Consider the following 50,490-nt stretch of genomic DNA (forward strand, 5'->3'; position numbering starts at 1 on the left):
GGGCACGGCCACGCTTCAGCGACCCGCAGCACCCCTGAACGGCTTCGTAAATGTGGATCTTGACGGATGTCTAGAAAGCAACGTCAAACCGGCCAGAATGATGTTTCTTTCCCGACATCCGTCAAGATCCAGCCCACTGCGACCGCCCACAAGTCGGACAGTCGCGACAAAGTCCGGACGGGGGTTGGGGGTAAACAGTGACCGGACGACGGTGGACGATGCGTCGCCCCACCAACCTGGCAGTGGAGTCCCCGGAGCGCAGCGATAGGGGCGCAACGGTCTCCCGCGGGAGGAGCGGAAGCGAGATCGACGAACCCGGGACAAAGATCTTCAAAAGATCTTGATTCTTCAAAGAGATCCGGGAACCGCCCAGGCGCCGCCGCGCAGGCGCAGGAGGACGGCGACGAGGCGCAGGACGATGAAGAGGGTCAGGCCCGCCCACACCCCGTTCAGGCCCCAGTCGAAGATCAGCGCCGCCCAGATCGCCGGCAGGAAACCGCACAGGGCCGCGACGAACGTGAGATTCCGCAGGTAGCGTGCGTCGCCCGCGCCGACGAGCACGCCGTCGAGGGCGAAGACCACGCCGTTGAGCGGCAGCATGGCCACGAACCACGGCCAGACCACCGCGGCCTGCGCGAGCACCGCCTCGTCGTCGGTGAAGACATGCGGGAGTACGCCGGCCAGCGCGAGCACGATCAGCGCCAGGCCGCCGCCGCTGACGAGGCCGAGCCAGCCGATCCGCGCACCGGTACGCCGGGCGGCCATGACGTCGCCGGCGCCGAGCGCGGAGCCGACGAGGGACTGGGCTGCGATGGCGACCGCGTCGAGGGCGAACGCGCAGAACATCCAGAGTTGCAGGCCGATCTGGTGGGCGGCGACCGCGGCGGCGCCGAATCGGGCCGCGACGGCGGCGGCCGACAGGAAGCAGGCCTGGAAGGCGGCGCCGCGCAGCAGCAGGTCGCGGCCGAGGACGAGCTGGCGGCGCAGGACGGCGGGCTGCGGGGTCAGCGGTACGCGTTCGGCGATCAGCGCGCGCAGGAACAGGACGCCGGCGGTGATCTGGGCGGCCACGTTGGCGACGGCCGAGCCGGCGAGGCCGAGGCCGGCCGGGTAGACCAGCAGCGGGCACAGGACGGCGGACAGGACGTTCGCGCCGAGCACGTAGTACACGGGCCGGCGGGTGTCCTGGACGCCTCGCATCCACCCGTTGCCCGCGAAGATCAACAGGATGAACGGTACGCCGAGACTCGCGATGCGCAGCCACGTGTGCGCGGCCGCGGCCACTTCCGGATCGCCGCTCAGGGCGCTGGTCAGCGGGCCTGCCCCGAACTGGGCGAGGACCACGAAGACGAGTCCCACGCCGAGGGCGAGCCAGGTCGCCTGGACGCCTTCCGCCACCGCCGCCGGTCGCGAGCCCGCACCGAAACTACGGGCGGCCCGTCCGGTCGTCCCGTACGCCAGGACGTTGCCCAGCCAGGCGGTCACGGCCAGCACCGTGCCACCGATGGCGAGGCCGGCCAGGGGAACGCGCCCGAGGTGGCCCACGACGGCGGTGTCGACGAGGAGGTAGAGCGGTTCGGCGGCGAGGACTGCGAGCGCCGGTAGCGCGAGTCCTGCGATACGCCGGAAGCTGGCGGTCTGGCCGGAGTGGATCGTCACGGCGGTCACCCGCACATCGTGCCGTCTCCGTTGTAAGGAGTCAACACGGCCTTGCTTGTTACAGGTCGCGGAGCGGGTCGATTACTGGCGGGTATCCATGGACGTCTGCAGGGCGCGACGCAGCTGTTCGCGAGCCTCTTCGGTGGTCGGACGCGGCTTGGCCGGGGCTGACTTAACGTTAGTTTGCATAGTTTCCGAAACTATCGTTCAAGTCCACGAAGCGATACGACTTTCCCGCCCTGTGGAACACCGAATTTCGCCGGTGACGTTGTTCCGACACCTGCTCAGCGGGCCAGGAAGTGCCAGCCGACCCACCACCAGAAGCCGAAGACCGCGATCCGGCCGACCGGGATCCGGCCCGCCTCGTGGGTCATGATCACCGCGGCCATGTCCCCGAGGGTGGGGATGCGGTGCCAGCGGCGGGCCGCCCACTCGACCCCGACGACGAGCAGGGCCGCGAGCACGAAGCCCCCGATCGCGATCATGCGCGTGACACTCATCGGCGTACCAGCCCCCAGAAGCCGCTCAGCCACCCGAAGTAGACGAGGGCGCGCGGCACGTAGTGGTCGAGAACCGGGTCGGCGAGCAGGGAGAGGGTCGGGTACTCCTCGGTCGAGCCGAAGGCGAACGTGGACAGCTCGAAGAAGACGAACACGCCGACCGGCAGGAGCCACCAGACGAGCCCTCTGGGCAGCCGGCGGGGCGGTGGCCGCCGGGGTACCCGCTGCGACAGGCCCAACCACAGCATGACTGAGCCGAGGGCGAAGATGTAGAGATTGGCCTCGATGGAAAACGACGGGAGCAGGCCGCCGAGGAGCGACGCCACGGTGAAGATCGGCATCATCACGACCGGGCGCGACCAGGCGGGAGCGCTCGGAACGGCGAGTTCCGGTTGATCCATCCCTCGATTGTGGCTCGTCGGATTGCCCCCGTGGAGGGTTTTAGCGTCCCAACTCCGCCCGGATGCGACCTATGACCTCATCGGCCGCCCCGGTTCCGGTGAAGCCGGCCGCCAGCCGGTGGCCGCCGCCGCCCAGCGCGATCGCGACCCGGCTGACGTCGGTGCCGCCCCGGCTGCGCATCGACACCGACCAGCGCTCGTCGGCGATCTGCTTGAGCAGGCAGGCGACGTCCGCCTCGGCCGCGCACCGGATGCCGTCGATCAGGCCCTCCAGCACGTACGCCGGCTGCCCGTGCCGTTCCAGGTCGGCCAGGGTCGCCGTGGTCCACACGAGACGGTGCTCGGGTTCGAGCACCGCGCGGCTGAGGACGTCGCCGTAGAGGCGTACCGCCCCGAAGGGACGGGTGTCGAAGACGCGCCGCGAGATCTCCCCCGGCCGCAGCCCGGTCGCGAGCAGCTTGGCGGCCAGCGCGTGCACGGCCGGAGTGGTCAGGTCGTACCGGAACGAGCCCGTGTCGGTGATGATCCCGACATACAGGCAGTACGCGATGTCCCGGTCGAACGGCACGCCCAGCCGCTCGATCAGCTCGGCGGCGAGGACGGCGGTCGCGGCGGCGCCCGGGTCCACGATCGGGATCCCGCCGAACCCGGTGTAGCTGGCATGGTGATCGAGCACGACGCTCGGTACGCCGTCCAGCAGGGCGGCGAACCGGCCGACGCGCTCCTCGCTGGCGGCGTCCAGGGTGACGATCACGTCAGGTACGCCGACAGCTTCCTCCGCCACCAGCAGATGCTGGCCGGGCAGGCCGGCGAGGGGCTCGGGCAGCTCCAACGGACCCGGGAAGGTCGCCTGTACGCGACCGCCCAGCGCCGTCAGCGCCTGACCGACGGCGAGCAGGCTGCCCAACGCGTCCCCGTCCGGGTTCACGTGGCAGACCAGCAGGATCCGCCGGTCGTGCTCGACCGCCTCCCGAAGGAGACGGACGGCCGCCGCCCAGTGCTCCTCGCCGACCCCTCCCATCAGCGGCGCGCCGCGGCCGGCGAGTCGGACTCCTCGTCCTCGCTGTCCTCGTCGAACTCCTCGTCGTCGAGATCGTCGTCGACCTTGTAGGGCTGCGGCTCACCGGCGTACGCGGCGCCCTCGGCGAGCTTGTGCACCTGCTCGTCCTTGTGGCGCGCCTCGGCGATCAGGTCGTCGATGTGCTTCACGTGCTCCTGGACGTCATCGAGCACGAAGGCCAGCGAGGGCGAGTGGCGGATGCCCAGCGCCTTGCCGACGATGCTGCGCAGCAGGCCCTTGCCGCTCTCCAGGGCGGCGGCCGTGCCCGCCTTGTCCTCCGCGTCGCCGAGCACTGTGTAGAACACGGTCGCCTCGCGCAGATCGGCCGTGATCCGGGCGTCGGTGATAGTGATCATGCCGAGCCGGGGGTCCTTGATCTGCGTCCGCACCGCAGACGCCACCAGTTCCCGGACGCGCTCGGCGTGCCGGCGTACCTTGGCAGGATCAGACATCTCGCCACCTCCACACGTGATCGGACAGCGGAGACTCTCTCCGGGAGAGGATCTCCGGATTCTCAGCCTACCTGGCGGTCCTCGGCCCGGCCCGGCGCGGAAATCCGTCAATCCTCCGAGCTGAACAGCCGCCGCCGCACCGAGAGCAGCTCCATCTCCGGGCGCGCCGCGACCGCGCGCTCGCACTCGTCGAGCACCCGGTTCACGTGGCGGGCCTCATCGGCCACCGCCGCCACACCGATGCGCGCCCGGCCGTGCCGGTCCTGGTCGCCGACTTCGGCGGCGGCCACCTCGAACTTGTGCAGGGCGGCGATGACCGGGCGGACGTAGCCGCGCTTGTCCTTCAGCGACCGCGAGTCGCCAGGCAGGAGCAGGTCGAATTCCAGGGTTCCAGTGAACACGCGCCGATCCTAAAGCCTTCCAAGATCATATTCACCCCGATTCCGCTCACCCCCATGATCCCGTTTGGATCAGGGAAATCACCCGAATCTTGGGCCATGATTCGGGTGGCAACCGTGATCCAAACGGGATCATGGCGGCCAGGAGCGTCAGGCGGGCGGGAGTCAGCGGCGGGCCAGGACGATGTCCCGGTTGATCGCCTGGTCGACCCGGTGTTCGAAGCCGAGCGCCGGCTCGATCGGCGTCAGGCCCGCGTCCGCCAGCAGCTCCAGCGCATGCTCGCGCGGCGCGACGTGAGTGTTCCAGCTCAGGCCCAGCGCCCCGCCGGGCCGGATCAGCTCGACCCACCCGGGCAGCGCCGTCTCCAACAGGTCCAGCGGTCCCCGCTGCAACTTTCCGCCGGTACGCGAGCCGTGCACCACGCCGTACGGCAGGTCGGCGACGATGAGATCGGTGCTCTGCCGCTTCATCAGGAGCCGGGCGTTGACCGTGTCGGCCTCGAACAGCGTCAGGCGCTGGCTGGTCGTGGGCAACTGCACGTCGAACCGGCGGCCGAGCCGGCGGCCCTCCCGGCGCAGCGGGGTGACCTCGGCGGAGTGCTTGATCCGCTTGCGGCGCAGCCAGGTCTTCAGGAACGCCTCGTACGCCTCCAGGTCCTTGCCGTCGACTTCGATGCCGAGCGCGTCCCACCCGTACATGAGGGCCTGGTTCAGGGTGGTCCCCCGGCCGGCGACCGGGTCGAGCACGGTGAAGGTACGCGTACCGAAGTCGGCACCCCAGGCGCTGGCCAGCGCGGTGACGTTGAGCAGCAGCTGGGTGAAGTGCTCGTTGGTCTTGCCCGAGTACTTGGGGATGCTGATCAGGTCGTCGTCGAACGTGGCCATCGGCGGCGTCAGCACCGGCCGCAGGAGGCCCTCGCCGGCGAGTTCGAAGAGCGCGAAGCCGCTCGACAGATTCCCCAGTACGCCCAGTTCGGCCTCGGTCAGCGGATTCTCGGTCGCGAAGACGAGATAGGGCCGGCCGCCGAACTCCCGCCGTTCGACCGGGCCCAGGGCACCGCCGAGCGCCCCGGCGGAGAAGGCCGCCAGCTCCGCACGCGTGAGATCGGGGGCGGACTGGGCGTACACACGGTTGGCCGAGGGCGCTACGAGCAGGGCGTATTCCACCGGGCTGAGCTTAGCGGGCGGGTTCGTCCGGCTTCGCGCCAGCTCCTGTCCATCCGCTTCGCGTCAGCTCCTGGTGTGGGCGGTCCAGACGCGACCGTCCCACCAGCGCAGCCGGGCGTGCCGCCACGGATCGGCGTACCAGCCGGCGCGGGGCAGCGGAGCCGCCTGCACGGGCGGCGTGGGCGGTTCGGCGGGGGGCTGAACCGGTGGCTGCGGCGGCGCGGGCGCCTGCGTCGCCTGACCAGGCGGCTGCACGGGCGGCTGCACAGGCGCTTGCGTCACCTGGCCGGGCAGAGCGGGCGGCTGGACCGGCGGAGCCGGCGGCTGGACCGGCGGAGCGGGCGGGGCGGGCGGGGCGGGCGGGGCGGGCGGGGCCGGCGGCTGGACCGGCAGCGCCGGCGGGACGACCGGCGGCAGGCCCGCGATCGGTACCGCCGGCAGGACGATCGGCGGCTTCCCGCCCGGCTGGACCACGACCAGCGGAGCGGCCGGGAGCGGCGGGGCCGGCGAAAACGGCGGAGCCGGGGAGATGGGCGGCGGGGCCGGGGAGACGGGCGGCACCGAGACCGGCGGCCCCGAGATCGGTTGCGGCGGGACGACGACCGGCCGCAACAGCGCCGGATCCTCCCAGGCCACCCGGGGCAGCCCGGTCAGGTCGCAGATCATCGCCTGGATGCCGGCCGGCGTGTAGTCGGCCGGGCGGCCGTCGAAGACCTCCCCGCTGCCCTTGAACCGGTTGAAGATCAGGGTCGGCGTGTGCACCACCGCGAGTTCCAGCTGCTGCTGGCCGAGGGGGCCGGAGACGCGTACGGCGGCGAGGTCGGGCCAGTCGAGCGTGCCCGTGCTCAGCTTGGCGGCCATCAGCGACCAGGCCCAGATCAGCCGGCGGGAGGTCAGCAGCACGGCCACGCTGCCGAGGGCGTCCCCCGGCCGGCCGCAGCGGAACAGGCACACCAGATCCTCGTCCGGCTCGACCGCGTCGACGATGTGCTGCCGCTGTCCGGCGGGCAGCTCCTCGGTCGCGCGCCGCAGCCGGGCCGCCAGTTCCGCCACCCGGTACGCCGATTCCGCCGCCGCGGCCGTCATCCACAGTGGCGGCCGGTCCGGCGGCCCGAAGGCGTACCCGCAGTCGGGGCAGCTGATCAGCACGGACTCCTCGCGCATCGCCCGGCAGCCGGGGCAGAACGTGACCGCCGGCGAGTCGAACTCGACGCCGTCGCAGCGCGTACAGACCGGGATGTCGGCGATCACGCCGGCCCGGATCTTGCCCATGCCGCCCATGAGGCGTACGACCGCGAGGACCGGGTGCTCGACGGCCATGTCCACAGTGGAGATGATCGCGTCGGCGACCTCTCCGCTCTTGCCGGCCTTCGGCTTGGTCGGGTTCACCAGCTTCTCCGCCGCCAGCCCGCAGGCCGCGCAGGTGGGCCGGATCCGCAGGGGCAGAGTCGCCCGCAGCGCCATCTGCTCCTGCAGCAGTTCGAGATCGGCCGCCTCGCCGGGCTCCACCTCGGCGTCGTAGGGGCCGGCCAGTGCCTCACCGAGGCGGCGCAGCCGGGCCGGGTCGACGAGGCCGCCCGCCACAGTCGGCGTACGCGTGACGACGGCGATGAGTTCTCGCAGGGCGACCAGCACTTCCGCCGGCAGGTACGCGGACCGCGGCTCCGCACCGCGGACGGTGAGCACGATCCCGGGCCTGTCCACGGCGGAATGGTATCGACGGCGCCCGACCCGGGGGCATCGTCCGGCCAGCCGTGTCGGCAATGCGATAAGGGGCGCCCGGGAGAACCCGGACGCCCCTTGTCCACATCTCAGCTCAGACGCGCGGCTTCTCGCGCATCTCGTAGCTCTCGATGATGTCGCCGATCTGCGGCGAGCCGAAGCCGCCGATGGTCAGACCACACTCGAAGCCCTCGCGGACCTCGGTCGCGTCGTCCTTGAACCGCTTGAGCGACGTGATCGTGACGTTCTCGGCCACGACCGTGCCCTCCCGGATGATCCGGGCCTTGGCGTTGCGCCGCAGGATGCCGGAGCGGACGATACAACCCGCGATGAGACCGATCTTGGAAGACCGGAAGGTCTCCCGGATCTCCGCGGAGCCCAGCGGGGCCTCCTCGTAGACCGGCTTGAGCATGCCCTTGAGGGCCGCCTCGATCTCCTCGATGGCCTGGTAGATGACCGTGTAGTACCGGATCTCCACGCCACTGCGGTCGGCCAGCTCGCGCGCCTGCTGCATCGGGCGCACGTTGAAGCCGATGATGATCGCGGTCGAGTCCGCCGAGGCCGACGCCAGGTTGACGTCGTTCTCGGTGATCGCGCCGACGCCCCGGTGGATGATCCGCAGCTGGATCTCGTCCGGAATCGGCAGCTTGACCAGGGCATCCTCGAGGGCTTCCACCGAACCGGCGACGTCGCCCTTGATGATGAGGTCGAGCGAGGTGCGCTCGCCTTCCTTGATCTTCTCGAGCAGCGTCTCCAGCGTCGCCCGGCCGGCCAGCCGTGCCTGCTCGGCAGCGCGCTTGCGCGCCTGCCGCTGCTCGGCGATCTGGCGTACCGTCCGGTCGTCGTCGGCGGCGAGGAACGTGTCACCGGCGCCGGGAACCGCGGTCAGACCGAGGACGAGGACCGGACGCGCCGGACCCGCCTCGGGCAGAGGCTGCATGTTCTCGTCGAGCATCGCCCGGACGCGGCCGTACGCGTTGCCCGCCACGATCGAGTCGCCGACGTGCAGCGTGCCCTTGTTGACCAGGACGGTCGCCACCGGGCCGCGGCCCTTGTCGAGGTGCGCCTCGATCGCGATGCCCTGCGCGTTGCCGTCGATCGGCGCCCGCAGGTCGAGCGACGCGTCGGCGGTCAGCAGGACGGCCTCGAGCAGACCGTCGATGTTGATCCGGCTCTTGGCGGAGATGTCGACGAACATGGTGTCGCCGCCGTACTCCTCCGCCACGAGGCCGTACTCGGTCAGCTGCTGGCGCACCTTGGCCGGGTTCGCCTCGGGCTTGTCGACCTTGTTCACCGCCACCACGATCGGCACGTCGGCCGCCTTGGCGTGGTTGAGCGCCTCGATCGTCTGCGGCATGACGCCGTCGTCGGCCGCGACCACCAGGACCACGATGTCCGTGGCCTGCGCACCACGGGCACGCATGGCGGTGAACGCCTCGTGACCCGGGGTGTCGATGAAGGTGATCGCGCGGTCCTGACCGTCGTGCTCGACGTGCACCTGGTACGCGCCGATGTGCTGGGTGATGCCGCCGGCCTCGCCCTCGACGACGTTCGCCGAACGAATGGCGTCGAGCAGCTTGGTCTTACCGTGGTCGACGTGACCCATGACGGTCACGACCGGCGGGCGTACGACCAGGCGGTCGTCGTCCACCTCGGCGTCGAGGTCGATGTTGAACTGCGCGAGCAGCTCGCGGTCTTCCTCTTCCGGGCTGACGATCTGCACGTCGAAACCGAGGTGCTCGCCCAGGATCAGCAGCGTGTCGTCGCTGCACGACTGGGTGGCCGTGACCATCTCGCCCAGGTTGAACATCTCCTGGACGAGCGAGCCCGGGTTGGCGTTGATGCGGTCGGCGAAGTCCGACAGCGAAGCACCGCGCGGCAGGCGGACCACCTGGCCCTGACCCCGCGGCGCACCCGAGCTCATCGTCGGGGCGGACAGGTTGTCGAACTCCTGACGCCGCTGCTTCTTGCTCTTACGGCCACGCGAGGGCCGGCCGCCGGGACGCCCGAAGGCACCCGCCGCACCGCCACCGCGACCACGGCCGCCCGGGCCGGGACGACCCGCGCCACCGGCCGGACCGCCGGCACCCGCAGGGGCGCCGCCGCCGCCACCGGGACCACCGCGGTAGCCACCGCCACCGCCGGTGCCCCCACCGGGACCACCGCGGTAACCGCCGCCACCGCCGGTGCCCCCACCGGGACCGCCACGGAAGCCGCCGCCACCGCCGGTGCCCCCACCGGGACCACCGCGGAAGCCGCCGCCACCGGCGCCACCGGGACGACCGGCACCGCCGGGACCGCCCGGACGACCGGCGCCGCCGCCCTGACCCGGGCGGGTCGGACGCTGCGCCGGCATCTGGCCGGGGCTGGGCCGGGGCGGCATGGACGCCGGGCTCGGCCGAGGCGGCATGGAGGCCGGGTTGGGCCGGGGCATGGCGTTGCCCGGCGTGGGCCGGGCGCCTCCCGGCGTGATGCCGAACGGGTTGTTGCCGCCGCTGCGGGCCGGCGGACGCGGGGTCGCGCCCGGGCCGCGCTGGCCACGGTCACCACCACGGTCGCCGCGATCGCCCCGGTCACCGGCCGGCCGGTCGCCGCGGTGCTCGCCGGGACCCCGGTCGGGCCGCTGCCCCGCCGGAGCCGGCGGACGGGCTGCCGGCGAACCGGGCTTGGGCGGCATGAAAGTCGGCTTGGGACCGTCCTCACCGGACGGTCGGTCACGCCGCTGCTGGGCGGCCTGCTGGGCCGCCTTGACGGTGGCCTCCTGCTCCGCCTTCAGCGCCGAGGCGCGCGCCTCTGCGGCGGCCACCTCGATGTCGTGCGCGCTCTTCGCCATCGGCGCGGCTGCCGAAGAGGGCACCGGAGCCTTGGGCTTCGCGGGGACCATCTTCCTCGGCGGTGCCGGTTTCGCCGACACGCGCGAATCGCTCGCGGGCGTCGCCGCGGGGCCGGAAGGGGCCGGGGCCGCCGATGCACCGCCGTTGGACGACGTGCCGGGACCGAAGACCTCCTTCAGCCGACGGGCGACGGGAGCTTCCACTGTGCTCGACGCGGACTTCACGAACTCGCCCATCTCCTTCAATTTGGCGAGAACGATCTTGCTTTCGACGCCGAGCTCCTTGGCGAGCTCGTGTACGCGGGCCTTGCCTGCCACTGCACTCCTCACTCCGAGGTCGCGCGGGCGGCAGCCCACAGCGACCTCACTTGTGCACTTGAAGCCTGTTCATTTCAGGGACTTCATCGTGTGCTCATGTCGGTCGTCCTACCTTGCTCAACATCCATCCGGGGCGAGGTGCCCCGGAGGTCTGCCAGTCTGATCCACCTCAGCGGACGGTCCCGCCGTGGATCGCCTCGGTCAGCGGACCGGTGTCGCAGACACCCGCCACTCGCAGCGCGCGCCCGAAGGCGCGGCGCCGCTCCGCCAGCGCGAGACATGCCGGGGTGGGGTGCAGATGCGCGCCCCGGCCCGACGCCCTGCGGCGCGGATCCGCAACGATTCTGACCTGGCCGCTACCGGCCCCGTCAGCCTCGGCGACCGCGATGACCCGCAGCAACTCGGAGGCTGTCGCGCGTTGCCGACAGCCGACGCAGGTTCGCACAGGACGTGTTAAACCCGCGTCGCCCGGTTCCGCGCGACGTACCACCGGGAAAGTCTACTCCTACACCCGAGGCTTGCCTCAGGCCGGTTCGGCTTCGTGATCCAGACCTCGTGACGGGCGGCCCGGCGCCTCCGCCGGCCGACGCTCGCCGGTCTCCGGCTGATCGGAACGGATGTCGATCCGCCACCCCGTCAACCGCGCTGCCAGACGGGCATTCTGCCCCTCCCGGCCGATCGCCAACGACAGTACCTCACCCGGCACGGTGACCCGGGCCGCGCGGGACGCGAGATCGACGACCTCCACCTTGACGACCCGCGCCGGCGAGAGGGCGTTGCCCACGAACTCGGCCGGATCGTCGGACCAGTCGATGATGTCGATCTTCTCACCGTGCAGCTCGCTCATGACCGCGCGTACGCGCTGGCCCATCGGCCCGATGCAGGCCCCCTTGGCGTTGACGCCGGTGACCGTCGAGCGTACGGCGATCTTGGTGCGGTGGCCCGCCTCACGGGCGATGGCCGCGATCTCGACCGTGCCGTCGGCGATCTCCGGAACCTCGAGCGCGAACAGCTTCTTGACCAGCGCCGGGTGGGACCGCGACAGGGTCACCTGCGGGCCGCGCGGGCCCTTGACCACGTGCACGACCACGCAGCGGATCCGCTCGCCGTGCCGGTACGCCTCCCCCGGCACCTGCTCGGACTGGGGCAGGACGGCCTCCAGCTTGCCGAGGTCGACCGAGACGATGCCCTTCTCCGAGCGCGTCTCGTGGGCCTGGATCACGCCGGTGACCAGGTCGCCGTCGCGGTTGACGTACTCACCGAAGTGCACCTCGTCGGTGGCCTCCCGCAGCCGCTGGAGGATCACCTGCTTGGCCGTCATCGTCGCGATGCGGCCGAAGTCATGGGGAGTGTCGTCCCACTCCCGGACGATGCCGCCGTCCTCGTCGATCTCCTGGGCCAGCACGGTCGCGGCGCCGGTCTTGCGGTCGATCTCGACGCGCGCGTGCGACTCCGCCCCCTCGGTGTGCCGGTACGCCGTGAGCAGCGCCGACTCGATCGCAGCCAAGATCGTCTCGAACGGGATCTCGCGTTCCCTCTCCAGCGCGCGCAGCGCCGCCAGGTCGATGTTCACCGTTCCTCCACGTCTTCGTCCGCGTCTTCCTCGTCGTCCAACCCGTCGGCGTCTTCGTCGCCGGCGTCGTGCTCGTCGGCGCCGGTGTCGTCGCCGCCGATCTCTTCCAGGTCCTCGTCGGAGATCTCCTCCAGCCGGGAGAACTCGACCTGCACGTGCCCCGGGCCGAGCTCGGCCAGGTCCAATACGTGCCGCGTGGTCGACTTCTTCTCGGCGACCTCCAGGGTGACCGTCTTCTCGTCGGCCGCAATCACCCGGCCGGTCACGGTCGTGCCACCGCTCGCCTTGGCCGGCGTCACGGTAGCGGAATTCTTACCAGCTTTGCCGGGTTTGGCGACACTCGGCAGGATCTGGGTGGTTTTCACGGTCACCAGCCGGCCGACCGCCCGGCGCCAGTGGCGCGCCAGCGTCAACGGCCGGTCGACGCCGGGCGAGCTGACTTCCAACTGGTACTCGCCCGGCACCAGCTCCTTGCCGGTCGCCTCCGCGTCGTCGAGCGCGTCGGCGATCAGCCGGGACAGGTCGGCGATGGTGTCCAGGTTCACGCCGCCGTCGCCGTCGACCGTGACGCGCAACTGGTGGCGTCGGCCGATCTGGCGTACGGCAAGGTCTTCGAGGTCGTAGCCGGCCGCCTCGAGCAGCGGGGCCACCAGGTCGCCGACCCGCTCGCGGACCTCGGTCAGGCGGGCGGGGGACGTCCGTGCGATGACCGGGGCGGCAGTCGGGGCCGCGCTGCGACGGTTACGCTGAGCCATACGCAGACCCCTCTCGGTGATGATCGGATGTATACCGACTCTCCCCGCGGGTCGGACGACCCGCAGATAGGGCAGGCAACGGCTGGGCAGAGCCTAACGCGAGGTGACTACCGAGCGTGAATCGGCGCGCGGGCCATCCGCCGTACGCCTGCTCCGCGTACTGATCGCGGCATCTCCTCAGGATGATCATGGCATCCCGGGCATCGACGCGGACCCTAACTTCGTGATCGGCCGGTCCGTAGTGTTCACTGGTCAGGATGCAGACGCCGAATCATCGCGCCGGACGCCCGCGGCGCGACCTGTTGCGGGGGCTGGCGGCGATCGGGGCGGCGGGTGTCCTCGCGGGATGCGACCTGCTGGGCGATCCCGAGCCGCCGGCACCCGACCCCCTGCTGGGCTTCCTCGGCCAGACGCGGGCGCTGCTCGCGGCGTACGAGGCGACGATCGCGGCCGTTCCCGATCTCGCGGGCCGGCTGCAACCGATCCGCGAGACGCACGCCGCCCATGTGACCGCGCTCACGGAGATCATCAAGCCGCCCTCCGGTACGCCGGTGCCGTCCTCGTCCACGCCGGCGACGCTGGCCGGGCTGAAGACCGCGGAGGCGGCCGCCCAGAAGAGCGCGTACGCGACCGCGCTGAGCGTCCCGGCCGGCCGGGCCACCCTGCTCGGAGAGATCGCGGCCGCCCGGTCGACCCACCTGGCGGTGCTGTAGATGACCTCCCCGTCCGGTTCCGCCGCGCCGAGTCCGGCCGCCGAACTCACCGCCGCCGGCAAGGCCCGGCTGGCGACCGCGCTCACCTTGGAACACCAGGCGATCTACGGCTACGGGATCCTCGGGCCCTTCCTCAAGAGCGGCGAGACGACCACGGCCCGCACCGTCGAGGCCGTCCACCGGGCCCGGCGCGACCGCCTCGACGACCTGCTCGGCGCGGACGCACCCGGCAGCGAAGCCGCGTACGCGCTGCCGGAACCGGTCGCGGACCGGGCCGGCGCCCTGAAACTGGCCGCCCTGCTCGAGGACGGCGTGACGACGGCGTACCGGGCGGCGCTGGCCGACACCGAGGGCGCGTACCGGAAGCTGGCCCTGGACGCGATGGTGGACGCGGCGAACCGGGCGACCGCCTGGCGCAAGGTCGCGGGCCAGACCCCGCTGACCCTGCCCTTCCCCGGCCGCCCCGCCTGATCGAGCCCGCTCCACGACCCAAAACCCAAACCAAGATCCCGTTTGGATCAGGTTTTCGCCCCGAATCTTGGCCCAAGATTCGGGTGATTTCCCTGATCCAAACGGGATCTTGGCGTCGGAGCCGGGCTCCCGGTCGGGAGGGCTTCCGGTCAGGAGCTGGTCAGGAGCGGCGTTCGATGGGTAGGCGGGAGCGGGTCAGCATGCCCGCGCCGAGCATCGCCACCAGCGGCACGACCAGCACGATCAGCAGCTGGGACCACGGCACCGCCAGCCCGAGCGGTGGCAGTGGCGGCCAGGCGTCCGCCCCGCTCGCCCGGTTGATCGCGGCGATCAGCGCGAACGCCGCCCCCACGCCCGCCGCCACGCCGAGCACCGTGCCCAGTCCGGCGATCACCCCCGACTGGCTGAGCGCCATGAGCCGGCGTACGCGTGGCGCAGCCCCCACGGCACCGAGCGTGGACAGGTCGGCGCGGCCGTCGGCAGCGGCCAGACCTGTCACGACGGCGGTGGCGGCCAGCGTGACCAGGGCCGACGCGACGGCCAGGATGATCAGCGTGATGTCGACGCTGTTGTCCGGGCCACCCTCCACGTACGCCCAGATCCCGTTGCCGTAGCCGTCCAGCACGGCCTGGAAGGCGTCCTGTTCGGCGGTGGTCGGCGTGCGCCGGGTGGCGATGACGAGCACCGACGGCGTCGGCGTGAGGCCCAGGTCCGGCAGCAGCCGCGGCGAGATGATCGCCGGCATGCCGGTCGGCCCGCTGTGCAACGCGTACGCGGGGACCGTCTTGGTCTTCCCCTTGTCGCCGTTCGCGTTCTCCTGGGTCCCGTCGGCGTACTCGAGGATCGTGTGGCCGTTGCTGACGAACGCGGAGTCGCCGACGACCACGCCGCCGTCGCGCAGCATCGCCCGGGCGGCTTCGAGGTCGGTCGGGTCGGCGCCGGTCAGGTCGTTCAGGCCGGTTCCATCGTCTACGTAGTAGCCCATGAAGCCGCCGGCCGAGTGCGTACCCGTGCACCGCTTATCGGCACGGGCCCGGTCGAGGTCGGCGGCCGGGGGCTTGTCGCTCCACGGGCAGACGTTCTCGGGCGGCATCGTGAGGGTGATGTAGCAGGGGTTCTCGGGCTTGGCCTGGGGGCCGGCGCATTCGCCGAGGCTCGTGGTGATGAAGTGGTCGACCGGCATCGTCCCGGCGACCCGGCCCTTGAGGTCCGCGATCTCCGCGGCGCTCATCAGGTGCGGGTGCCCGACCCGGTCGTACTCGGTGAGCGTGACCGCGGCATAGCCCTCCGGCAGCGCCGCCCGGTAGTCGTCGACGTCGCGGGCGTGGCCGCTGGAGTAGTAGACGCCGATCATCACCGAACCCGCCACCACGGCCATCACCGCCGAGATGGCCGGCGCCGCCGAGGACCGGTTGCGCGCCGTGTCCCGCAACGCGATCCGCGGCGCGAGCGGTAGCACGCGCCCGGCGCGGCCGAGCAGACCGATGATCGACGGCGTCAGGACGACCAGCGCCAGCTGCCCGAGCACCAGCCCGACCAGGATCACCGTCGCGTCGCTGCGCGCGGCCCCCGCCACCGTGATCACCGCGGCTCCGCCCAGCATGAGTACGCCGGTCGCCACCCACCGCTTGCGCGACCGCACGATCCCCCGGCGGCCGGCCAGCGCGGCGACGACGTTCTGCCGGGCGGCGTTGATCGCGGGGAAGAGCGCGGCCAGTACGCCGGTCACGGCGGCCAGCACGATGCCGGCGGCCAGCACCTCGGGGAAGAAGCGCAGCGCCCCGGACCGGCGGTGGACCAGCAGCGTCTCCATGAACGGGCGGGCGATCACCGCGAGCGGCGTACCGAGGACGACGCCCACGACCGAGCCGGCCAGACCGAGCAGCAGCCCGTCGGCGAGCACGATCCGGCGCAGCTGCTTCGCGGTGCCGCCGTTGGCCGCGACGAGCGCGAGATCGCGCTGCCGCCGCCGGGCGCCGACGGCGAACGCCGGTCCGCACAGGAGGATCACCTCGAACGCGATCAGGCCGCAGACGATCACCGGCAGCTCGAAGTCGGATGCCGTCATCGACTCATCGGTGCTCTCGTCGTGCGACCACAGCAGGCCGTTGGCCTTGAGGTGATCGGCGACCTGCGGCGTGATGCCGCCCGGCACCTTGATCAGCCAGGAGCCGCCCGGTTCGGCCGGCAGCGCGCTCGGCGGGAACACGAGGGCCGCCGACAGGTCGTCCGGCAGCTCGACGACCTCGGTGACCTTGTAGGACTGGTCCGGGTCGACCAGGCGTACGCTGCCGCCGATGTCGACGCCCAGCCGGGAGACGGCGTCCTCGGTGATCGCCACCTCGTCGGCGGCCTTCGGCGCGGTCCCGCGCAGCCGCGTCACGATGCCCTGCGTGACCGGGTCGTCGATCGGCAGGTAGTACGACGGCAGCCCGCCGATCCCCGTCGCCGTGTGTACGCGTACCTGCCCGCCGCCGGTCTGGACGCGGGCCACGGAGCTGCCCGCGGGCAGCACCTTGAGCAGGTCGGCGTCGGTCGCCACCGGCGGGGCCGGGCTGTCGGTGCCGTCCTCGTGCAGCGGCCCGGTGCTCGCCCAGTAGACGAGTCCGTCGGCGGTGCCGAGGTTGCGCGCGTTCTTCTCCGCGGCGGTGAGGTTGAAGGTGTCGTACGAGACCGCGATGAACGCCAGCGCGAGCACCGGTGCGCCGATGAGGAGCATGACCAGCGCCGTACGGCCCTTGCTGCGGCGCATCTCGCGGAACGCCAGCTTGAGCGACACCGTCCAGCTGCGGAGCCACATCACGACGAGACCTCCAGCAGCTGCTCGGCCGAGCCGATGCCGGTGGAGGTGTCCACGATGACGCCGTCGCGCAGGAAGATCACGCGGTCGGCCCAGGCCGCGTGGCGGGCCTCGTGCGTCACCAGTACGCCGGCCGCCCCCGCGTCCACCTTGGCCCGCAGCAGCCGCAGGACCGCCTCGCCGGTCTGGGAGTCGAGGGCCCCCGTCGGCTCGTCGGCGAGCACCAGTCGCCGCTCGCCGACCAGGGCCCGGGCGATCGCCACCCGCTGCTGCTGACCGCCGGACATCTGGTCGGGGAAGCGCTCCGCGTACCCTTCGAGATCGACCTCGGCCAGCGCGGCCTCGGCCAGCGGGCGGGCCTTGCGGGGCGCCAGGCCGTCCAGTTCGAGGGGCAGCGCGATGTTCTCGGCGGCCGTGAGGCTCGCGAGCAGGTTCAGGTCCTGGAAGACGTAGCCGATCCGGCGGCGGCGCAGGCGGGCCAGGCCCGAGCGCGACAGCGAGCCGAGGACGGCGCCCTCGACGACGACCTCGCCGGTGCTCGGCGCGTCCAGGCCGCCGGCCAGGTTGAGCAGGGTGGACTTGCCCGATCCCGACGGTCCCATGACCGCGACGAACTCCCCTGGTTCGACGCTGACCGAGACGCCGCGCAGGGCGTGCACCTCGGTGGCGCCCTGGCCGTGCCTACGGTGGACGTCGCGCAGTTCCAGCACGCTCATCGCTTGCTCCCCGTGATCTCGTCGGCCGCCTGCGCCGCGGGCACGTCGCCCGCGGTCGCCGGCGGCACGTACCGCACCAGTGACGCCTCGCAGTGGTCGAGCCAGCGCAGCTCCGCCTCGGCCTGGAAGATGAGTGAATCGAGGACCAGCCGCCAGGGCAGTTCCGCGCCGTCCTTCTTCAGGCGCGTGTACTGCTGCAGGGTCCGCATCGTCGACGAGCGCTGCGTCTGCACGACCGACGCCACGTCCACGCCGGGCGTGGTGATCGCGAGCGCGAGTTTGATCGCCAGCTCGTCGCGCGGCCGGTCGGCGTGGGCGATGGGGGTGGCGAACCAGATCGCCAGCTCCGCCCGGCCGGCATCGGTGATCTCGTACGGGCGCTGCCCCCCGTCGTGTTCCGGCAGCGCGCGTACCAGGCCGTCGCGTTCGAGCCGGGTCAGCGTCGAGTAGACCTGGCCGATGTTGAGGGGCCAGGTGGCTCCGGTCTCCGTCTCGAAGGACGTCCGGAGTTGGTAGCCGTACATCTGCCCGCGCTCGAGAAGCGCCAGCAGACCGTGTCTGATGGACATGAGTACTGAGTATGCATACCGAGTATGCTCGCCGCAACCAGGGGATTCCCTTAGGGGCGTACGCAGCGCGGACGCCCCCGGGAAGGAGGAACTACATCTGGAGGCCCTCCTCGATCGTCTTCAGCCGGTGCCGGGCGAGCGCCAGGTTGGCCCGCGACTTGATCAGCACCAGGTAGAGGAAGAGGCCCTGGGTGTTCCGGCTCGTCAGCGGCCGGATGATGTGGTACTGGCCGCCCAGGGTGATGAGGATGTCCTCGATCTGGTCCTTGAGCTTCAGCATCTCGATCGTGCGCAGCTTGGCCCGCACCACGTCCGTGTTGCCGGCGGCCGCCACGGTGAGGTCGAAGTCCTTGGTGCTGCCGAGCGTGCCGAGCGCCATGCCCGAGGTGTAGTCCACGAGCGCGACGCCGATGGCGCCGTCGATCTCCATGGCCTCCTTGAGCGAGCCTTCCATGTCGGTCATGCGGGTTCCTCCCCTGAAAGATGTACGGACTTCACCCGAGGCCGGCGGACGCGAAGATCTCGCCCACCCGCTCGGCCACGGGACGTGCTTCGTGCTGGAGGCGCCCGACGTTCAGCTCGGGCCCTGCCAGGACGGTCATCAGCGCCGCGTCTCCGGCGGCGAACGAGGCCACGTAACCGGTCGCTGCGCGTACGACGGTCTCGCGGAAGGCACCCGAGCCGGCCGCCGCGGCGATCTGCTGGCTGAGCCCGAGGTGGGCGGCCGACATCGCGGCGAACGTCTCCGCCTGTACGCCGGGAGCGTCGTGGGTCACGAGCAGGCCGTCGACACTCGCGACGACGACGCCCGCGACGTGGGGCAGGTTCTCGCGCAGTTTGCGGATCTCGGCGTACACCGCGTCTTCGATGCCCACGTACCTGTTCCTCCCTTTCCACCCGAGCCGCTGCAGGACAGGCCTCACCGCAGGGCCTCCAGCCCGTCGAGCAGGCGCAACAGGATGTCCGAGTCGTCGTACGCCGACCCGCCGGCCGGGGCGGGCGGGTACTCCTGCGTACCGGGGGCACGGCGGGGCAACGGGATGCGCGGCCCGACCGGATCGGCGGCCGCCGCCTCCGCCACCGGCTCGGCGGGCTCCGGCGGCTCAGGTTCCGGTGGTTCGGGTACGCGCCGCAGCGGAAACCCCGACGGCGGCACGGCGGCCCGGGCCCGGACGGTCGCCACCGAACCGGCGGCCGCGGAGCCGCCCGGCCGGCCCGGTTCGACCAGGCCCGACCGGGTCATCCGGCGGACTTCCAGCATCACCGTGAAGGTGTCGCGGCCGAGCAGGCGGGCGAGGTCGATCGGGCTGCGCCGGCGGTCGGCGTTGGCCACGATCTCCCACTGCAACGCGGACAGCGCCACCGTGCCGCCCGGCAGCCGCCGCTGGGGCAGCACCGCGGCGGTGTCGATGGCGGCGTCGGGCCAGGCGTCGGCGAGCAGCCGGCGGCGCCGGTCGACCTCCTGGCAGACCGGGCGCAGGTCGAGCGGGCGACCGGCGCCCTGCTCCGGCCGCGCACCCGGTTCGAACCGCACCCCGGCGGCCAGGTCGAAGAGGAAGTGGGCGGCGTCGTAGAGCGACAGCAGGACGGTCGCCTCCCACTCCGCCCGGCTCAGCACGCCCGACGCGACCAGTTCGTCGCCGACCCGGCGCCCGGCGCGTACGGCGGCCCGCCAGGTGTCCGGCGCGATCCGGCCCGAGGCGGTCAGCAGCCGTTCCGGCGGCGAGGCGACCGGGCTCTCGGCGAACTCGACCCGTCCGTCCAAGATGTACACCGCGCCGCCCGGGGCGTCGAGTACGCGCAGCGCACCCGTCAGCCCCGCGGCGCACCACGGTTCGAGGGCATCGCGTACCAGGGGCGGTGTACGCGCTGAGGAAGACACGCGGATGTACCTCTCGGCGTTCTCGGTCGGTCCCGGGGACGGCGGCCGGTCTCCCGGCCGGGATCGGTCAGTTCGCGGAGATCGCGTCGGCCAGTGCGCCCATGTGGCGCTGGGTGACGGCGAGGTTGCCCAGCATCCGGTCGAGCCAGACGTAGAGCACCAGCCGGCCGGATCCGCCCTGATCGAGGGTCTGCAGCAGGTGGTAGCCGTTGCCGGCGGTGATCACGACACCCTCGACCCGCTCGGGCCGGCCGACCGTGGCGAACGCGGCCGTCTGCAGCGCGGCGTGCACCATCTGCGCGGCACCGCCGCCGTCGAGATCGGATCCGCCCGGACCACGGCCGGCGGCGCCGACGGTCGATCCACTCGGGAAGTCGATGAGTCCGGCGCCCAGGGCACCCTGGATGGACATCATCTGCCGGAGACATTCATCTATGTCGAGCACACAAGCTCCTTGTACCAGCGGTTCGCGTGACTGCGTCGAAGCCCACGCCCGATCGCTTCCGGCCAAGGAACGAACGACTACAGGACCGCATTGCGACACTACAACGGGTAGCGGAGTGGTTGTTGATCCACTTAGGAGCACATCGGGCCGAGTTTCCCGGCCGCTCTCCCTATTGCGCATCCATGTCGATCTCTGCGGCGATACGCCAAGATCTACGCGGGCCAGCCGCGATCACTGCCCCCAAGATCTGGTTTGGATCAGGGATCGCCACGTAATCATGGCCCAAGATTCGGGTGAAAACCCTGATCCAAACGGGATCAACGCTATGCGCGAACGGATCCGCGAATGAAGGTGCGGGCGGGGAACCGGTGCTCACCCGGTTCCCCGCCCGCGACCGGCGGCGCGTGCCTATGAAACGGGCGGATAGGCGGGCGCCGGCAGGGTACGCCGAACCGCGCCCGTTTGCCCCGACAGCAGGGCGGCGGGCGGCGTACCGAGGGGAGGGACGAAGCGGAGATCGTGGTTCCGGACGGCCGTGGAGTGGGACACCGGGACGGACGAGGCGTGACGGACGGGACGGACGGTGCGGGCCGGCGCCGTGGGCGCGGTGCCGGCCACGGAACCGCACGACCCGGGACTCGCCGCGCGGCGCGGCAGCCGGTTGTTCGTCATGCGATCTCCTTGCTAAGATGCTGGGAGCGCTCCCAACTGGATGTGAAGAAGCGTATTTCCGGCGGTCACCGGCCGGAAACAGTTCCGGCGGTTGTGGCACCTTTGTCCCGCGTACCCCGGGACACCGTCGGCGTACGGTCCTGCCGGAGCAGGACTTACGTTTCCACGGCCGGCCCGCTCGCCCCTCGCCGCCGTCAGGACTCGTTACAGCGGGATGTCCGCGCCGTATCCTTGCTGACCATGACGATCGATCGGCCCCATCCCGACGAGCACATCACCCTGCTCGTGGCCGACGACAACAGCGTCGTCCGCGCGGTCGTCCGCGAGATGATCCCGGCCGGCAGCGGGATCGAGGTCGTCGGCGAGGCGGCCAACGGCGTCGAGGCCCTGCGCCTGGCGGTCGCCCTGCGGCCCACCGTCACCCTGCTCGACCACCGGATGCCGTTGCGCGACGGGCTGTCCGTCGTGGCGTCCATCGGCGCGATCAGCCGGGTGCTCATGCTGACGCGTACCGCGGACGACGCCGTCGTGGTCGACGCCATTCGGGCCGGCGCGCTCGGCTACCTCATCCACGGCCAGTTCGTCCCCGCCGAGTTGCTGCTCGCCGTACGGTCGGTCGCCGCCGGCGAGGCGTACCTGTCGCCGACCGCGGCCCGCGCCCTGGTCACCAGCGTGCGCGCGGCCCCGCAGAGCCGCGCCGGGCTGTCGCGCCGCGAGACCGAGGTCATGAACCTCATCGCCGCCGGCCTCACCAACGCCGAGATCGCCGGGTCGCTCGTACTCTCGCTCAAGACCGTGGAAAACCATGTCAACCACATCTTCGGCAAGCTCGGCGCCGGTGGGCGTACCGAGGCGATCGCGCTCTGGCGCCGCCCCTGACTTGCCCGCCCCGGGCACCCAAGTTTCCTGGGTGCCGCCCGGCGTCGGGGGCCGGTGCGGCCTCGCGTACCCCTTTGTTCACACCCATTTCGCGTACGCGCAACGCGGCGGCCGGTCTTGGCAGCGGGTCGGCCAGGTGCTTCCCTGACGTCATGAACCCGCCCCGTGTCGTCCTCGTCGGAGCCGCCGACGGTGCCTTCGCCGCGATGCTGGGCGGCCACACCACCCTGCTCGGCTGCCTGCCCCTGGCGGCGGCCGTGATGCAGGGCCGGATGCCGGCCGACCTCATCCTGCTGCGCACCGACGAGGTACGCGACGTCTCCGCGCTCGCCCGCGCGATGCCCGAACCGGCCCCGCCGATCCTCGTCCTGACCCGGACGATGGAACCGGCCGACGTGGTGCCCGCGCTGCGCGCCGGCGCGACGAGCCTGCTCGTCGAGGGACAGTTCACCCGGGCCGACCTGCTCGACGCCGTGCACGGCACGATCCACGGCCAGAGCCGGCTGTCCCCCGCCTGCCTGACGGCCGTCGTCCGCCACCTGCGCCACCCGTCGGCCCCGTCCCACCGCCGGGCGCTGCACACGCTGACCCGGCGCGAACGCGAGATCATGGAACTCGTGGTCGCCGGCGAGAGCAACGGTTCCATCGCCGCCAAGCTGTGCGTCGCCGAGAAGACCGTCCGCAACGCGGTGAGCCGGATCTACAAGAAGCTGCGCGTACGCAACCGGGCCGAGGCGATCGTCGCCTGGCTCGCGGGCTGACTAACGGCAGACGGTTCCGTTGAGCGAGTAGCCCGACGGAACCGGGTTCGTCTTGGCGAAGGTCCCCTGGAACCCGATCAGGATCGAGTCACCGGGGCGCAGGGCCGGCGTACCGGTGTCCTCGGCGAGCACGTCCCGGCCGGTCTGCGTCCAGATGGCGGCCCAGCCGCTGGTCAGCTTCTGGTCGCCGAGCGGGAAGGCGAAGGTCAGCTGCCACCCGTCGATGATCGTGGTCCCCGTGTTGACGATCGTCACGTCGGCGACGAAGCCGCCCTCCCACTGATTGCGCTTGGTGTACTTCACGTGGCACGCCAGCGCCGCCGGATCGGCCGCCGCCGGGCTCGCGGTCTTCCCGTCGTGCCCGGACCCACTCGGTTTCGGCTGCGCGGACGCGTTCGGCCCGGTGGACGGCCCGGTGGACGGCCCGGCCGACGGCGACGAGGCGGCACCGGTCACCCCGGACCCGGCGCCCTCGACGAAGGGCGACGGCCGCAGAACGCTCACCCCGATGACGAGCGCTCCACACAGGACGGACGCACCCGTGATCGCCAGGAACCGCAGCCGCCGGGGAATCCCGGGCCGCCCGGCGGCCCCGTGACGGGGAACGAGCGCCACGATACGCGTATTATCAAGGGTAAATATCGAAAGAGATCCGCCGCAGAGGCGCGCGCGTTCCGTCATGCCCACGAGCCCGTGGCGGCCTGTTCGCGGCAGGGCCGCGAGGTCGGGTTCGGCGAAGCCGGTGCCGTCGTCGCGGACCTCGAGCCGCACGGCGTCGCCCTCGGCGGCGAGCCGGACCTCGGCGTGCGAGGCGCGGGAGTGCTCGGCGACGTTGCGGAGTGCCTCTCGCAGAATCCACGAAAGTTCCGCGGCGACCCGGCCCGACACCTCGACCGGCTCGGTACGCACGATCGCCGGCAGCCCGGTCACCGCCGACCAGTCGTCGCAGATGGCGCGGACGGTGTCGGCGAGCGGCGCGGACAGCGCCGGCGAGCGCAGGTCGTCGATGATCGCGCGGGCGTCCCGGGCGGCGTCGAGGGAGCCTTCCCGCAGCGAGGCGGCCAGCCGGACGGCCCGGTCGGGCTCGCCGAGCGAGGTCGGCAGCGCGGCCGCGCCCAGGGCCAGCGCGTCCAGGGTCTTCGACAGCGAGTCGTGCATCTCGCGGGCGAGCCGCGCCCGCTCGGCGGCGGCCGCGGCCCGGCGGGACTCGCGGATCCGCTCGGCGGCGGCCCGCACCCAGCCGGAGATGAGCGCGCCGGCGACCCCGCCCAGCGGCGCGAAGACGCCGCCCGCGACGGTGACCAGCCCGGCGATCACCCCCGGCCAGCCCAGCAGCGCCCCGGCGAGCCCGGCGGACCCGAAAGCAGTGATCATCACCGGCGTCCGGCCGACCACGAAGTACGCCATCAGCACGGCCAGCACCAGATCGCCGCCGGCCAGCACCCACCGCCGCGAGGTGGTCAGGGCGGAACTCAGCGAGAGCCCGGCGAACAGCGCCGGCACCGTCCACACCAGCACCGGCCAGCGGTGCCCGGCGTCCAGCAGCACCCACGCCAGTACGGCCGCCGACCGGCCGGCCAGCGCGACCCCGGCCAGCAGCGCGCGGACCTGATGGTCCGCGCCGCCCCGCCCTGTCGGATTCACGATCGTTTCCCTCGCTGCCACGCCTGCGCATCGCAGTATGGCCGCGCTCCCACTCCATCCGCTAGTGGGCGGTCGCGTCAGCGAGCGCGGGGCTCGGCCGGAAAGTCGTAGATCGGATCCAGGTAGAGCGCGTCTACGTAGATCCGATCTACCTACAGCACCGGTTCTTCGATCATGAAGCCGGTCAGCGGGACGGGACGACCTCGGGATTCTCCTCGCGCAGCGCGTTGATCGCGTGCTCGACCGACTTGATCAGCACCTGCTTGGTCGACTCCCGGTGCCGGGCGTCGCACTCCAGGATCGGTACGCGGGCCGGGATCGCCAGCGCCTCGGCGACCTCCTCCAGGGCGTACCGCTGGGTGCCGTCGAAGATGTTCAGCGCCACGATGTAGGGCAGGCCCCGGCTCTCGAAGAAGTCGATGGGCGCGAACGAGTCCGACAGCCGGCGCGTGTCGACGAGGACCACGGCGACCAGCGCGCCGCGCATCAGCTCGTCCCACATGAACCAGAACCGCGTCTGGCCCGGCGTACCGAAGAGGTAGAGGATGAGGTCCTTCGCCATCGTGATCCGGCCGAAGTCCATCGCCACCGTGGTGGATTCCTTGCCGGGCACCTTCGAGGCGTCGTCGATGCCGACACCGGCGGCGGTCATCACCGCCTCCGTCGTCAGCGGGGCGATCTCGGACACCGTGCCCACGAGGGTGGTCTTCCCGACGCCGAAACCGCCGGCGATGACGATTTTCGCGGAGGTGATCTGCGAGGACCCCGTGGTGTCAAAGCCTGCGTAGTCCACTCAAGACCCTTTCCAAGACGTGCAAACGATCGTTGACGCTCTGTTCCCGGTTCAGCTCGTGCAGGTCGAGGAGCCCCTCGGCGACCATGTCGGCGATGAGGACGCGTACCACACCGAAGGGCATCCTCATCAGCGCCGACACCTCGGCGAGGGAACGCGGCACGCCGTCGCAGAGGGTGATGATGCGGTTCTTGTGCTGTCCGGCGAAGCGTCCCTCCTGCCGGCCCGTCGCGTTCGTGACCAGCACGGCCTCGATCGCGATGTCCCGGCGCGGCTCGGTACGCCCGCGCGTGACCGCGTACGGGCGCACCAGCGCGCCCCGCGGATCTCGGCGCAGACTCTCGTCGTCAGGCCCCACAGCGCACCATCCCCCACCTTCCCCCTCGATCGCCTACGGCTGACCGGCGAGTTCGCGGGTGCTGGGCGTCAGCGCCCCACCCACCCGGTCGACCAGCAGGGCCATCTCGTAGCCGACCTGGCCGACGTCGCAGCTGCGCGCGGCGAGCACGGCGAGGGCGGAACCGTCGCTCACCGCCATGAGGAAGAGGTACCCGCCGTCCATCTCGATGATCGTCTGGCGGATCCCGCCGCCGTCGAAGCAGCGCGAGGCGCCGTCGGTCAGGCTCACCACGCCTGCCGTGATCGCCGCCAGCTGGTCCGCGCGGTCGCCGGGCAGATCCTGGGTCGATGCGAGCAACAGGCCGTCCGCCGACACCGCCACCACATGTGCCACACCGGGCACCTGGTACGCGAAGTTGTTCAGCAGCCAGCTGGTATGGGCCATCTTCGGGCCGGTCATCGGTTTTCCTCATTCTGTACTGGTACCTGCGGGCCGCTGAGGTCGTCGCGGCCCCGCTGAACACCACGGGTGTACGCCGAGAGCAGGCCCTGTACCTGCTCGGGAGTGCGCTTGACCCGGGCGACCGTCGGCTCGCCGACGCTGCCGGGAACGAGGTTCTCCTGGGGCCGGCGGATGGGCAGGCCCGACCGGGTCGTCGAACCGGTCACCGGGCTCGACGCGGCGGCGGCGGCCTGCCAGCCGAGGTCGGCGGAGGTCTGCCACTCAGGATTCGCCTCGGCGGCCTGCCGCTGGCGCGGTATGCCCGCGTCCTCGGCCGCCCCGTCGAGCCGGGCGGCGGTCGCGGGCTGTCCCGGTGTGACCGGCTGCGCCCCGGCGATCGGCCAGTCGCTGCGTACCGTGTTCTGCTGCACGGCGGCACGTCCCTTCGCGGGGATCGCCGGCGCCTCGATCGTGCGTCGCGTACCCCAGGAATCGGACTCGGATTCGGGCTCGGCGGACGAGCCGAACCACGAAGCCTGCATCTGCCGGAAGATCGGCAGTTCGGTGGTGTCGTCGACGGCGGGCGCGGCCAGCGGCGCCGAGACCGGCACCGTGGAGACCGGGACCGCGGAGACCGGGACGGGCACCTCGTACTCGCCCGCGACGTGCTGGCCCGGGACCCGCGTCGGCAGGAGGGGCCGGCCCGCCGGTACGCCCGCGCCGGACGGCAGTGCCTGGTGGCGGCCCTCCTCCAGGGCGAGGTGACGGCGTGGCCGCAGGCTCACGTCGGCCCGCGGCAGCACGAGGATGTTGCGCGGCAGCACGAGGCCGGCGGTGATCCCGCTGTCGGTGTTGCGCCGCAGTTCGGCCTTGATGCCGTAGCGGTCGGCGAGCCGGCCGACGACGCCGAGGCCCATCATCCGGAACGCGGAGACGTCGACCTGGCCGGGCGCGGCGAGCCGCTCGTTGACGGCGTGGATCTGGTCGTCGGTCATGCCCAGGCCGCGGTCCTCGACCTGGATGAGCACGTAGTCGCCGATGCGCCGGGCGTCGGCGACGACGACCGTCCCCGGCGGCGAGAAGCGGGTGCCGTTGTCCATCAGCTCGGCGACCATGCGGACGACGTCGTTGACGGCGTGCGCCGCGATGCCCGTGTCGCCGTCGACCGTGCTGAACTCGACGCGGTCGTAGAGCTCCACCTCGGACTGGGCGGCGCGCAGGACGTCCTCCAGGCCGGCGTCCTCACGGCGGCCGGGGCTCGCGTCGGCGCCGGCCAGTACGAGCAGGTTCTCGTCGTTGCGGCGCATCCGGGTGGCCAGGTGGTCCAGCCGGAACATGCGGGCCAGGCGGGCCGGGTCCTGCTCGTGCTGCTCGATCGCGTCCAGCTCGGCGATCATCCGGTCGACCAGGGTCTGGGACCGGCGGGCGAGGCTGAGGAACATCGCCGAGACGGTGGCGCGCAGCACGGCCTGCTCGGCCGCGATGCGTACCGCCTCGCGGTGGACGATGTTGAAGGCCGCGGCCACCTGGCCGATCTCGTCCCGCCCCGGTACGCGGATCTCGTCGTGCACTTCGTTGGCGAACGTCTCGGCGGTGCGCTCGTCGAGGCCCCGGATGTCGCGCAGCCGCTCGACCATCGCCGGGAGGCTGTGGTCGGCGACGGCGAGCGCGCCGCCCCGCAGGCGTTCGAGCGAGCGGACCATCATCCGGGCGACCAGCGCGGCGATCAGGATCGCGGCGAGCAGCAGGGCCGGGTGCAGGATCCACTCCGCGATCACCTGCCGCGTGACGGCGTCCGTACGCGTCTGGATCTCGGAGTTGAGCTGGCTCTCCAGCCGCAGCTGGGCGAACCGCATGAGGTCGACGACGGCGCCCAGCGACCGGGACGCGTCCTCCGCACCGATCCAGGCACGGGTGCCGGTCGACCGGCTCACCTGGAAGGCCGCCCAGTCGGCGAGGGTGACCGCGTCGCCGGAGACGAAGTTGCGCACCACCGTCCACTGCTGTTCGCTGGCGTCCTTCAGGAACTCCTTCAGCGACTCCTGCGCGGTGGTCATGCTCGCGACGAAGCTCGCGTGCTGCTCGTCGCTGACCGCGCCCCCGCTGAGCAGCACCACGTACGCCGACGCCTGCTGGTCGGCCGCGGCCGACTGGGTCATCGCGAACGCGGCCACGGCGCGAGGCTGGTCGACCACGTCAACGATCTTGCCGACGAACTCGGCCGCATCAGAGACATAGGTGTTCAGGTCAGCCAGGATGACGCCGTATCGCAGGACCATCTGCGCGGCCGACGTGTCCTTGCGCGACTGCGCCTCTTCGCGGATCGAGCCGAGGCCGTCGAGATGGGTGCCGATCCGGTCCAGGCCCGGGCCGAGCTCGTCGGGCGGCGTACCCAGCGCCTCGCGCGCCTGCCGGAACGCGGTGATGCGCTCGTCGGTGTCGGCGAGCCGGGCACGCAGCTGCGCACCGTCGTCGCTCGGGTGCGCCAGGTACTCCGCCACCGCCATGCGCTCGTGGTGCAGCGCGTAAGCGAGTGACGTCACCTGGGCGGAGAGCGTCGTGAGGTGGTTGGACAGACGAGCGGCGGCGGCCTGCTGCCCGGCCTGGAAGAGGTTGACTCCGCCCAGAACGAGAGTACTGATCACAGGGATCAGGAGGACCACGGCCAACTTCGTCCGAATCCGAGCGTCCCGCAGGTTCAAACGTGGCACGGCGCCGATTCCACCATGTTCAGTCCGATCACGACAAGCCGCGCAGGCCAAGTTCCCCTTATTAAATGTTTGATTCACCGAAAGCTTGATCAACAACAACATGATCGTAGTTGGTTGTGTGTTCACACAGTGGACTGTCGCCACTAGACAGAGAACGTTTCCGCGACTTGACCCCCGGAATGGCGGCTGGCAAGGTGTCCTGCGGCTCTCTCGGAAGGATCTGCGATGCGTACCGACCGCGCACGACTGTCCATTGTGGTTGTCGCCGTGTCCGCACTGGTCGGCACGGCCGCCTGCGCCCCGTCCCCGGAACGCGTGGCGAAGGGCAGCCTGCCGGAGCTCGTCATCGGCGCCGACCTCGAACTCTCCGGCGCGTACGCGGAGATGGGCCAGGCGTACGAGCGGGCGCTGCGGCTGCGGGTGGACCAGATCAACGCCACGGCGGCCCGCCCGGTGCGGATCGTCATCAAGGACAACCGCTCCGACAAGAGCCTCTCCCAGCAGAACATCGGCACGCTCGCCGCCGACCCGACGATCAGCGCGATCATCACGGGCGCCTGCGCGGAGTGCGCGATGGCGTCGGTCGGCACCGTCACCGAGCGCGGCGTCCCGCTGCTCTCGCTGTCGGGCGCCACCGAGGTCGCGGACCCGAAGAAGGCCGGCAAGTTCGTCTTCAAGGTCGGCCCCAACCCCAAGGACAGCGCGGCCAGCCTCGTCGGCGAACTGCACCAGCAGAAGATCGGCACGACCGCCGTGATCGCGACGAACGACGCGTACGGCGACGACGGGGTGGCCGCCCTCACCGACGCGCTGAAGAACGCCGACGTGCAGCTGGCCGAGACGCGGCGGGTGGCGGTGACCGCGACCGAGGTCGGCCAGACCGTGGCCGCGGCGCTCGCGTCCGACCCCGAGTCGCTCATCGTCTGGACCGGCTCGGCCCAGGCCAACGCCATCGCGGTCGAGGCGCGCGGAGCCGGGTACACCGGCCAGATCCTCTTCGACACCGGAGCGGGCGGCGATCTCTTCTTCGGGCAGGCCACGGCCCACGCCGCCGAGGGCGCGCTGATGGCCTTCCCGCAGACCATGGTCATCGACGAGATCATCGCGACCAGTCCGGCCAAGTCCACCCGCCAGCAGTGGTTCCGCGACTACACGTCCGCCTACGGCGAGTACGTCGGCTACGCGTCCTTCGCCGCCGACGCCCTCCAACTCGTCGTCGAGGCGGTCGCCCAGGGCGGCGGCACGGCGCGCGCCTCCGTCCAGGCGACCCTGCAGTTCCTGCAGATCGACGGCTACAGCGGCCCGCTGAGCCTGCTGCCCGACGACCACTCCGCGGTCATGCCCCAGGCCCTGACCATGCTCGTCGTACGCGGTGGCCGCTGGCGGTTGTCCGAGTAGTCAGGCCGTCGTGGCCGTGTGCCACGGCAGCAGCAGCTTCTCCAGAAGTTCGATCGCGAAGTAGAGCACCACGCTCACCAGCGCCAGCAGCAGGAGTGCCGCGAACGTCAGCGCCATGTCCGACGAGCCGCTGGCCGTGCTGACGACGAAGCCGAGGCCGCTGTCGCCGCCGATCATCTCGCCGATGGTCGAGCCGACGGCGGCCAGCGGCATCGCGACCCGCAGGCCGACGAACAGCTGGGGCAGCGCGCCGGGCAGCCGGAACTTCGCGAACGTCTGCAACCGGTTCGCCCGCAGCGACCGGGCCAGTTCGGCCACTTCGGACGGTGTGGCGCGCAGCCCGGCGACCGTGCCGAGCACGATCGGGAAGAAGCACAGCAGCATCACCATCGTGATCCGCGACTGCCAGGTGAGGCCGAGCCACACCATCAGCAGCGGCGCCAGCGCGATCTTCGGGACCGCGTTGACGGCGACCAGCAGCGGCGAGAACATCCGGTCCACGACCCGCGAGCCGAACAGCCAGATGCCGCCGAGCACGCCGAGGAGTGTCGCCAGGGCGAACCCGGCGCCGATCTCCTGAGTGGACACCCACGCCATGTCCAGCAGGTACGCCGTGTGGTCCCGGAACGCCTCCCAGACCATGACCGGGGCCGGCAGCACGATCGGCTGGGGCTCGAACACGGCCACCCCGGCCCACCACGCGCCGAGCAGGACGAGCAGGCCGATGACCGGGTAGACCGCGCGCACGCGTACCTCCAAGGAAGAAAAGGGCCCCGCCCCGGCGAAGCGAAAGGGAGCCGGGGCGGGGCGGGCGGTCACTGCGGCGCGAGGCCGAAGCTGACCAGCTGGCTCGGCTGCACACCGCTCGGTATGGTGCCGGAACCGCTGAGGATCGCGAGGGATCGGGCCACGCGGTCCTCCGTCATCGCACCCACGGTGGAGCCGGACGCGCGTACGTAGGATGCCATGATCTTCAGCTCGGCCGACGCGATGGGTGCCTTCGCCGTGGGAATGGCCGACGCGAGGATCTGACCGGCCTCGTCGGGGTTGTCCACGGCGTACGCGAGACCCTTCATGAGCGCGTCCCGGAAGCGCTTCACCACGTCGGGCTTGTCCTTGGCGAGCTTGTCGGTGGTGATGACCGTGTTGCCGTACAGGTCGGTCAGGTACTCGCTGTACGCGAGGGTCACCGCCGACTTGCCGGCCGCCGCCGCCTCGATGGTGGGCTTGCCGACCACGAACTGGCCGATGACGTCGACGCTGCGCGACGCGAGCGCCGCCGGCAGGTTCGGGGCGGGCAGGTTCACGAACGTCACCTTGCTGGCGTCCACGCCGGCCAGCTTGGCGTACGTGGGGAAGAGCGTGGTGTTGATCGAGCCGGTGGGGTCGCCGACCTTCTTGCCTTCGAGGTCCTTGGGAGTGGTGATGCCGTAGCCGTCCAGCGTCATCAACCCCGCGAGGGAGCGCTGGAGGATGGCGGCGAACGCGGTCAGGCCCGACACCTGGCCCTTGCCGACCGAGATCGCGAGCGCGGCGAAGTCGACCACGACGATGTCGGCCTGGCCGCCGGCGAGCAGCTTGATGTTGTCGCCGCTGCCGTTGCCGGGCTTGATGGTGACGTCGAGACCGGCGTCGGTGAAGAAGCCCTTCTTCTGGGCCACGTACGCGTATGACTCACGACCGAACGTGCCGAACGAAGTGAGATAGTTCACTTTGTCGAGCGAGCCGGACGAGGGCGCGGACGTCGATCCCGCCGAACCGGTGGCCGTGTCCGAGCAGGCGGACGTGGTCACGGCCGCGGCCGCGCCGAGGGCGGCCAGGAGGGCGGAGCGTCGACTGAATGTCGTCACGAGGGGGGTTTCCTTCCAGGACTGTCTGAGGTCGTACCGGGAAGCGCTTGCGCGACACGCCGGGTATGCGGTCGGATCGTTCCAAGCGGACAGCCTAAAAGAGGACCCTCCTCGGTGGACAGAGGAGCCCAGGTCTCGGAACGGCTACGGTCCGAAGAACGTTTGGCGTTACTAGACTCACCCAAACTGTCCCGCCTCGACGGAGCGATCGGAATTCGAGTGATCACATTAGAGGGTGTGTCACAAAGCTTTACCAGCAAGCGGACCAGCATCGATGCTCTCACGAACGTCGATCTGACGATCACCGATGGCGAGTGTGTGGCGGTAATCGGACGCTCCGGTTGCGGCAAGTCGACGCTGCTGCGGTTGGTCGCCGGACTGCTGACCCCGTCCCGGGGCACCGTACGCATCGACGGCACGCCGGTCACCGCCCCGCGACCGGACGTCGCCATGATGTTCCAGCGGCCGGCCCTGCTGCCGTGGCGTACCGTGCTGCAGAACGTGCTGCTGCCCACGGAGATAGGCGGGCGGCGCCCCGGGGACCCTCGGGACCTCGCCCACGAACTGCTGGCCCTGGCCGGGCTGCGGGGCTTCGAGAAACGGCTGCCGCACGAGCTCTCCGGCGGCATGCAGCAACGCGTCGCGCTCTGCCGCGCACTCGTCGTGCGGCCCGCCGTCCTGCTCATGGACGAGCCGTTCTCCGCGCTGGACGCGCTGACGCGTACGGAGCTGGGCGAGGAGCTGCAGCGCGTACACATGGAACGGGGCACCACCATCGTCCTCGTCACGCATTCGATCGAGGAGGCCGTGCTGCTGGCCGACCGCGTCGTCGTGCTCAGCCCGCGCCCCGGCCGCGTACGCGAGATCGTCGACGTCAAGATCCCCCGGCCGCGCGAGCTGGGCCCGAACGGCCACCTGGTCGAGGTCGCCGAAACCGGCGCTGTCCTGCACGAACTTCTCGCCGATAGGTAGCTACTTCGGGGTAACTCCCGGTAGCCTGTCGCGATGCCACAGACTCTGATCCAGCGCCTCGGCTCCCGGCGCTGGTTCGCCCGGATGGGACGCGCCCTCGTCCCGGCCGACCGCTTCATCGCGAAGATCACCAAGGGCCGGGTGGTCGCCCTCGGCCTGCTGCCGATGCTGACGATCACGACCACCGGCCGCAAGTCCGGCCAGCCGCGCGTTCAGCCGCTGGTCTACGTGCCGGACGGGGAGGGCTTCGCGGTCATCGGCTCGAACTGGGGACAGGCCGGCCACCCGGCCTGGTCGGGAAACCTGCTGGCCCACCCCGACGCCGTCATCCGGGTCAAGGGGCACGACATCCCGGTCCGCGCCACGCTCGCGAAGGGGGCCGAACGGGAGCGGCTCTGGAAGCTGCTGCTGGGGGCCTGGCCGGCCTACGAGGCCTACGCCGCCCGCGCACCGCACCGCGAACTGCGCATCTTCTCCCTCACCCGAAAAGCCTAAGTTCTTTGTCCCGGGTTCGTCGATCTCACCCCCGCCCGGCCTTTGTCCCGACTGTCCGACTTACGCCCGCCGCGGTCGAGGATCTTGCGCGAATGTTCGGGCATTTCGGGTGTATCGGTCGAAATTCGGGGCATTCACGCAAGATCGTCGACCACCTTGAAGATCGGGGGCACCATCCGGCCCTGGCCGGTTCTGGCCGTTCGTGACTTTGTCGTGACTGTCCGACTTACGCGCCCAGCCACCGGCCTATGAGGTGATCGTTTACGGCTGAGGTGCGAAAACGGCCACCCACTGCATGATCGTTTACGGTTCCGGAGCGCACTGACCGGGTTCTGCTACACCTGACACGTAATCGATCATGCAGATCGGGCCGGATTTACACCCCAGCCGTAAACGATCAAGAAATCAGCGCACCGCGCCCATCTGACGGAAGATCGTTCCCGCATCACGGGCAACGGCCGGGGACAGGATGGCGTGGACGTGATCCACAGCGGCTGAGATGTCAAAACGCACCCCATCCCCTCGATCCACAGCGGTCGGGATGGAGGAAAACGGCGCCTACCTACATCTGAGCCGCAATGGATCGAGAGGACGGGCCGGGAAACTACATCCCGACCGCGAACGATCACCGACCAGCCGACCCGCCCGGCCGCCATATCGGACAGTCGGGACAAAGGCCAAGGGGGTGCGGGGTTAGGACGATCACCGCGCTGATTGACGTTGCTTCAGAGGGGTCAGGAGACTCCGTTGATGAGGGTGCCGATGGCGAAGGTCGCTCCCGCCGCCACCGCTCCCATGATCAGCTGGCGCAGCCCGCTCCCCCACCAGCTCCGGTGCGTGAACCGGGCGGTCAGCGCACCCGCGGCGAACAAGCCCACGCCCCCGACGCCCAGAGCCAGTCCCAGCGAGTCGCTGCCGAGGAGGTAGGGCAGCAGCGGAATCAGCGCGCCGATCGAGAAGCAGATGAACGAGGAGATCGCCGCCGTCCATGGGCTCGGCGCCGCGTCCGGCACGATCCCCAGTTCCTCCTGCGCGTGTACGCGCAGCGCCTCCTCCGGGTTCGCGGCGAGCACGGTCGCCACCTGGCGGGCGAGGTGCTCGGGCAGGCCGCGGTCCATCCAGCGCAGCGCGAGTTCCTCGGCCTCGGCCTCGGGGTAGTTCTCGAGTTCCCGGCGCTCCTTGGCGAGCTCGGCGGCCACCTGGTCGTTGGCGGTCGAGACGCTGGTGTACTCGCCCAGCGCCATCGAGATCGCGCCCGCCACCAGGCCGGCGAGGCCGGTCAGGATGATCGCGTGCGGAGCGAGGCCGCCGCCGCCCACGCCGGCGATGAGGCCGATGTTGGTGACCAGGCCGTCCATCGCGCCGAAGACGGCCGCGCGCAGCCAGCCGCCCGAGACGTCGCTGTGGTGGTGCGGATCGAGGGCGGCGGGTCCGTCCGGATGACCGGTCTCGCCGGCAATGACCAAGCCTGTCACGGCAGTGTGAGGATGTCGTAGCCGTCTTCGGTGACCACGAGCGTGTGCTCGAACTGGGCCGTCCACCGGCGGTCCTTGGTGACCACCGTCCAGCCGTCGTCCCACGTGTCGAAGTCGATCGTGCCGAGTGTGATCATCGGTTCGATCGTGAAGGTCATGCCCGGGACCATCTCCTGCGTCGCCGAGGGCGAGTCGAAATGCGGGATGAACAGTCCGCTGTGGAAGCCCCGGCCGATCCCGTGGCCGCCGAAGTTGCGGACGACGCCGTAGCCGAAGCGCTTCGCGTACGACTCGATGACGCGGCCGATGACGTTGACCTGCCGGCCGGGCGCCACCGCCTTGATGCCGCGCATCATCGCCTCGTGCGTACGCTCGACGAGCAGCCGTGCTTCCTCGGCGGTCTCGCCCACGCAGAACGTGGCGTCGGTGTCCCCGTGCACCCCGTCCTTGTACGCGGTCACGTCCACGTTGATGATGTCGCCGTCCTCCAGGACGGTCGAGTCGGGGATGCCGTGGCAGATGACCTCGTTGAGGCTGGTGCAGCTGCTCTTGGGATAGCCGCGGTAGCCGAGCGTCGACGGGTACGCCCCGTGGTCGCAGAGGAAGTCGTGCACGAGCCGGTCGAGTTCGTCGGTCGTGACGCCCGGCTTGCAGTGCTCGCCCGCGAGCTGCGTGGCCTGGGCGGCGAGGCGGCCGGCGACGCGCATCCGCTCGATCGTCTCGGCGTCCTGGATCTCGGTGCCGAGCCGCTTGGGCTCCTTGCGACCCACGTACTCCGGTCGGACGATGGACGGCGGGACCTCGCGCGTCGGCGAGAGGCGACCAGGCTGCAGCGGCGCGCGTACGCTCATGATCCGACCCTACCGCCGTCAGGCGGCGAGAGGCGCCGGGGTCGTCCCCGAGGCGGACGCCACGAGGGCCTCGAAGAGACGCGGATCACCCTCGGCTTCGGGATGCCACTGGATCGCGACCGCGAACCGGTGCGCCGGGTCCTCCATCGCCTCGATCACGCCGTCCTCGATGCACCAGCCCACCGCGGTGAACGTGCCGGGATCGGCGACCGCCTGGTGGTGCAGCGAGTTGGTCTTCGCCACCCCGCCGAGGATCGAGTGGCAGCGCGTGTCCGGCTCCAGGTGCACGACGTGCTCGCCGTAGGTGGGCTTGTCGAACGGCGCCGGGCGGTGCAGATGCGTCCCCACGAACTCGGGCAGGTGCTGGTGCAGCGCTCCGCCGGTGGCCACGGCCAGCAGCTGCATGCCGCGGCAGACGCCGAGGACGGGCAGGTCGCGGGCGAGCGCGCCGCGGGCCAGGATCAGCTCGCCGGGATCGCGGCCGGGCTTGAGGTGGGTGGCCTCGTGCTTGACCGCCCCGTAGTACGCCGGGTCGATGTCGGCGCCGCCGGTGAGCACCAGCCCGTCGAGCCGGTCGAGGATCGCGTCGTCCACGTCGTCCGGTGGCAGCAGCACGGGCCGTCCGCCCGCCGCCTGGATGCGGTGGACGTAGGTCTGGTGCAGCAGCATGGCGGGCACATCGCGGTAGAGGGCCCAGGAGGCGGGCTCCGCGTACGTCGTCAGTCCGATGATCGGTCTAGTCACAGTGCTCCCCAGTCTGCCTCACCGCGTCCATCCGCGCCGCCCGCCACTCCCGGGTCAGCCGCCTGAGCTGCGAAGATGCTAAAGAGGTGTGACGTACGCCCCGGTGATGCCGCCATCGACCACGAACTGCGACGCCGTGATGAACGACGCGTCGTCACTGGCGAGGAAGGCCACCGCCGCGGCGATCTCCTCCGGTTGGGCGAACCGGCCGACCGGAACATGCACCAGCCGCCGGGCCGCCCGCTCGGGGTCCTTGGCGAACAGCTCCATCAGCAGCGGCGTGGCGACCGGGCCGGGGCAGAGCGCGTTGACGCGTACGCCTTGCCGGGCGAACTGCACCCCCAGCTCCCGGCTCATCGCGAGCACCCCGCCCTTCGACGCCGTGTACGCGATCTGCGAGGTCGCCGCGCCCATCAGCGCCACGAAGCTGGCCGTGTTGATGATCGAGCCGCGGCCCTGCTCCAGCATGATCGGAAGGGCGTACTTGCAGCCGAGGTAGACGCTCGTGGTGTTCACCCGCAGGACGCGCTCCCAGGCGTCGATCCCGGTCTCCAGGATCGAGTCGTCGTCGGGCGGGGAGATGCCGGCGTTGTGGAACGCGACGTCCACGCGGCCGTGGCGGCTCTTCACCCCGGCGTACAGGTCGGCGACGGCCGCCTCGTCGGCGATGTCGGCGATCACCGCGTCGCCGCCGATCTCGGTCGCGATGTCCGCGGTGTCGGTCAGGTCGACCGTGACCACGGTGGCGCCCTCGGCGGCGAACCGGCGCGAGGTGGCCAGCCCGATCCCGCTCGCGGCACCCGTCACCACGGCGATCCGGCCCTCAAGTCTGCGCACGTATGTCTCCTGGTCTCGTGATCGCGGGCGCTCGCGCCCGCCCGGCTCGGCCACACGTGTGTGCGCCGAACGTTATTGCGGGCGCCTGTTCCCGCCCGGCTCGGCCACACGTGTGTGCGCCGAACGTGATTGCGGGCGCCTGCGTCCCGCAAGGTATCTCAGCTGGCGAAGTAGACGGTTTTGACGTCGGTGAACGACAGCGGCGCGTCCGGCCCCAGTTCCCGGCCGAGTCCGGACTGCTTCATGCCGCCGAACGGGGTCCAGTAGCGGACGCTGGAGTGCGAGTTCACGCTCAGGTTCCCGGTACGCACAGCCCGCGCCATCCGCAGGGCGCGACCGGAGTCCCGCGTCCACACCGATCCCGACAGCCCGTACGCCGAGTCGTTGGCCAGCCGGACGGCGTCCGCCTCGTCGTCGAAGGGCAGCACGCTGGCGACCGGGCCGAAGATCTCTTCGCGCCACGAGCGGGCGGACGGGTCGCCGGCGAGGACGGCCGGGGCGTACCAGAAGCCGTCGCCGGTCGGGGCCGAGCCGCGCATCAGCACGTCTGCCTCGTCCACATAGGAGGCGACGCGTTCGCGCTGGGCCGCCGAGATGAGCGGGCCCATCTGCGTCTCGGCCGACGTGGGATCGCCGACGCGCCAGGCGGCCACGGCCGGTTCCAGCCGGGCGAGGAACTCGTCGTAGACCGTACGCTGCACGAGCAGCCGCGACCGGGCGCAGCAGTCCTGCCCGGCATTGTCGAAGACGGCCTCGGGCGCACTCGCGACCGCCGCGTCCAGGTCGGCGTCGGCGAACACGATGTTCGCGCTCTTGCCGCCCAGTTCCAGCGTCACCCGCTTCACCTGGCCGGCACACGTTTCCATGATCTTCTTGCCGACCGCCGTCGACCCCGTGAAATTGATCTTCGCGACGTCCGGATGGCTCACCAGCCGCGCGCCGGCCACCGGGCCCTCGCCGGGCAGCACCTGGAACACGCCCGCCGGCAGGCCCGCCGCCAGCGCCAGTTCGGCCAGCCGCAGCGCGGTCAGCGGCGTCGTCTCAGCCGGCTTGAGCACCACGCAGTTGCCGGCCGCCAGCGCCGGGGCGTACCCCCAGGTGGCGATGGGCATCGGGTAGTTCCAGGGGACGATGATCCCGATCACGCCGAGCGGCTCGTGGAACGTCACGGCCAGCCCGCCGGCCACCGGGATCTGCTGCCCGATCAGCCGCTCGGGCGCGCCCGCGAAGTACTGCAGGACGTCGCGTACGTGCTGGGCCTCCCAGGACGCCAGGCCGACCGGATGGCCCGCCTCCTGGACGCTCAACGCCTCCAGCTCCGCGCGGTGCGCGTCCACCTCGGCGGCGAACCGCAGCAGCAGGCGCGCCCGATCGCCGGGCGCCACCGCCGCCCACGCCGGGAAGGCGCGTACCGCACGCTCGACCGCCTGATCGACATCCTCGATGGAGGCTGCCGGCACGTCGCGGACCACGGCCCCGGTGGCCGGGTTGATGATCTTCACAGGCGCTCGAACCCCCGGTGCAGTTCCCAGTCGGTCACGGCGGCGTCGAACGCCTCGATCTCGACCTCGGCCGCCCGCGCGTAGTGTGCCACGACTTCATCGCCGAAGGCCGCACGGGCGAACTCCGAGCCCCGCCACAACGCCAGCGCGTCGCGCAACGTTCCGGGCACGCGCGGGGCGTCCGGGTCCGCGTACGCGTTGCCGGTGAACTCGGCCTCCAGCTCCAGCTCGTTCGCCAGGCCGTGCCGGGCCCCCGCCACCAGTGCGGCGACGGCCAGGTAAGGGTTCACGTCGGCGCCGGGCACCCGGTTCTCCACCCGCAGCGAAGCCCCGTGCCCCACCACCCGCAGCGCGCACGTGCGGTTGTCCACCCCCCACTTCAGCGCCGTCGGCGCGAAGGACCCCGCCTGGAACCGCTTGTAGGAGTTGATGTTCGGCGCCAGGAACAGGGACAGCTCACGCGTCGTCGCCTGAATGCCCGCGATCACCGCGCGCCCCGCTCTGGACAGGCCCTCACCCTCTCCCATGATCGCTTTCCCCTCGGCCGTACGCAGGGAGAAGTGCACATGGCACGAGTTGCCCTCGCGGGCGTTGGGCTTCGCCATGAAGGTGATCGAGCAGCCCTCCTGAGCCGCGATCTCCTTGGTGCCGTGCTTGAAGACGACGTGGTTGTCGGCGGTGGCGAGCGCGGTGTCGTAGCGGAACGCGATCTCGTGCTGGCCGAGGTTGCACTCGCCCTTGGCGCTCTCGGGGTAGAGCCCGGCGCCGGCCATCTCCAGCCGGATACGCCGCAGCAGCGGCTCGACCCGGGACGTGCCCAGCAGGGAATAGTCCACATTGTAGGAGTTGACCGGCGTGAGCTGCCGATAGCCGGCGCGCTGCGCATCCTCATAGGAGTCCTGGAACGCCACGAACTCCAGCTCGGTCCCCACGTACGCGCGCAGCCCGTGCTCGGACTCCAGCAGGTCGAGCTGATGGCGCAGGATCTGCCGGGGCGACTCGACGACCGGCGTGCCGTCCAGCCACGCGAGATCGGCCTGCACCAGCACCGTCCCCGGCAGCCACGGCACCCGGCGCAGCGTACGCATGTCGGGGACCATCACGAAGTCCCCGTAGCCGCGTTCCCAGCCGGAGATCGCGTACCCGCTGACGGTGTTCATCTCGACGTCCACGGCCAGGAGGTAGTTGCACGCTTCGCTGCCGTGGGCCAGTACCTCTTCGAGGAAGTACGGTGCGTGCAGCCGTTTGCCCTGCAAGCGTCCCTGCATGTCGGTCAGGGCGAGCAGGACGGTGTCGACGGTGCCGGACGCGATCGCGACCCGCAGCGCCTCGATCGTCATCGGAGCTTCCACCTCGCTAGATCTACCCGGCGACCGGATCGGCGTCAACAGCGGGCTGGTCAGACTCTGGCGTGTCGCGCTTCGCTTTGATAGATCTCTCTGGGTGACCACCGACACTCGGGCCGTTGTCATCGGCGGCGGCATCGTCGGCTGTTCCGTGGCCTACCATCTGGCGCGTCTCGGGTGGACGGACACGATCCTCGTCGAACAGCACGACCTCACCGACGGTACGACGTGGCACTCGGCCGGCTTCGTCACCGCACTGCGCGGCGTACCCGCCCATCGCAAGCTCGTCTCCTACTATCCGGCGCTGGCCCGGGTGCTGGCCGCCGAGACCGGACGGGACGCCGGCTGGCGCCCGGTCGGCGGGCTGCGCCTGGCGACCACCTCCGCCCGCGTCGACGAACTCCGCCGGCAGGCCCACGCGGCCGAGGACGCCGGGATCATGATGGAGCTGCGGACCGCCTCCTCGGCCGCGCCCCTGGCCCCGCTGCTCGACCTGGACGGCGTACAGGCGGCGGCCTGGCTGCCCGGCGACGGCTTCGTCCGCCCCAAGGACGCGTCGGCGACGCTTGCGGAAGCGGCCGGCGCCCTCGGCGTACAGGTGAAGAAGGGTGTGAAGGTCAGCGGGCTGAAGCTGAACGGGAAGAAGATCGCCGGTGTGACGACGAGCGAGGGCACGATCCACGCGGACACCGTCGTCCTCGCGACGGGCGCGGCAACCGCGAGCCTCGGCCACCTCGCCGGCGCGGCGGTGCCGGTGGTCCCGCTCAAGCACCAGTACGCGGTGACCGCGGCGTTCGATCCGGCGCTGGACCCCGACAAGCTGCCCACGGTCCGCGACCCGGACGCCAACCTCTACCTGCGCGGCGCCGGCGGCGGACTGATCATCGGCGGGTACGCGACGGTCCCCGAGCCCGCCTGGCCGACCGATGGATCGGCACCCCTGGCCGAGCCGCGCGCCCTGTTCAAGCCACAGTCCACTGAGGAACTGGCGGTCGCCGCGGCGGCCCGGGTGCCGGGCCTGCCGGACATCATCAAGATCGTCAACGGCCCGGAGGGCTTCACTCCCGACGGCGAACCGCTCATCGGCGCGACCGAGGTACCCGGCCTGTGGGTCGCGGCCGGCATGGGCCTGCACGGCCTCGGCCTGGCCGGCGGCGCGGGCAAGTGCCTCGCCGAGCTGATCACGGCCGGCCAGTCCGAGTGGGACATGCAGCCGTTCAACCCGCAGCGGTTCGGCCCTTTCGCGCACAACCGCCACTGGATCACGACCCGGGCGGTGGACGCCTTCCAGCGCACCTTCCGCTGACCCGCCACCTCCGCGCCCCAAGATCCGGTTTGGATCAGGTTTTCGCACGTAATCTTGGACCGCGATCGGGCTCTTCGCCGGCATGCATGGGTTGGTGGGCGACCGCGATGTGGAGAGATTCGCCCTGGTCGCCGAGGCGAATCACCTTGATCAAGTACCGCTATCACGGCGGGAGAGCGCTTCCCTGCCAGATACGCGGTACCTGATCAAGCCGATCCACAGCGGGCTGCCGTAATAGCGGTAAATGATCACCTCGCCGCCTCCCACTCGGCGCCCATATCGGACAGTCGCGACAAAGCCAGAACCAGCCAGGGCCGGATGGTGTCCCGACCTTCAAGGTGGTCGACGATCTTGCGCGAATGCCTCGAATTTCGTCCGACGCACCCGAAATGCCCGAACATTCGCGCAAGATCGTCGACCGTGACGGGCACAAGTCGGACAGTCGGGACAAAGGCCGGGCAGGGTGGGGTGAGGCCGGGCGGGGGCGGGGTGAAGCGGTGACCGAACCGCGGTGAACGATGCGTCGCCCCACTCACCTGGCAGTGGAGGCCCCCCGGGCCGGAACGGTCTCCCGCGCGAGGAGCGGAGGTGAGATCGACGAACCCGGGACATGAATCTGATCTTGAATCTGATCTTGAATCTGAGATTCTAGGCTCCGCCTTCGGGCTGGGCGGGGGCGGGCACCGACGCCGGCCCCTTCGTCGACACACTCGTGCCGAGCTTGTCCCAGAGCAGGCCGAACTGCCGCGCGACCGCGCTGACCACGGCCGGTACGACGGGGAGCACCCAGTCGTAGAACCAGCCGGTCGGGCTGAGGTTGATGATGAGGACCGCGGCGAGCGCGCTGCCCACACCCATCACGAGCCCGCGCCACGCGGCCTTGCCACTGTGGCCGATGGACGCCCGCCGGGCGGCCTTGTCACCCATGCCGGGGAAGCCGGAGAGCGCCTTGCCGTCGCGACGGCCGAGGTTGAAACCGGCCATCGCCAAGGTGACCGACGTTCCGGTCACCACCGCGGCGACGCTGTTGCGAGTGACCAACATGAGCAGGGCCGCCACCGCGGCTCCGACTCCCAGCGCCACCGCCGCGCGTACCCATTCTCGTTTCTCACCTGGGTACCAGTAGTACTTGACCGTGGTATCGGAGAGCTTCTTCTCGATCCGCCCCATCGGGCTCACACACCTCGAACATCAGTAACCCGCGTACCCGTTAATGGTTACTGAACGTAGTGGCTCATGTGCCCAAAGTCTTGGAAGATCTACGCCGGGCGCGGCGAGATGCTATGCGGCCGCCTAGAACAGGACCGTCGCCAGCTCGGCGACCTGCTGGAAGCCGCAGCTCGCGTACGCCCGGCGGGCCGGAACGTTGTAGTCGTTGACATACAGGCTCACCGTCGGGGCCACCCGCCGCAACGCGTCGTTGACGACGGCCGCCATCCCGGCGGTCGCGATCCCCTTGCCCCTCCACTGTGGATCGGTCCATACGCCCTGCACCTGGGCGGTGTGCCGGGTGACCACGGCGAGGTCGGCCTTGAACACGACCCTGTCATCGACGATCTTCGCGTACGCCCGACCGGCCCGGACCAGCTCAGCGACGCGATGACGGTAGCCGCGGCCACCGTCCAACGGGGAGACTCCGACCTCCTCCGTGTACATCGCGACCGACGCCGGGAACAGCAGGTCGATCTCGTCGGGGCGGATGAGGCGCACCGAGTCGTCGGCCGGGACCGGCGCCGGTTGCGTGGCGACCAGCAGCGGCTGGACGGCACGGACGTCCCTGGCCCGGCCCCATCGCGGCGACAGGCGCTCCCACAGGTCGATCACCTGGTCCCGCTGCCCCACGATCGACGTGCACGTACGCCCGAACCGCGAGAGCAGATCCGCGAACGCAGCCAGCGCCTCGGGGTCGGCCGCCACCGGCGTCAGCTGCGTACCGAGCCAGCAGACGGCCTCCAGCCGGTGCCGCGAGCCGTAGCCGTAGATGCGCCCGTCCGAGCGCCACCATCCCAGTCCCCGGGCCGCGATCCGCTCGGCGACCTGCGCGGAGACGTACGGGTCGGCGGACAGCAGCCGCTCGATCTCCGGCCGCTCGCCCTCGCCGAGCTGACGTACCGCCGATTTCGTGAGCACGCTCTCCAGCGTGCCAGAAGGGGACGATTCGCGCGACTGCCCTCCCGGCCGCAGTGGTGTCCTTTCTCTGTCGCGCATGCGGGTTGACGGCGATGCGTTACCGATATATCGTTAACGCATCGCCAATAGTTCAACGATAGGAGTACGAGATGTTGAGGCATCACCACCGGCACGATCACGGCGGGTTCGACCCGCGACAGTTCGCCTTCGGCCGCCCGCCGTTCCCCGGCTTCCCGGGCTTCGGCCCCGGCGGCGGAGGTCCCGGCTTCGGCGGCGGACGCGGACGCCACGGCGGCGGACGCGGCCGGCGAGGCAACGTCCGCGCGGCCATCCTGGGCCTGCTCCAGGAGCGCCCGATGCACGGCTACGAGATGATCTCCGAGCTCGAGTCGCGGACCGGCGGCGCCTGGCGCCCCTCCCCCGGCTCGGTCTACCCGACCCTCCAGCTGCTGGAGGACGAAGGACTCATCGAGGTCACCGCGGAAGGCGGCCGCAAGAGCTACACCCTCACCGACGCCGGCCGCCAGGCCGCCGAGGCCGAGACCGACCAGGCGCCGTGGCAGCAGTTCACGCCCGACGAGGTCAGCGAGGCGCAGGACTTCCGGGAAGCGAGCTTCGGCCTGCTCCAGGCGCTGCGTCAGGTCGGCATGACCGGCAACGACGAGCAGCGGGCTCGCGCGCTGGAAGTCCTCCAGGACGCCAAGCGCAAGATCTACGCCATCCTCGCCGAGTAACACCATGCCCACCCGGGCACCCGCTCCGGGCGCGCCCCTCGCGGCGCCCACCAGGCGCGTCGCTCACGGCGCCCCCTCTCTGCGACGATCTTGCGCGAAGATACCGGCATTTCCGGCATAAGCCACGGAAATTGAGGCATTCGCGCAAGATCGTCGCGCGTCTTGGGCCGCCGTGCGGCGGCGCGCGGGTGGCACGTCACGGGTGGAACGTCACGGGCGGCGCGCGGGCGGGCTCGTCTCGGGCGGGCGGCTTTGTCCACAAGGGGTGGTCGTCCACAGTTGCGGCCAGGGAAGGCAAGCGCGCTCCCGCTCCGCGCGGCAACCTCGGGCGGCATGACGTCCACGTTCCGCGAGCTCCGCGACGCCGGCCACAGCCGCCGCACGATCGCCGCGAGGCCGTATCACCGCCCGTGGCGAGGCGTCTACCTGCCCGATGACGACGAACTGACACGCGTACGCGCGCTGCTGCGGATCGTTCCCGAGAAGGCCGGGCTCGGCTATCACACCGCTGCCCGATGGCTCGGTTTCGGAGTGTTCCCTTCGGCTGAGATCCACATCGTGGTGCCGGCCGGAACCGCACATCCACGACTTGCCGGCGTACGCGTCCACGAGACAGCCGTCCCGGTCGCCTGGTCACCCGTCGAGGGAATCCGTCTCGAAGTCGAGCGGCACAAGGGTTTGCGGGGCGTCGCGCGTACCCGGGAGCTGGTGCCGCTGGCCGACGCGCGGGCGGAATGCGTACAGGAAAGCCATCTGCGGTTGTTGCTCGGAGACGGCCTGATGCGGATGCCCGCGCCGCAGGTGGCGGTGGGGCGTTACCGGATCGATCTCGCGTATGAGCGGGAGAAGATCGGGATCGAGTACGACGGGGTGAGCCACGCCGATCGGGAGACCATGCGCTACGACCGGCAGCGGATGAACACGCTGGCGGGGATGGGCTGGCGGATGCGCTACTTCACGGACCGGGACCTGTACGACGCCCCGAACCGGATCATCGCCACGATCCGCGCGCTCCTGACCCCCTGACGCAGGGCTTGACGATCTTGCGCGAATGTCTCGAATTCCGCGGCTTATGCCGGAAATGCCAGTACATTCGCGCAAGATCGTCGCAAAGAGGTGCCGCGAGTGGGTCAGTGGACGGTGACGATGGGGCCGGCCAGCTCGCGCAGCTCCTCGGGCAGTTCCACGCCCATCTGCACGGACAGCTTGAGCGCCTCTTCGACCAGCGTCTCCACGATCGCCGACTCGGGCACGGTCTTGATGACCTCGCCCTTGACGAAGATCTGGCCCTTGCCGTTGCCGGACGCCACGCCGAGGTCCGCCTCGCGCGCCTCGCCGGGTCCGTTGACGACGCAGCCCATGACGGCGACGCGCAGCGGGGCCGGGAAGCCTTCGAGCGCGGCGGTCACCTGGTCGGCGAGGGTGTAGACGTCGACCTGGGCACGCCCGCAGGACGGGCAGGACACGATCTCCAGCCCGCGCTCCTTGAGGCCGAGCGACTCCAGGATCGACAGGCCGACCTTGACCTCTTCGACCGGCGGGGCCGACAGCGACACCCGGATCGTGTCGCCGATGCCCTCGGCCAGCAGCGCGCCGAAGGCGACCGCCGACTTGATGGTGCCCTGGAACGCGGGGCCCGCCTCGGTCACGCCGAGGTGCAGCGGGTAGTCGCACTTCTCGGCCAGCTGCCGGTACGCCCGGATCATGACCACCGGGTCGTTGTGCTTGACACTGATCTTGATGTCCCGGAAGCCGTGCTCCTCGAACAACGAGCACTCCCACAGGGCGCTCTCGACGAGGGCCTCGGCGGTCGCCTTGCCGTACTTCTCCAGCAGCCGCTTGTCCAGGGACCCGGCGTTCACGCCGATCCGGATCGGGATGCCCGCGTCGGAGGCCGCCTTCGCGATCTCCTTCACCTTGTCGTCGAACTGCCGGATGTTGCCCGGGTTGACGCGTACGGCGGCGCAGCCCGCGTCGATGGCGGCGAAGACGTACTTCGGCTGGAAGTGGATGTCGGCGATGACCGGGATCTGCGACTTCTTCGCGATCGCCGGCAGCGCCTCGACGTCGTCCTGGCTCGGTACGGCCACCCGGACGATCTGGCAGCCGGACGTGGTGAGCTGGGCGATCTGTTGCAGGGTCGCGTTGACGTCGGCGGTCAGCGTCGTCGCCATGGACTGCACGCTGACCGGCGCGCCGCCGCCGACGGGTACCGAGCCCACCATGATCTGGCGGCTCTGGCGGCGCGGTGCGAGCGGCGGTGGAGGGGTGGCCGGCATACCGAGGTTGATCGCGGTCACGGTCTCGAGCCTCACTTATACAGGGTGATCGGATTCACGACGTCCGCGGTGACGGTCAGCAGGGTGAACGCACCGAAGATCAGGATGACTGCGTACGTCAGCGGCATGAGTTTGTAGTAGTCGACGCGACCAGGGTCGCGCCTGCCGAGACGAGCGTAGACCCATGACCTGGCCCGCTCGAACCAGGCGATCGCGATGTGACCGCCGTCGAGCGGGAGCAGCGGCAACAGGTTGAAGATTCCTACGAAGAAGTTTAGAGAAGCGGCAATCAGGAAGAAAGTCGCCCAAGAGCCGTATTCGACCGCTTCGCCGCTGATCCGGCTGGCGCCGACGACGCTCACCGGGCCGTTGGGGTCCCGCTCGCCGCCGCTGATCGCGCTGAACAGGCCGGGGATCTTCGCCGGCAGGTTCTTCAGCGAGGTCAGCACGCCCGAGAACGCCTGGCCGATCATCTTGCCCGCCTGCGGGAACGCCTCGGCCGCGGTGTACTCGACCTGCCTCGGCAGGGCCGGGTTGAAGCCCAGGCCGACACCGATGGCGCTGACAGTCGTCACCGCGCCGCCGTCGTCGTCGATCGGCGGGCGCTGGGCGGCCTGGGTCTTGACGGCGGTGGTGACCTGGTTGCCGTCGCGTACGTAGGTGATCGGGACGGTCTGGCCCGGCGGCAGCGAGCGCACGACGTTCACCAGGTCGGCGTAGTTCGTGATGGCGGTGTCACCCACCTTGACGATCTCGTCGCCGTCCTTGATCCCCGCCACGTACGCGGGCCCGTCCAGGCCGTTGCACTGCGTCTTCATGTCGGTGGGTACGCATTCGCCGACGCTGACGTAGGGGGCGGTGGTCGCGTACTGCGCCGGGGTGGCCATGTAGCCGGGGTTGTCGGGGTTGGGCATCGCGGCGTTGGCGGCGACGCCCCAGAAGATCAGGAACGCCAGGATGAAGTGGACGACCGAACCGGCCATCATCACGATCGTGCGCTTCCAGACCGGGAAGCGCCACATCGCACGCGGGTCGTCCGCGTCGTCCTCCTGCGGCGTCATTCCCGTGATCTTGACGAACCCGCCCAGCGGGATGCCCTTCACGCCGTATTCGGTCTCACCCTTGCGAAACGACCACAGGGTCGGGCCGAAGCCGACGAAGTAACGGGTCACCTTCATCCCGAACATCTTGGCCGTGCCCATGTGGCCGGCCTCGTGCAACGAGACGGAGACCAGGATGGCGAGGGCGCCCAGGACGATCCCGACGACGTTGAGCATCAAGCACCCTTCTCAGCGATCAGCTCGTTGGCGCGAGCGCGCGCCCACACCTCGGCGGTGAGCACGTCTTCGACGGTACCCGGTTCGGCGTAATCGGGCGCCCCGGCGAGCACCTCCGCGACCGTGTCCACGATCGCCAAGAATGGCAGGCGTCCCTGGGAGAAGGCTGCGACGCACTCCTCATTGGCGGCGTTGTAGATCGCCGGCCGGCACCTACCCGCCCGCCCGGCGGCCTTCGCCAGGTCCACGGCCGGGAACGCCTCCCGGTCCAGCGGCCGCAGTTCCCAGTTGTGCGCCTGCGTCCAGTCGACCGGCGCGGCGGCCGCGCGTACGCGGTGCGGCCAGTCGAGGGCCAGGGCGATCGGCAGGTGCATGTCCGGCGGGCTGGCCTGGGCGAGCGTCGAGCCGTCGACGAACTCGACGAGGCTGTGCAGCACCGACTGCGGGTGCACCATCACCTCGATGTCGTCGTACGCGACCCCGAACAGCTCGTGCGCCTCGATGACCTCCAGGCCCTTGTTGACCAGGGTGGCCGAGTTGATCGTGACGACCGGGCCCATGTCCCACGTGGGGTGCTTCAGGGCCTCCTCGACGGTCACGTTCTCCAGCTCGGAGCGCCGCCGGCCGCGGAAGGCGCCGCCGCTGGCCGTGAGGACGAGCCGGCGTACCTCCTCGCGGGCGCCGCCGAGCAGGCACTGGGCCAGCGCCGAATGCTCGCTGTCGACCGGCACGAGCTGGCCGGGCTTCGCGATCGCGCGGACGAGGGGGCCGCCGGCGACCAGCGACTCCTTGTTGGCCAGGGCCACGATCCGACCGGCCCGCACCGCGGCCAGCGTGGGCGCCAGGCCCAGCGAGCCGACCACCCCGTTCAGCACGACGTCACACGGCCACTCGGCCAGCTCGGTCATCGCCTGCGGACCGGCGAGGATCTTGGGAATCTTGAAACCGCCCTGCGCGTACCCCCGCTTGGCCGCCTCCGCGTAGAAGGCGAGCTGGAGGTCCTGCACGGCGCTCGCCTTGGCGACGCCTACCGCCTCGACCTCCAGCGCCAGGGCCTGCGCGGCGAGCAGCTCGACGTTGCCGCCGCCCGCGCCGATCGCGACCACCCGGAACCGGTCGGGGTTGGCGCGGACGATGTCGATGGCCTGCGTCCCGATGGACCCGGTCGAACCGAGCAGCACGATGCCCCGAGGGTTGCTCACCCTCATAACTTACTGTGCCGTTTTACAAGATCAAATTCAAGATTCAAGATCAGATTCATGTCCCGGGTTCGTCGATCTCACCTCCGCTCCTCGCGCGGGAGACCGTTCCGCCCCTATCGCTGCGCTCCGGGGACTCCACTGCCAGGTGAGTGCGGCGACGCATCGTCCACCGCGGTTCGGTCACCGCTTCACCCCACCCCCACCCCGCCCCGCCCGGCCTTTGTCCCGACTGTCCGACTTGTGCCCATCGCGGCCGACGATCTTGCGCGAATGTCCGGGCATTTCGGGTGCATCGGACGAAATTCGAGGCATTCACGCAAGATCGTCGACCACCTTGAAGGTCGGGGCCACCGTCCGGCTCTGGCTGGTTCTGGCTTTGTCGTGACTGTCCGATATGGGTGCTGGGCGGCGGTCAGTGGGGTGATCATTTACGGCCGTGGTGCCGAAACGTCCACCCGGCGCATGATCGTTTACGGTTCTGGAGCGCGTTGACCGGCTTCTGCTACACCTGACGCGTAATTGATCATGCAGATCGGGCTGGATTTACACCTCAGCCGTAAACGATCAAGGAACCAGTGCGCCGTGTCCGCCTGACGGAAGATCGTTCCCGCATCCCGGACGTTGACTGTCGGCAGGACGGCTTGGACGCGATCCACAGCGACTGAGATGTTGAAACGCACCTCTCGCCCAAGATCTACAGCGATGGGGATGCAAGAAGTCGGCCTTACCTACATCCCGGCCGTATTGGATCGAGGGGACGGGGTCGAAACCTACATCCCCACCGCGAACGATCACCACCCAGCCGCCCAGCCGCCCAGCCGCCCAGCCGATCCGCCCAGCCGGCCACAGCGGACAGTCGCGACAAAGCCCAGACCGGCCAGGGCCCCGATCTTCCCTGCGGTCGACGATCTTGCGCGAATGTTCGGGCATTCCGGGTACACCGGACGAAATTCGGGGCATTCGCGCAAGATCGTCGAGCATCTCGGGTGCACGCCGGGCAATCGCCGACCATCTCGGGGCACAAGTCGGACAGTCGCGACAAAGGCTCGGGGGTGAAGGGTGAAGCGGCGACCGGACCGCGGTGAAGGATGCTTCGCCCCGGAAACCTGGCAGTGGAGTCCCCGGAGCGCAGCGATAGGGGCGGAACGGTCTCCCGCGGGAGGAGCGGAGGTGAGATCGACGAACCCGGGACATGAATGTGATCTTGAAGTTATCGCAAGACGTAGCACTCTGCTTCGCGGTCGTACCAGCGGTCGGTGCGGCCCAGGTAGGACATGCCCAGCCGGCGCATGACGGCGAGCGACGGATCGTTGCCGGGCCAGGCGATCGCGAAGATCTCGGTGAGGCCGTAGGAGTCGGCGAGTTGGAGGGCGCCGCGGGCGGCTTCGGTGGCGTAGCCGCGGTGCCAGGAGTCGGG

Annotated in this window: 48 protein-coding genes; 10 read left to right on the top strand and 38 right to left on the bottom strand. The window is 70.6% G+C overall.

The window, feature by feature from the left end:
• Nucleotides 1-348: 348 nt before the first annotated feature.
• From G401_RS0136715 to rimP, 12 genes are all read right to left on the bottom strand, one after another.
• Nucleotides 349-1,668 carry an MATE family efflux transporter gene (locus G401_RS0136715; protein ID WP_027346407.1) on the bottom strand — a complete coding sequence of 440 codons (1,320 nt, stop codon included), beginning with the start codon at nucleotides 1,666-1,668 and terminating at the stop codon, nucleotides 349-351.
• 275 nt (nucleotides 1,669-1,943) lie between these two features.
• Nucleotides 1,944-2,144, bottom strand: coding sequence for a DUF6186 family protein (locus tag G401_RS0136720; protein WP_027346408.1), 201 nt, complete (start codon nucleotides 2,142-2,144; stop codon nucleotides 1,944-1,946).
• Between the two features lie 11 nt (nucleotides 2,145-2,155).
• Nucleotides 2,156-2,560, bottom strand: coding sequence for a hypothetical protein (locus G401_RS0136725; protein ID WP_027346409.1), 405 nt, complete (start codon nucleotides 2,558-2,560; stop codon nucleotides 2,156-2,158).
• Between the two features lie 40 nt (nucleotides 2,561-2,600).
• A complete protein-coding gene (locus G401_RS0136730; RefSeq protein ID WP_034594227.1) occupies nucleotides 2,601-3,581 on the bottom strand; it encodes a DHH family phosphoesterase in 981 nt (326 codons plus the stop codon).
• Nucleotides 3,581-4,072, bottom strand: coding sequence for a 30S ribosome-binding factor RbfA (gene rbfA, locus G401_RS0136735; protein WP_027346411.1), 492 nt, complete (start codon nucleotides 4,070-4,072; stop codon nucleotides 3,581-3,583). The genes G401_RS0136730 and rbfA overlap by 1 nt, the downstream gene beginning before the upstream one ends.
• A 107-nt stretch (nucleotides 4,073-4,179) precedes the next feature.
• Entirely contained in the window at nucleotides 4,180-4,473 is a 294-nt protein-coding gene (locus G401_RS0136740) for a DUF503 domain-containing protein (protein WP_027346412.1), read from the bottom strand.
• 162 nt (nucleotides 4,474-4,635) lie between these two features.
• Complete coding sequence (locus G401_RS0136745) at nucleotides 4,636-5,637, bottom strand: TRM11 family SAM-dependent methyltransferase (RefSeq protein WP_027346413.1); 1,002 nt, start codon at nucleotides 5,635-5,637, stop codon at nucleotides 4,636-4,638.
• 63 nt (nucleotides 5,638-5,700) lie between these two features.
• Nucleotides 5,701-7,341, bottom strand: a complete 1,641-nt coding sequence (locus G401_RS53805; RefSeq protein ID WP_051367769.1) for a DUF2510 domain-containing protein — start codon at nucleotides 7,339-7,341, stop codon at nucleotides 5,701-5,703.
• A gap of 112 nt (nucleotides 7,342-7,453) precedes the next feature.
• A complete protein-coding gene (gene infB, locus G401_RS0136755) occupies nucleotides 7,454-10,510 on the bottom strand; it encodes a translation initiation factor IF-2 (protein WP_027346414.1) in 3,057 nt (1,018 codons plus the stop codon).
• 169 nt (nucleotides 10,511-10,679) lie between these two features.
• Nucleotides 10,680-11,000, bottom strand: coding sequence for a YlxR family protein (locus G401_RS55325; protein WP_211240952.1), 321 nt, complete (start codon nucleotides 10,998-11,000; stop codon nucleotides 10,680-10,682).
• Between the two features lie 33 nt (nucleotides 11,001-11,033).
• Nucleotides 11,034-12,083, bottom strand: a complete 1,050-nt coding sequence (gene nusA, locus G401_RS0136760) for a transcription termination factor NusA (RefSeq protein WP_027346415.1) — start codon at nucleotides 12,081-12,083, stop codon at nucleotides 11,034-11,036.
• Nucleotides 12,080-12,838 carry a ribosome maturation factor RimP gene (gene rimP, locus G401_RS50975; protein ID WP_064741948.1) on the bottom strand — a complete coding sequence of 253 codons (759 nt, stop codon included), beginning with the start codon at nucleotides 12,836-12,838 and terminating at the stop codon, nucleotides 12,080-12,082. The genes nusA and rimP overlap by 4 nt, the downstream gene beginning before the upstream one ends.
• A 257-nt stretch (nucleotides 12,839-13,095) precedes the next feature.
• Here rimP and G401_RS0136770 point away from each other — a divergent pair, with 257 nt between their 5' ends.
• Entirely contained in the window at nucleotides 13,096-13,551 is a 456-nt protein-coding gene (locus G401_RS0136770; RefSeq protein ID WP_051367770.1) for a hypothetical protein, read from the top strand.
• On the top strand, nucleotides 13,552-14,022 hold the full coding sequence (locus tag G401_RS0136775) for a ferritin-like domain-containing protein (protein ID WP_084558030.1): 471 nt from the start codon (nucleotides 13,552-13,554) through the stop codon (nucleotides 14,020-14,022). It begins immediately after the preceding gene.
• A gap of 160 nt (nucleotides 14,023-14,182) precedes the next feature.
• Here G401_RS0136775 and G401_RS0136780 read toward each other — a convergent pair whose 3' ends face one another.
• The 7 genes from G401_RS0136780 to G401_RS0136810 form a co-directional block, all read right to left on the bottom strand.
• Nucleotides 14,183-16,822, bottom strand: a complete 2,640-nt coding sequence (locus tag G401_RS0136780; protein ID WP_034594230.1) for an FtsX-like permease family protein — start codon at nucleotides 16,820-16,822, stop codon at nucleotides 14,183-14,185.
• The gene (locus G401_RS0136785; RefSeq protein ID WP_027346419.1) at nucleotides 16,822-17,538 is read right to left on the bottom strand and encodes an ABC transporter ATP-binding protein; all 717 of its coding nucleotides are present in this window, start codon (nucleotides 17,536-17,538) and stop codon (nucleotides 16,822-16,824) included. Before G401_RS0136785 ends, G401_RS0136780 begins: the two co-directional genes overlap by 1 nt.
• Nucleotides 17,535-18,107: a PadR family transcriptional regulator gene (locus G401_RS0136790; RefSeq protein ID WP_027346420.1), complete on the bottom strand. Its 573-nt coding sequence runs from the start codon at nucleotides 18,105-18,107 to the stop codon at nucleotides 17,535-17,537. The genes G401_RS0136785 and G401_RS0136790 overlap by 4 nt, the downstream gene beginning before the upstream one ends.
• A gap of 91 nt (nucleotides 18,108-18,198) precedes the next feature.
• Nucleotides 18,199-18,570, bottom strand: coding sequence for a hypothetical protein (locus tag G401_RS0136795; protein ID WP_027346421.1), 372 nt, complete (start codon nucleotides 18,568-18,570; stop codon nucleotides 18,199-18,201).
• A gap of 31 nt (nucleotides 18,571-18,601) precedes the next feature.
• The gene (locus G401_RS0136800; protein ID WP_027346422.1) at nucleotides 18,602-18,982 is read right to left on the bottom strand and encodes a roadblock/LC7 domain-containing protein; all 381 of its coding nucleotides are present in this window, start codon (nucleotides 18,980-18,982) and stop codon (nucleotides 18,602-18,604) included.
• 44 nt (nucleotides 18,983-19,026) lie between these two features.
• Nucleotides 19,027-19,989, bottom strand: a complete 963-nt coding sequence (locus G401_RS50980) for a hypothetical protein (protein WP_051367772.1) — start codon at nucleotides 19,987-19,989, stop codon at nucleotides 19,027-19,029.
• A gap of 67 nt (nucleotides 19,990-20,056) precedes the next feature.
• Nucleotides 20,057-20,434 carry a hypothetical protein gene (locus tag G401_RS0136810; protein WP_157546736.1) on the bottom strand — a complete coding sequence of 126 codons (378 nt, stop codon included), beginning with the start codon at nucleotides 20,432-20,434 and terminating at the stop codon, nucleotides 20,057-20,059.
• 912 nt (nucleotides 20,435-21,346) lie between these two features.
• On the opposite strand from G401_RS0136810, the gene G401_RS0136820 reads away from it, so the two are divergent.
• Nucleotides 21,347-21,985: a LuxR C-terminal-related transcriptional regulator gene (locus G401_RS0136820; RefSeq protein ID WP_027346425.1), complete on the top strand. Its 639-nt coding sequence runs from the start codon at nucleotides 21,347-21,349 to the stop codon at nucleotides 21,983-21,985.
• Nucleotides 21,986-22,137: 152 nt separating this feature from the next.
• On the top strand, nucleotides 22,138-22,746 hold the full coding sequence (locus G401_RS50985; RefSeq protein ID WP_051367774.1) for a response regulator transcription factor: 609 nt from the start codon (nucleotides 22,138-22,140) through the stop codon (nucleotides 22,744-22,746).
• Here G401_RS50985 and G401_RS53810 read toward each other — a convergent pair whose 3' ends face one another.
• From G401_RS53810 to G401_RS50995, 5 genes are all read right to left on the bottom strand, one after another.
• On the bottom strand, nucleotides 22,747-24,390 hold the full coding sequence (locus G401_RS53810; protein ID WP_051367776.1) for a cellulose binding domain-containing protein: 1,644 nt from the start codon (nucleotides 24,388-24,390) through the stop codon (nucleotides 22,747-22,749). It abuts the gene before it with no gap.
• Nucleotides 24,391-24,574: 184 nt separating this feature from the next.
• Nucleotides 24,575-25,183 (bottom strand): GTP-binding protein, encoded by a 609-nt coding sequence (locus G401_RS0136835; protein WP_027346426.1) that lies wholly within the window; start codon nucleotides 25,181-25,183, stop codon nucleotides 24,575-24,577.
• The gene (locus G401_RS0136840; RefSeq protein ID WP_245602040.1) at nucleotides 25,164-25,541 is read right to left on the bottom strand and encodes a DUF742 domain-containing protein; all 378 of its coding nucleotides are present in this window, start codon (nucleotides 25,539-25,541) and stop codon (nucleotides 25,164-25,166) included. Before G401_RS0136840 ends, G401_RS0136835 begins: the two co-directional genes overlap by 20 nt.
• Before the next feature lie 33 nt (nucleotides 25,542-25,574).
• Nucleotides 25,575-25,967 (bottom strand): roadblock/LC7 domain-containing protein, encoded by a 393-nt coding sequence (locus G401_RS0136845; RefSeq protein ID WP_157546740.1) that lies wholly within the window; start codon nucleotides 25,965-25,967, stop codon nucleotides 25,575-25,577.
• A gap of 11 nt (nucleotides 25,968-25,978) precedes the next feature.
• Nucleotides 25,979-28,609, bottom strand: coding sequence for a sensor histidine kinase (locus G401_RS50995; RefSeq protein WP_169734297.1), 2,631 nt, complete (start codon nucleotides 28,607-28,609; stop codon nucleotides 25,979-25,981).
• A 291-nt stretch (nucleotides 28,610-28,900) separates the two neighbouring features.
• On the opposite strand from G401_RS50995, the gene G401_RS0136855 reads away from it, so the two are divergent.
• Nucleotides 28,901-30,073 carry an ABC transporter substrate-binding protein gene (locus tag G401_RS0136855; protein WP_034594233.1) on the top strand — a complete coding sequence of 391 codons (1,173 nt, stop codon included), beginning with the start codon at nucleotides 28,901-28,903 and terminating at the stop codon, nucleotides 30,071-30,073.
• Here the strand turns inward: G401_RS0136855 and G401_RS0136860 are convergent, their stop codons facing one another.
• Nucleotides 30,074-30,820: an ABC transporter permease gene (locus G401_RS0136860; RefSeq protein ID WP_157546737.1), complete on the bottom strand. Its 747-nt coding sequence runs from the start codon at nucleotides 30,818-30,820 to the stop codon at nucleotides 30,074-30,076.
• A gap of 68 nt (nucleotides 30,821-30,888) precedes the next feature.
• Nucleotides 30,889-31,923, bottom strand: a complete 1,035-nt coding sequence (locus G401_RS0136865) for an ABC transporter substrate-binding protein (RefSeq protein ID WP_027346431.1) — start codon at nucleotides 31,921-31,923, stop codon at nucleotides 30,889-30,891.
• 219 nt (nucleotides 31,924-32,142) lie between these two features.
• Between G401_RS0136865 and G401_RS0136870 the strand changes: the two genes are divergently transcribed.
• Both G401_RS0136870 and G401_RS0136875 read left to right on the top strand, forming a co-directional pair.
• The gene (locus tag G401_RS0136870) at nucleotides 32,143-32,895 is read left to right on the top strand and encodes an ABC transporter ATP-binding protein (RefSeq protein WP_027346432.1); all 753 of its coding nucleotides are present in this window, start codon (nucleotides 32,143-32,145) and stop codon (nucleotides 32,893-32,895) included.
• A 33-nt stretch (nucleotides 32,896-32,928) separates the two neighbouring features.
• Nucleotides 32,929-33,390 (top strand): nitroreductase family deazaflavin-dependent oxidoreductase, encoded by a 462-nt coding sequence (locus G401_RS0136875; protein WP_027346433.1) that lies wholly within the window; start codon nucleotides 32,929-32,931, stop codon nucleotides 33,388-33,390.
• Nucleotides 33,391-34,124: 734 nt separating this feature from the next.
• Here G401_RS0136875 and G401_RS0136880 read toward each other — a convergent pair.
• The 6 genes from G401_RS0136880 to G401_RS0136905 all read right to left on the bottom strand — a co-directional run bounded on the left by G401_RS0136880 (nucleotide 34,125) and on the right by G401_RS0136905 (nucleotide 40,139).
• Nucleotides 34,125-34,856, bottom strand: a complete 732-nt coding sequence (locus tag G401_RS0136880) for a VIT1/CCC1 transporter family protein (RefSeq protein WP_027346434.1) — start codon at nucleotides 34,854-34,856, stop codon at nucleotides 34,125-34,127.
• 5 nt (nucleotides 34,857-34,861) lie between these two features.
• Nucleotides 34,862-35,716, bottom strand: coding sequence for a type I methionyl aminopeptidase (gene map, locus G401_RS0136885; RefSeq protein ID WP_027346435.1), 855 nt, complete (start codon nucleotides 35,714-35,716; stop codon nucleotides 34,862-34,864).
• An 18-nt stretch (nucleotides 35,717-35,734) separates the two neighbouring features.
• Nucleotides 35,735-36,460, bottom strand: a complete 726-nt coding sequence (locus tag G401_RS0136890; RefSeq protein ID WP_027346436.1) for a gamma-glutamyl-gamma-aminobutyrate hydrolase family protein — start codon at nucleotides 36,458-36,460, stop codon at nucleotides 35,735-35,737.
• Nucleotides 36,461-36,538: 78 nt separating this feature from the next.
• Nucleotides 36,539-37,297 (bottom strand): 3-oxoacyl-ACP reductase, encoded by a 759-nt coding sequence (locus G401_RS0136895; RefSeq protein ID WP_027346437.1) that lies wholly within the window; start codon nucleotides 37,295-37,297, stop codon nucleotides 36,539-36,541.
• A 158-nt stretch (nucleotides 37,298-37,455) separates the two neighbouring features.
• Entirely contained in the window at nucleotides 37,456-38,799 is a 1,344-nt protein-coding gene (locus G401_RS0136900) for an aldehyde dehydrogenase family protein (protein ID WP_027346438.1), read from the bottom strand.
• A complete protein-coding gene (locus G401_RS0136905) occupies nucleotides 38,796-40,139 on the bottom strand; it encodes a glutamine synthetase family protein (protein ID WP_027346439.1) in 1,344 nt (447 codons plus the stop codon). Before G401_RS0136905 ends, G401_RS0136900 begins: the two co-directional genes overlap by 4 nt.
• 103 nt (nucleotides 40,140-40,242) lie before the next feature.
• Here G401_RS0136905 and G401_RS51000 point away from each other — a divergent pair, with 103 nt between their 5' ends.
• Nucleotides 40,243-41,451, top strand: coding sequence for an NAD(P)/FAD-dependent oxidoreductase (locus G401_RS51000; RefSeq protein WP_051367782.1), 1,209 nt, complete (start codon nucleotides 40,243-40,245; stop codon nucleotides 41,449-41,451).
• Between the two features lie 648 nt (nucleotides 41,452-42,099).
• Here G401_RS51000 and G401_RS0136915 read toward each other — a convergent pair.
• Both G401_RS0136915 and G401_RS0136920 read right to left on the bottom strand, forming a co-directional pair.
• The gene (locus G401_RS0136915) at nucleotides 42,100-42,621 is read right to left on the bottom strand and encodes a hypothetical protein (protein WP_027346440.1); all 522 of its coding nucleotides are present in this window, start codon (nucleotides 42,619-42,621) and stop codon (nucleotides 42,100-42,102) included.
• A 123-nt stretch (nucleotides 42,622-42,744) separates the two neighbouring features.
• Nucleotides 42,745-43,581, bottom strand: coding sequence for a GNAT family N-acetyltransferase (locus G401_RS0136920; RefSeq protein ID WP_034594236.1), 837 nt, complete (start codon nucleotides 43,579-43,581; stop codon nucleotides 42,745-42,747).
• Nucleotides 43,582-43,730: 149 nt separating this feature from the next.
• Here G401_RS0136920 and G401_RS0136925 point away from each other — a divergent pair, with 149 nt between their 5' ends.
• On the top strand, nucleotides 43,731-44,315 hold the full coding sequence (locus G401_RS0136925; protein ID WP_027346442.1) for a PadR family transcriptional regulator: 585 nt from the start codon (nucleotides 43,731-43,733) through the stop codon (nucleotides 44,313-44,315).
• Nucleotides 44,316-44,648: 333 nt separating this feature from the next.
• Nucleotides 44,649-45,341: an endonuclease domain-containing protein gene (locus tag G401_RS51005; RefSeq protein ID WP_051367783.1), complete on the top strand. Its 693-nt coding sequence runs from the start codon at nucleotides 44,649-44,651 to the stop codon at nucleotides 45,339-45,341.
• A 104-nt stretch (nucleotides 45,342-45,445) separates the two neighbouring features.
• Here the strand turns inward: G401_RS51005 and ispG are convergent, their stop codons facing one another.
• The 4 genes from ispG to G401_RS0136950 all read right to left on the bottom strand — a co-directional run.
• Entirely contained in the window at nucleotides 45,446-46,615 is a 1,170-nt protein-coding gene (gene ispG / locus G401_RS0136935; RefSeq protein ID WP_027346443.1) for a flavodoxin-dependent (E)-4-hydroxy-3-methylbut-2-enyl-diphosphate synthase, read from the bottom strand.
• Nucleotides 46,616-46,626: 11 nt separating this feature from the next.
• Nucleotides 46,627-47,871, bottom strand: a complete 1,245-nt coding sequence (locus G401_RS0136940) for a M50 family metallopeptidase (RefSeq protein WP_027346444.1) — start codon at nucleotides 47,869-47,871, stop codon at nucleotides 46,627-46,629.
• A complete protein-coding gene (gene dxr, locus G401_RS0136945) occupies nucleotides 47,871-49,052 on the bottom strand; it encodes a 1-deoxy-D-xylulose-5-phosphate reductoisomerase (RefSeq protein WP_027346445.1) in 1,182 nt (393 codons plus the stop codon). The genes G401_RS0136940 and dxr overlap by 1 nt, the downstream gene beginning before the upstream one ends.
• Before the next feature lie 1,231 nt (nucleotides 49,053-50,283).
• On the bottom strand, nucleotides 50,284-50,490 hold a 207-nt coding region (locus tag G401_RS0136950; RefSeq protein WP_027346446.1), incomplete at its 5' end, for a GNAT family N-acetyltransferase.

It is taken from the genome of Hamadaea tsunoensis DSM 44101, assembly GCF_000428945.1.
In the GTDB taxonomy this organism is placed as follows: domain Bacteria; phylum Actinomycetota; class Actinomycetes; order Mycobacteriales; family Micromonosporaceae; genus Hamadaea; species Hamadaea tsunoensis.

Coding starts and splice junctions, on each gene's coding strand:
- G401_RS0136720 (WP_027346408.1), bottom strand. CDS start 2,144: ATGATCGCGATCGGGGGCTTCGTGCTCGCGGCCCTGCTCGTCGTCGGG.
- G401_RS0136725 (WP_027346409.1), bottom strand. CDS start 2,560: ATGGATCAACCGGAACTCGCCGTTCCGAGCGCTCCCGCCTGGTCGCGC.
- G401_RS0136730 (WP_034594227.1), bottom strand. CDS start 3,581: ATGGGAGGGGTCGGCGAGGAGCACTGGGCGGCGGCCGTCCGTCTCCTT.
- rbfA (WP_027346411.1), bottom strand. CDS start 4,072: ATGTCTGATCCTGCCAAGGTACGCCGGCACGCCGAGCGCGTCCGGGAA.
- rimP (WP_064741948.1), bottom strand. CDS start 12,838: ATGGCTCAGCGTAACCGTCGCAGCGCGGCCCCGACTGCCGCCCCGGTC.
- G401_RS0136770 (WP_051367770.1), top strand. CDS start 13,096: ATGCAGACGCCGAATCATCGCGCCGGACGCCCGCGGCGCGACCTGTTG.
- G401_RS0136775 (WP_084558030.1), top strand. CDS start 13,552: ATGACCTCCCCGTCCGGTTCCGCCGCGCCGAGTCCGGCCGCCGAACTC.
- G401_RS0136780 (WP_034594230.1), bottom strand. CDS start 16,822: ATGTGGCTCCGCAGCTGGACGGTGTCGCTCAAGCTGGCGTTCCGCGAG.
- G401_RS0136785 (WP_027346419.1), bottom strand. CDS start 17,538: ATGAGCGTGCTGGAACTGCGCGACGTCCACCGTAGGCACGGCCAGGGC.
- G401_RS0136790 (WP_027346420.1), bottom strand. CDS start 18,107: ATGTCCATCAGACACGGTCTGCTGGCGCTTCTCGAGCGCGGGCAGATG.
- G401_RS0136795 (WP_027346421.1), bottom strand. CDS start 18,570: ATGACCGACATGGAAGGCTCGCTCAAGGAGGCCATGGAGATCGACGGC.
- G401_RS0136820 (WP_027346425.1), top strand. CDS start 21,347: ATGACGATCGATCGGCCCCATCCCGACGAGCACATCACCCTGCTCGTG.
- G401_RS50985 (WP_051367774.1), top strand. CDS start 22,138: ATGAACCCGCCCCGTGTCGTCCTCGTCGGAGCCGCCGACGGTGCCTTC.
- G401_RS0136845 (WP_157546740.1), bottom strand. CDS start 25,967: ATGGCCCATACCAGCTGGCTGCTGAACAACTTCGCGTACCAGGTGCCC.
- G401_RS0136855 (WP_034594233.1), top strand. CDS start 28,901: ATGCGTACCGACCGCGCACGACTGTCCATTGTGGTTGTCGCCGTGTCC.
- G401_RS0136875 (WP_027346433.1), top strand. CDS start 32,929: ATGCCACAGACTCTGATCCAGCGCCTCGGCTCCCGGCGCTGGTTCGCC.
- map (WP_027346435.1), bottom strand. CDS start 35,716: ATGAGCGTACGCGCGCCGCTGCAGCCTGGTCGCCTCTCGCCGACGCGC.
- G401_RS0136905 (WP_027346439.1), bottom strand. CDS start 40,139: ATGACGATCGAGGCGCTGCGGGTCGCGATCGCGTCCGGCACCGTCGAC.
- G401_RS0136915 (WP_027346440.1), bottom strand. CDS start 42,621: ATGGGGCGGATCGAGAAGAAGCTCTCCGATACCACGGTCAAGTACTAC.
- G401_RS0136925 (WP_027346442.1), top strand. CDS start 43,731: ATGTTGAGGCATCACCACCGGCACGATCACGGCGGGTTCGACCCGCGA.
- G401_RS51005 (WP_051367783.1), top strand. CDS start 44,649: ATGACGTCCACGTTCCGCGAGCTCCGCGACGCCGGCCACAGCCGCCGC.
- G401_RS0136940 (WP_027346444.1), bottom strand. CDS start 47,871: ATGCTCAACGTCGTCGGGATCGTCCTGGGCGCCCTCGCCATCCTGGTC.